The 57,175-nt window shown below is 72.8% G+C and carries 44 protein-coding genes and 4 pseudogenes (1 of these 48 cut by a window edge); 21 read left to right on the top strand and 27 right to left on the bottom strand.

Going from position 1 to position 57,175, the window contains the following annotated elements; translation table 11 throughout:
- Together ACQPXS_RS10720 and ptsP are read left to right on the top strand one after the other, a co-directional pair.
- On the top strand, positions 1 to 380 hold the 3' portion of the coding sequence (locus tag ACQPXS_RS10720) for a PTS sugar transporter subunit IIA (RefSeq protein ID WP_351809695.1). It extends 70 nt beyond the left edge of the window; the window shows 380 of its 450 coding nt (coding positions 71-450); the start codon falls outside the window, past its left edge; it ends in the stop codon at positions 378 to 380.
- A 78-nt stretch (positions 381 to 458) separates the two neighbouring features.
- The gene (ptsP, locus tag ACQPXS_RS10725) at positions 459 to 2,129 is read left to right on the top strand and encodes a phosphoenolpyruvate--protein phosphotransferase (protein ID WP_433449049.1); all 1,671 of its coding nucleotides are present in this window, start codon (positions 459 to 461) and stop codon (positions 2,127 to 2,129) included.
- A gap of 118 nt (positions 2,130 to 2,247) precedes the next feature.
- Here ptsP and ACQPXS_RS10730 read toward each other — a convergent pair whose 3' ends face one another.
- Positions 2,248 to 3,141, bottom strand: coding sequence for a hypothetical protein (locus ACQPXS_RS10730; protein ID WP_433449050.1), 894 nt, complete (start codon positions 3,139 to 3,141; stop codon positions 2,248 to 2,250).
- Positions 3,142 to 3,165: 24 nt separating this feature from the next.
- Entirely contained in the window at positions 3,166 to 4,437 is a 1,272-nt protein-coding gene (locus ACQPXS_RS10735; RefSeq protein ID WP_433449051.1) for an MFS transporter, read from the bottom strand.
- A gap of 57 nt (positions 4,438 to 4,494) precedes the next feature.
- On the opposite strand from ACQPXS_RS10735, the gene ACQPXS_RS10740 reads away from it, so the two are divergent.
- Positions 4,495 to 5,814 (top strand): aminotransferase class I/II-fold pyridoxal phosphate-dependent enzyme, encoded by a 1,320-nt coding sequence (locus ACQPXS_RS10740; protein ID WP_433449052.1) that lies wholly within the window; start codon positions 4,495 to 4,497, stop codon positions 5,812 to 5,814.
- Positions 5,815 to 5,825: 11 nt separating this feature from the next.
- Here the strand turns inward: ACQPXS_RS10740 and ACQPXS_RS10745 are convergent, their stop codons facing one another.
- Positions 5,826 to 7,802 (bottom strand): acetoacetate--CoA ligase, encoded by a 1,977-nt coding sequence (locus ACQPXS_RS10745; protein ID WP_433449053.1) that lies wholly within the window; start codon positions 7,800 to 7,802, stop codon positions 5,826 to 5,828.
- A gap of 214 nt (positions 7,803 to 8,016) precedes the next feature.
- Between ACQPXS_RS10745 and ACQPXS_RS10750 the strand changes: the two genes are divergently transcribed.
- On the top strand, positions 8,017 to 10,377 hold the full coding sequence (locus ACQPXS_RS10750) for a glycoside hydrolase family 31 protein (protein ID WP_433449054.1): 2,361 nt from the start codon (positions 8,017 to 8,019) through the stop codon (positions 10,375 to 10,377).
- Between the two features lie 8 nt (positions 10,378 to 10,385).
- Here the strand turns inward: ACQPXS_RS10750 and ACQPXS_RS10755 are convergent, their stop codons facing one another.
- A complete protein-coding gene (locus tag ACQPXS_RS10755; RefSeq protein WP_351809675.1) occupies positions 10,386 to 10,922 on the bottom strand; it encodes an NUDIX domain-containing protein in 537 nt (178 codons plus the stop codon).
- Between the two features lie 46 nt (positions 10,923 to 10,968).
- A complete protein-coding gene (locus ACQPXS_RS10760; protein ID WP_433449055.1) occupies positions 10,969 to 11,778 on the bottom strand; it encodes a M15 family metallopeptidase in 810 nt (269 codons plus the stop codon).
- Between the two features lie 153 nt (positions 11,779 to 11,931).
- Between ACQPXS_RS10760 and ACQPXS_RS10765 the strand changes: the two genes are divergently transcribed.
- The 5 genes from ACQPXS_RS10765 to glpK all read left to right on the top strand — a co-directional run bounded on the left by ACQPXS_RS10765 (position 11,932) and on the right by glpK (position 18,115).
- Positions 11,932 to 12,357, top strand: a complete 426-nt coding sequence (locus ACQPXS_RS10765; protein ID WP_433449056.1) for a Zn-ribbon domain-containing OB-fold protein — start codon at positions 11,932 to 11,934, stop codon at positions 12,355 to 12,357.
- Positions 12,354 to 13,544 (top strand): lipid-transfer protein, encoded by a 1,191-nt coding sequence (locus tag ACQPXS_RS10770; protein WP_433449057.1) that lies wholly within the window; start codon positions 12,354 to 12,356, stop codon positions 13,542 to 13,544. Before ACQPXS_RS10765 ends, ACQPXS_RS10770 begins: the two co-directional genes overlap by 4 nt.
- A 130-nt stretch (positions 13,545 to 13,674) precedes the next feature.
- Entirely contained in the window at positions 13,675 to 15,324 is a 1,650-nt protein-coding gene (locus ACQPXS_RS10775; protein WP_433449058.1) for a GGDEF domain-containing protein, read from the top strand.
- 382 nt (positions 15,325 to 15,706) lie between these two features.
- Entirely contained in the window at positions 15,707 to 16,456 is a 750-nt protein-coding gene (locus ACQPXS_RS10780) for an MIP/aquaporin family protein (RefSeq protein WP_433449059.1), read from the top strand.
- 135 nt (positions 16,457 to 16,591) lie between these two features.
- A complete protein-coding gene (gene glpK, locus ACQPXS_RS10785; RefSeq protein ID WP_433449060.1) occupies positions 16,592 to 18,115 on the top strand; it encodes a glycerol kinase GlpK in 1,524 nt (507 codons plus the stop codon).
- Between the two features lie 141 nt (positions 18,116 to 18,256).
- Here the strand turns inward: glpK and ACQPXS_RS10790 are convergent, their stop codons facing one another.
- The 4 genes from ACQPXS_RS10790 to ACQPXS_RS10805 are packed head-to-tail and all read right to left on the bottom strand — an operon-like array spanning position 18,257 to position 22,608.
- Complete coding sequence (locus ACQPXS_RS10790) at positions 18,257 to 18,862, bottom strand: GTP-binding protein (RefSeq protein WP_433449061.1); 606 nt, start codon at positions 18,860 to 18,862, stop codon at positions 18,257 to 18,259.
- Between the two features lie 39 nt (positions 18,863 to 18,901).
- On the bottom strand, positions 18,902 to 19,297 hold the full coding sequence (locus ACQPXS_RS10795) for a DUF742 domain-containing protein (RefSeq protein WP_356307563.1): 396 nt from the start codon (positions 19,295 to 19,297) through the stop codon (positions 18,902 to 18,904).
- A gap of 9 nt (positions 19,298 to 19,306) precedes the next feature.
- Complete coding sequence (locus tag ACQPXS_RS10800) at positions 19,307 to 19,741, bottom strand: roadblock/LC7 domain-containing protein (RefSeq protein WP_351809649.1); 435 nt, start codon at positions 19,739 to 19,741, stop codon at positions 19,307 to 19,309.
- Entirely contained in the window at positions 19,738 to 22,608 is a 2,871-nt protein-coding gene (locus ACQPXS_RS10805; protein ID WP_433449062.1) for a nitrate- and nitrite sensing domain-containing protein, read from the bottom strand. Before ACQPXS_RS10805 ends, ACQPXS_RS10800 begins: the two co-directional genes overlap by 4 nt.
- A gap of 418 nt (positions 22,609 to 23,026) precedes the next feature.
- Here ACQPXS_RS10805 and ACQPXS_RS10810 point away from each other — a divergent pair, with 418 nt between their 5' ends.
- Complete coding sequence (locus tag ACQPXS_RS10810) at positions 23,027 to 23,557, top strand: hypothetical protein (RefSeq protein WP_351809643.1); 531 nt, start codon at positions 23,027 to 23,029, stop codon at positions 23,555 to 23,557.
- Positions 23,558 to 23,585: 28 nt separating this feature from the next.
- On the opposite strand, the gene ACQPXS_RS10815 is transcribed toward ACQPXS_RS10810, so the two are convergent.
- The 4 genes from ACQPXS_RS10815 to ACQPXS_RS10830 form a co-directional block, all read right to left on the bottom strand.
- Positions 23,586 to 28,349 carry a hypothetical protein gene (locus tag ACQPXS_RS10815; protein WP_433449063.1) on the bottom strand — a complete coding sequence of 1,588 codons (4,764 nt, stop codon included), beginning with the start codon at positions 28,347 to 28,349 and terminating at the stop codon, positions 23,586 to 23,588.
- Between the two features lie 65 nt (positions 28,350 to 28,414).
- Positions 28,415 to 29,293: a hypothetical protein gene (locus ACQPXS_RS10820; protein ID WP_433449064.1), complete on the bottom strand. Its 879-nt coding sequence runs from the start codon at positions 29,291 to 29,293 to the stop codon at positions 28,415 to 28,417.
- 31 nt (positions 29,294 to 29,324) lie between these two features.
- Entirely contained in the window at positions 29,325 to 30,854 is a 1,530-nt protein-coding gene (locus tag ACQPXS_RS10825; protein WP_433449065.1) for a hypothetical protein, read from the bottom strand.
- An 80-nt stretch (positions 30,855 to 30,934) separates the two neighbouring features.
- Positions 30,935 to 31,636, bottom strand: coding sequence for a GntR family transcriptional regulator (locus ACQPXS_RS10830; protein ID WP_433449066.1), 702 nt, complete (start codon positions 31,634 to 31,636; stop codon positions 30,935 to 30,937).
- 113 nt (positions 31,637 to 31,749) lie between these two features.
- Between ACQPXS_RS10830 and ACQPXS_RS10835 the strand changes: the two genes are divergently transcribed.
- Entirely contained in the window at positions 31,750 to 32,589 is an 840-nt protein-coding gene (locus ACQPXS_RS10835) for a putative hydro-lyase (RefSeq protein ID WP_433449067.1), read from the top strand.
- 707 nt (positions 32,590 to 33,296) lie between these two features.
- Here the strand turns inward: ACQPXS_RS10835 and ACQPXS_RS10840 are convergent.
- The 5 genes and pseudogenes from ACQPXS_RS10840 to ACQPXS_RS10860 form a co-directional block, all read right to left on the bottom strand.
- Positions 33,297 to 34,136: pseudogene (locus tag ACQPXS_RS10840) on the bottom strand (SGNH/GDSL hydrolase family protein); the annotation flags it as partial.
- Complete coding sequence (locus tag ACQPXS_RS10845; RefSeq protein WP_433449068.1) at positions 34,133 to 35,308, bottom strand: glycosyltransferase; 1,176 nt, start codon at positions 35,306 to 35,308, stop codon at positions 34,133 to 34,135. The gene ACQPXS_RS10845 and the pseudogene ACQPXS_RS10840, both read right to left, overlap by 4 nt.
- The gene (locus ACQPXS_RS10850; RefSeq protein ID WP_433449069.1) at positions 35,305 to 36,432 is read right to left on the bottom strand and encodes a glycosyltransferase family 4 protein; all 1,128 of its coding nucleotides are present in this window, start codon (positions 36,430 to 36,432) and stop codon (positions 35,305 to 35,307) included. The genes ACQPXS_RS10845 and ACQPXS_RS10850 overlap by 4 nt, the downstream gene beginning before the upstream one ends.
- Before the next feature lie 185 nt (positions 36,433 to 36,617).
- The gene (locus ACQPXS_RS10855; protein WP_433449070.1) at positions 36,618 to 38,036 is read right to left on the bottom strand and encodes a HEAT repeat domain-containing protein; all 1,419 of its coding nucleotides are present in this window, start codon (positions 38,034 to 38,036) and stop codon (positions 36,618 to 36,620) included.
- Positions 38,037 to 38,337: 301 nt separating this feature from the next.
- On the bottom strand, positions 38,338 to 38,730 hold the full coding sequence (locus tag ACQPXS_RS10860; RefSeq protein ID WP_351809618.1) for an ankyrin repeat domain-containing protein: 393 nt from the start codon (positions 38,728 to 38,730) through the stop codon (positions 38,338 to 38,340).
- 310 nt (positions 38,731 to 39,040) lie between these two features.
- Between ACQPXS_RS10860 and ACQPXS_RS10865 the strand changes: the two genes are divergently transcribed.
- A complete protein-coding gene (locus ACQPXS_RS10865; RefSeq protein ID WP_390681766.1) occupies positions 39,041 to 39,235 on the top strand; it encodes a hypothetical protein in 195 nt (64 codons plus the stop codon).
- Positions 39,236 to 39,275: 40 nt separating this feature from the next.
- Positions 39,276 to 40,877, top strand: coding sequence for a hypothetical protein (locus ACQPXS_RS10870; RefSeq protein WP_433449071.1), 1,602 nt, complete (start codon positions 39,276 to 39,278; stop codon positions 40,875 to 40,877).
- Between the two features lie 129 nt (positions 40,878 to 41,006).
- Here ACQPXS_RS10870 and ACQPXS_RS10875 read toward each other — a convergent pair whose 3' ends face one another.
- On the bottom strand, positions 41,007 to 42,515 hold the full coding sequence (locus ACQPXS_RS10875; protein ID WP_433449072.1) for a PLP-dependent aminotransferase family protein: 1,509 nt from the start codon (positions 42,513 to 42,515) through the stop codon (positions 41,007 to 41,009).
- Positions 42,516 to 42,617: 102 nt separating this feature from the next.
- Here ACQPXS_RS10875 and ACQPXS_RS10880 point away from each other — a divergent pair, with 102 nt between their 5' ends.
- The 4 genes from ACQPXS_RS10880 to ACQPXS_RS10895 all read left to right on the top strand — a co-directional run bounded on the left by ACQPXS_RS10880 (position 42,618) and on the right by ACQPXS_RS10895 (position 46,107).
- Positions 42,618 to 43,271 carry a YczE/YyaS/YitT family protein gene (locus tag ACQPXS_RS10880; protein ID WP_351809607.1) on the top strand — a complete coding sequence of 218 codons (654 nt, stop codon included), beginning with the start codon at positions 42,618 to 42,620 and terminating at the stop codon, positions 43,269 to 43,271.
- Positions 43,268 to 44,044: a glycerophosphodiester phosphodiesterase gene (locus tag ACQPXS_RS10885; protein ID WP_356307537.1), complete on the top strand. Its 777-nt coding sequence runs from the start codon at positions 43,268 to 43,270 to the stop codon at positions 44,042 to 44,044. Before ACQPXS_RS10880 ends, ACQPXS_RS10885 begins: the two co-directional genes overlap by 4 nt.
- Before the next feature lie 63 nt (positions 44,045 to 44,107).
- Entirely contained in the window at positions 44,108 to 45,454 is a 1,347-nt protein-coding gene (locus ACQPXS_RS10890; RefSeq protein WP_433449073.1) for an MFS transporter, read from the top strand.
- Positions 45,455 to 45,732: 278 nt separating this feature from the next.
- Positions 45,733 to 46,107, top strand: a complete 375-nt coding sequence (locus tag ACQPXS_RS10895) for an RNA polymerase-binding protein RbpA (protein WP_003977404.1) — start codon at positions 45,733 to 45,735, stop codon at positions 46,105 to 46,107.
- A 99-nt stretch (positions 46,108 to 46,206) separates the two neighbouring features.
- Here ACQPXS_RS10895 and fxsA read toward each other — a convergent pair whose 3' ends face one another.
- From fxsA to ACQPXS_RS10915, 4 genes are all read right to left on the bottom strand, one after another.
- Positions 46,207 to 46,761, bottom strand: coding sequence for an FxsA family membrane protein (gene fxsA / locus ACQPXS_RS10900; RefSeq protein WP_433449074.1), 555 nt, complete (start codon positions 46,759 to 46,761; stop codon positions 46,207 to 46,209).
- A gap of 73 nt (positions 46,762 to 46,834) precedes the next feature.
- Positions 46,835 to 47,632 carry a polyprenol monophosphomannose synthase gene (locus ACQPXS_RS10905; protein ID WP_433449075.1) on the bottom strand — a complete coding sequence of 266 codons (798 nt, stop codon included), beginning with the start codon at positions 47,630 to 47,632 and terminating at the stop codon, positions 46,835 to 46,837.
- A gap of 557 nt (positions 47,633 to 48,189) precedes the next feature.
- Positions 48,190 to 49,809, bottom strand: coding sequence for an amidohydrolase (locus tag ACQPXS_RS10910; RefSeq protein ID WP_433449076.1), 1,620 nt, complete (start codon positions 49,807 to 49,809; stop codon positions 48,190 to 48,192).
- A 62-nt stretch (positions 49,810 to 49,871) separates the two neighbouring features.
- The gene (locus tag ACQPXS_RS10915) at positions 49,872 to 50,312 is read right to left on the bottom strand and encodes an Lrp/AsnC family transcriptional regulator (protein WP_069782031.1); all 441 of its coding nucleotides are present in this window, start codon (positions 50,310 to 50,312) and stop codon (positions 49,872 to 49,874) included.
- A gap of 244 nt (positions 50,313 to 50,556) precedes the next feature.
- On the opposite strand from ACQPXS_RS10915, the gene ACQPXS_RS10920 reads away from it, so the two are divergent.
- Positions 50,557 to 50,991 carry a hypothetical protein gene (locus tag ACQPXS_RS10920; RefSeq protein WP_433449077.1) on the top strand — a complete coding sequence of 145 codons (435 nt, stop codon included), beginning with the start codon at positions 50,557 to 50,559 and terminating at the stop codon, positions 50,989 to 50,991.
- Positions 50,992 to 50,997: 6 nt separating this feature from the next.
- Here the strand turns inward: ACQPXS_RS10920 and ACQPXS_RS10925 are convergent.
- A pseudogene (locus tag ACQPXS_RS10925) lies at positions 50,998 to 51,333 on the bottom strand (phosphotransferase family protein); the annotation flags it as partial.
- Between ACQPXS_RS10925 and ACQPXS_RS10930 the strand changes: the two are divergent.
- A pseudogene (locus ACQPXS_RS10930) lies at positions 51,310 to 51,549 on the top strand (Tn3 family transposase); the annotation flags it as partial. The pseudogenes ACQPXS_RS10925 and ACQPXS_RS10930 overlap by 24 nt on opposite strands.
- 186 nt (positions 51,550 to 51,735) lie before the next feature.
- Here ACQPXS_RS10930 and ACQPXS_RS10935 read toward each other — a convergent pair.
- Entirely contained in the window at positions 51,736 to 52,635 is a 900-nt protein-coding gene (locus tag ACQPXS_RS10935) for a helix-turn-helix transcriptional regulator (protein ID WP_433449078.1), read from the bottom strand.
- 197 nt (positions 52,636 to 52,832) lie between these two features.
- Between ACQPXS_RS10935 and ACQPXS_RS10940 the strand changes: the two genes are divergently transcribed.
- A complete protein-coding gene (locus tag ACQPXS_RS10940; RefSeq protein WP_356317699.1) occupies positions 52,833 to 53,267 on the top strand; it encodes a nuclear transport factor 2 family protein in 435 nt (144 codons plus the stop codon).
- Between the two features lie 93 nt (positions 53,268 to 53,360).
- On the opposite strand, the pseudogene ACQPXS_RS10945 reads toward ACQPXS_RS10940, so the two are convergent.
- Together ACQPXS_RS10945 and ACQPXS_RS10950 are read right to left on the bottom strand one after the other, a co-directional pair.
- Positions 53,361 to 53,844: pseudogene (locus ACQPXS_RS10945) on the bottom strand (integrase/recombinase); the annotation flags it as partial.
- 545 nt (positions 53,845 to 54,389) lie between these two features.
- Positions 54,390 to 55,562, bottom strand: a complete 1,173-nt coding sequence (locus ACQPXS_RS10950) for an acyl-CoA dehydrogenase family protein (protein WP_433449079.1) — start codon at positions 55,560 to 55,562, stop codon at positions 54,390 to 54,392.
- Positions 55,563 to 55,895: 333 nt separating this feature from the next.
- Between ACQPXS_RS10950 and ACQPXS_RS10955 the strand changes: the two genes are divergently transcribed.
- The gene (locus ACQPXS_RS10955; RefSeq protein ID WP_433449080.1) at positions 55,896 to 57,128 is read left to right on the top strand and encodes a glycoside hydrolase family 18 protein; all 1,233 of its coding nucleotides are present in this window, start codon (positions 55,896 to 55,898) and stop codon (positions 57,126 to 57,128) included.
- Positions 57,129 to 57,175 lie beyond the last annotated feature (47 nt).

Here is a 57,175-nt window from a genome sequence, read left to right on the forward strand (position 1 = left end):
CCGGGGCCATGGTCGGCCCGGGCACCGCGATCGACCCCGTGCGTGAGCCCTCCGAGGCCGTGGCGCCCGTGGACGGCGTCATCGTCTCCCTGCACCCGCACGCCTTCGTCGTGGTGGACGGGAGTGGGCACGGCGTGCTCACCCACCTCGGCATCGACACGGTGCAGCTCAACGGCGAGGGCTTCGAGCTGCTCGTCAACAAGGGCGACACCGTGACGCGCGGCCAGGCCATCGTGCGCTGGAACCCGTCCGCGGTCGAGGCCGCCGGCAAGTCCCCGGTCTGCCCCGTCGTCGCCCTGGAAGCCACGGCCGAGTCCCTCTCCGAGCTCCGTGACAGCGGAGACGTGAAGGCCGGCGACAGCCTCTTCGCCTGGAACTGACGACAGTGCCGTCGTCGGACGGCGATCAGGACAACCACCGCGGCGGCGGGACCCGCCGCACTATCGGAGACGGGTGAGATGGAGACAACGCTGCGAGGCGTCGGCGTGAGCCATGGCGTGGCCATCGGCGAGGTTCGGCACATGGGTACGGCGGTGCTGGAGCCGCCCGCCAAGCAGATCCCCGCGGAGGAGGCCGAGCGTGAGCAGGGGCGCGCCCGCCAGGCCGTGGACGCCGTGGCCGCCGATCTGATGGCGCGCGGCAATCTGGCGGGGGGCGAGGCCCAGGCCGTGCTCGAGGCGCAGGCCATGATGGCCCAGGACCCCGAGCTGATGGCGGACGTGGACCGGCGGATCGCCGTCGGCAGCACGGCCGAGCGTGCGGTGTACGACGCGTTCGCGGCGTACCGGGAGCTGCTGGCCGGTGCGGGTGAGTACCTCGCCGGTCGCGTGGCCGACCTCGATGACGTGCGGAATCGTATCGTCGCCCGGCTCCTGGGCGTTCCGATGCCGGGTGTCCCGGACAGCGACCAGCCCTATGTGCTCGTGGCGCGGGACCTTGCTCCCGCCGACACCGCGCTGCTGGATCCCTCGCTGGTGCTCGGTTTCGTGACCGAGGAGGGCGGGCCGACCAGTCACAGCGCGATCCTGGCGCGGGCGCTGGGTGTGCCGGCGGTCGTGGCGCTGCCGGGTGCCGGTGAGCTGGCCGAGGGCACGGTGATCGCCGTGGACGGCAGCACCGGCGACATCTTCGTGAACCCGAGCGAGGAGAAGAAGGCGCAGCTGGAGGCCGCGGCCGCCGAGCGCAAGGCCGTGCTGGCCGCCTCGACCGGGCCGGGTGCGACCGCGGACGGGCACAAGGTGCCGCTGCTGGCCAACGTGGGTGGTCCGGCGGACGTACCGGCCGCCGTGGAGGCCGGGGCCGAGGGTGTCGGTCTGTTCCGTACCGAGTTCCTGTTCCTGGACGACAGCAAGAACGCTCCTTCCGAGGAGAAGCAGGTGGAGGCCTACCGGCAGGTGCTGGAGGCGTTCCCCGAGGGTCGTGTGGTCGTGCGCGTGCTCGACGCTGGCGCGGACAAGCCGCTGGACTTCCTGACTCCGTCCGACGAGCCGAACCCGGCGCTGGGCGTGCGGGGTCTGCGGACGCTGCTGGACCACCCCGAGATCCTTCGCACGCAGCTGACCGCGCTGGCGAGGGCCGCTGAGGGGCTGCCGGTCTACCTCGAGGTCATGGCGCCGATGGTGGCGGACCGTGCGGACGCGAAGGCGTTCGCCGGCGCCTGCCGTGAGGCGGGGCTGCGGGCGAAGTTCGGCGCGATGGTGGAGATCCCGTCGGCCGCGCTGCGGGCGCGTTCGATCCTGCAGGAGGTCGAGTTCCTGTCGCTGGGGACCAACGACCTCGCGCAGTACACGTTCGCGGCCGACCGGCAGGTGGGTGCGGTGTCGCGGCTCCAGGACCCGTGGCAGCCGGCGCTGCTCGACCTGGTCGCGCTGTCCGCGGAGGCGGCCAAGGCAGAGGGCAAGAGCTGCGGTGTGTGCGGTGAGGCCGCGTCCGACCCGCTGCTGGCCTGTGTGCTGACCGGTCTGGGTGTCACCTCCCTGTCCATGGGTGCGGCGTCGATTCCTTACGTCCGGGCGACGCTGGCGAAGTACACGCTGGCGCAGTGCGAGCGGGCGGCGGCGGCCGCGCGTGCCGCGGACAGCGCCGAGGAGGCGCGCAGCGCGGCTCAGGCGGTGCTGTCCGGCGAGTAGCCGTACCGGCGGCGCGTCGCGTGTGCCGGGTGCAGGGGCGTCCCGCCTTCGGGTGGGGCGCCCCTGGTGCGTTCGGCATGTTTCCGGCCCGGTCGGCGCCTTCGGCGCTCCGGTTCGGTCAGTGCCGGTGGCCGAGTTCCGGGTTCTCGTCCCCGAGGTCGGGGGGTGGGCAGTAGTCGACGCCGGGTTCCGGGGAGATGAGGTCGCCGGATTCGACGTCGGTGCAGTAGGCGTCGAAGACCTCGGCGGCGGTGAGGGGTTCGAGGACGCCGGAGCGCAGTCGCCAGCCGTAGACGCGGTCGGCCGTGTCCGGGGAGCTGGCGCGCAGGACGAGTCCGCCGGGGCTTCGGGTCGCGAGGCCGAGTGCGAGCACGCTGGTGAATTCCAGGACCTCGGCCTCGTCGAGGCGGATTGCGCCGTCGCTGTCCTGGTCGCCGTTCAGGACGGAGACGAGGGTGTCCGGGGGCCCGGAGACGCTGCACACGAGGTGCCGGTCGCCGGGCGGTGCGGTGTCGAGGATGCGGGCCAGGAGGTCGGAGGCGCGGGTGAAGGCCGCCCTGCCGATGTCCTCGCCGCAGGTGGGGCAGGGTCCGAGGCGGGACAGCAGGGTGGTGGCGTACTCCCAGGTCGCCTGTCGTACGGCTTCGTCGACGAGGGCGGGTACGAGTGCGGCGAGGGGCCGGCCGTCGTAGGGGATGGTGGGGCCGGTGGCCGCCAGTTCCGCGGTGAAGCGGGTCCGGCTGGTCGGGGCTTCCGGGTCGAGGCCGGTTTCCGTGCAGTACGCGGCGTAGTCCTCGGGGTCGAACAGGGCGAGTGTGGTGTGGGTGCCCTGGGCGGCGCGGGCTTTGAGGACGGTCTCGACCTGCTTCAGGTAGGTCGCGTGGTCGTCGAAGGTGAAGCTGCGGTAGCGCCGCATGGCGCGGAAGTCGTGTTCGTCGGTGAGCAGGCCGATGGTGCCGGCGATCTCTCGGCGCAGGACGCGTCGCATGGTCTGGTGGTCGGTGTGCGCCATGTTTCCCCCAAAGTGCGCGGTTGATCAATGCTCACTCACCGTAACCGGCGGCACTGACAACGGGCTTCGCTGGAGGCGGTCGCGGACCAGTCGGTGCTGGAGGGCGCAGGTCAGGGCGATGGTGGCGCCGAATGCGCTCCAGCCGAGGGGGCCGGTGGCGATGGCGGCGGTGACGGCGAGTGGCCCGAGGCTGCGCTGGCCGGACTGGGCGAGGCCGTGCACGCCGAGGTAGGCGCCCTGTGCGGTGTCCGGCGCGAGGGCGAGGGAGAGTTCCCAGGACACGACGGCGTGCAGCATCTCGGCCAGGGTGAAGAGGGCGGCGGACGCGGTGAGCAGGCAGATGGCCCGGGTGGTGCCGCCGGTGGCGGACAGGGCGAGGGTGAGGCCGCCGGCCGCGGAGGCGGCGGACAGCGGGAGGAGCAGTTTCCGGGCTGCCTCTGTGGTGGTGCCGTAGCGGGCGAGCGGCACCTGGAGGGCGACCACCATCACGTTGTTGAGGACGAGCAGCAGGGGTGCGAGGCCGTGCGGTACGCCCTCGCTGTGCGCGATCCACAGGGGCAGGCCGATCTGGAAGACGGAGTCGTCGAGGAAGAGGACCGTGTCGGTCGCCACGTACGCGAGGTAGGTGCGGTCGCGCCAGGGGTTCGCCGGCCGGGCGGCGTGGGATGTGGTGCCGGCGGCGGCTATGCGGCTGCTGGACGGGGGTTCGGCGCAGGTGAGGGTGAGGAGCGCGATCGCGAGGAAGGAGAGTGCGTCGCCGGTGAGGAGCCAGCGGTAGGCGGTGGTGGTGCCGAGGGTGAGGGCGGCCGCGGCGGCGAGGCCGCCCAGGGCCCAGCCGGCGTTGGAGGCGGTGCGGTTGACGGCCTGGTAGCGGACGCGGTCGGGGCCCGCGATGCGGGCTACGTAGAGCTTGGTGAGGACGCTGGAGGCGCGGTCGCCGAGGCTGCCGACGGCCGAGATCGCGAGCAGCGGGAGGTAGTGGTCGGTGGTGAGCAGGCCGAAGGACGCGAGGGCGCGCAGGAGTTGGAGTGCGATCAGGATCCGGGTGAGGGGGAAGCGGTCGGCGATGCGTCCGCCGAGGGGTGCGCCCGCGATGCCGACGGCGCCGGAGACGGCCGCGAGGGTGCCGACCTGGGCGACGGAGAGGCCGGAGACGTAGGTGAAGTACAGGACGGAGACGGATGCCCACAGGCCGCTGCCGATGCGGTCGATGAAGGTGATGAGGAGCATCCGGCGTCCGTCGCGGCCTCCTGGTGTGCGCGAGGGCCGGTTGGTGGCCTCGGGCTTCGCGTCCACTGTTCCCCCTCAGAATGAAGCTTGCTCGGAATTTTGTACTGATACATAATTACTAACGTGGCAACACAATATGAGATCAGTGGTACGACGGCCAAGGGAATTGCCGCGTCCGTCGAACGAGGCGTGGCGGAGGGGTCGTTGGCACCGGGGACCGCGCTGGCGCCGGTGCGACGGCTCGCGGACGACCTGGGGGTGAGTCCGGGCACCGTCGCCACCGCTTACAAGGAGTTGCGACGGCGGGGCATCGTCGTCACGCGCGGGCGTGGCGGCACGGTGGTCGCACCGGCCCCCGCGGTCGCGTCGCGGCGGCCGCCCAGGGTGCCCGAAGGGCTGCGGGACCTGGCCGGCGGGCATCCCGATCCGGCGCTGCTGCCCGCTCTGGTGCCGCCGTCCCGCCTTTCCCCCGGCGCCCGCTCCCATCGCTCCGCGCCCCGGCTGGCCCGGCTGGAGGACGTGGTGCGCGAGTGGCTGGGCGCGGACGGCGTCCCCGTGGAGCACGTGACGTTCGCGCACGGGGCGCTGGACCTGATCGGCCGGGTGCTGTCGGTCGAGTTGCGTCCCGGGGACGGCGTGGCGATGGAGGACCCGGGTTATCACCATCTGCTGGATCTGGTCGCGGCCCTGGGACTGCGCACCGTGCCGGTCGCCGTGGACGACGAGGGGATGCGCCCGGAGGCCCTGCACGGGGCGCTCGGGGCCGGGGTGCGGGCCGTGGTGTTCAGTCCGCGAGCGCAGAATCCGTACGGCGGATGCTTTTCCCCGGCTCGTCGCGACGCGCTGGCCGAGGTGCTGCGTGATGCGCCCGAAGTGCTGGTGGTGGAGAACGACCACGCCTCGGAGGTGGCCGGCGCCCCGCTGTACACGGTGACGGGTGCGGGGCCTGCGCGCTGGGTGCACGTGCGGACCGTCAGCAAGTTCCTGGGGACCGATCTGCGCTGGGCGGCCGCGGCCTGCGACCCGGTCACGCTCGCCCGGCACGACGGCCGGCTGCTGCTCACCTCGGGCTGGGTCAGTCACCTGCTGCAGGAGACCGTGCACGGGCTGATGACGGACGAGGGCACGCGCGCGTTGGTGGCACGCGCGCGTGAGACGTACGCGCTGCGGCGCACCGCGCTGGCCGGCGAGCTGGCCGCACGCGGTGTCACCTCGCACGGTGCGAGCGGGATGAACCTGTGGGTGCCCGTGCGCGACGAGTCGGCGGTCGTGAACGGGCTGCGGTCCTACGGCTGGTGGGTCGCGGCCGGGGCGCGGTTCCGCCTGGCCTCCGGGCCGGGGGTGCGGATCACGGCGGCCGGGCTTGAGCCCGCCGACGCCGCGCGGCTGGCCTCGGACTTCGCCGCCGTGCTGGGCGAGTCCGAGGCCACCTACGGGGGGTGACCCGCCCGGGGTCAGGCGCGCTTGCGGGCGAGTTCCTCGTAGAAGCCGAGCAGGGAGAGGTTGTCGATGGAGCCCGGGTTGACCGCCTTCTCCAGCGGCGTGCCCTGCAGGAGGCGCTTGACGGGGACCTCGATGCGCTTGCCGGTGAGGGTGTGCGGGACGCCCGGCACCTCGATGATCTCGTCGGGTACGTGGCGCGGCGAGAGCTGTTCGCGGATGGTCTGCTTGATCCGGTTCAGGAGTGCCTCGTCGAGGACGGCGCCGGGCGCGAGGTGCACGAACAGCGGCATCCAGTAGCCGCCGTCGGGCTGCTCGATGCCGATGACGAGGGACTCCCTGATCTCGGGCAGGCGCTCGACGACCTCGTAGATGTCGGCGGATCCCATGCGCACGCCTTGCCGGTTGAGGGTCGAGTCGGAGCGGCCGTGGATGATCACGGTGCCGCGTGCGGTGACCGTGATCCAGTCGCCGTGCCGCCAGACGCCGGGGTAGGTGTCGAAGTAGCTGTCGTGGTAGCGGCTGCCGTCGGGGTCGTTCCAGAAGCGGATCGGCATGGAGGGCATCGGGTTGGTGACGACCAGCTCGCCGACCTCGTCGATGACGGGCTTGCCGCTCGGGTCCCAGGCCTGCAGGTCGGTGCCGAGACCGGGCGCCTGGAGTTCGCCGGTGAACACCGGCAGGGTCGGTACGCCGCCGGCGAAGCAGGAGCAGACGTCGGTGCCGCCGCTGACGGAGGCGACCCACAGGTCGGCCCCGCTCTCCGCGAACTCGTCGTGCAGCCAGCGGAAGCCGTCGGGCGGCAGCGGGGAGCCGGTGGTGGCGACGCACTTCACCTTGGACAGGTCGTGGTCGCGCGCGGGGTGGACGCCGGCCTTGCGGCAGGCCATGACATAGGCGGCGGAGGTGCCGTAGAGGGTGGCGCCGGTGCGTTCGGCGACCCGCCACTGGGCGCCCGTGTCCGGGTAGCCGGGGCTGCCGTCGTACAGGACGATCGTCGTGCCCGTGAGCAGGCCGGAGACGAGGAAGTTCCACATCATCCAGCCGGTCGAGGTGTACCAGAAGAAACGGTCCTCGGGCCCGAGGTCGCAGTGCAGGCCCAGCTGCTTGAGGTGTTCGACCAGGATGCCGCCCTGGGACTGGACGATGGCCTTGGGCAGGCCGGTGGTGCCGGAGGAGTACAGCACCCACAGCGGGTGGTCGAAGGGGACCTGCTCGAAGATGGGCTCGGTGTCCCCCGCCGTCAGCGCCGACCACTCCAGGGCCCCCTCGGGTGCCTCGGTGCCGAGCAGCGGGATGTGGACGACGGCGCGCACGGTGGGCAGCTCGCGGCGCAGTTCGGCGACGATCTCGCGGCGGTCGTGCTCCTTGCCGCCGTAGCGGTAGCCGTCGACGGTGAACAGGACGACGGGTTCGACCTGCTGGAAGCGGTCGAGGACGCTGCGCGCGCCGAAGTCGGGGGCGCAGGAGGTCCAGACGGCGCCGACGGCGGCCGTGGCGAGCAGGGCGACGACGGCCTGCGGGATGTTCGGCAGATAGCCGCTGACGCGGTCGCCGGGACGGACGCCCAGGGCGCGCAGTTCGGCGGCGAGGGAGCCGACCTGGCGGCGCAGCTCGGACCAGGTCACCGGGCGCCGCTCATGGGTCTCGTCGACGTACAGGAGGGCGGGTTCGTCCGCGCGGTCGCCGGCGGCGCGCAGGGCGTGCTCGGCGTAGTTGAGGGTGGCTCCTGGGAACCACTGGGCGCCGGGCATGGCGCGGTCGCCGAGCACGCGCGCGTAGGGCGTCGAGAAGCGGACGTCGAACCACTCGGTGACGGCTTCCCAGAACGTCTCCAGGTGGTCGACGGACCACTGGTGCAGGGCGGGGTAGCCGCCCTCGGCCGGGGCGCCGTGGTGCTCGGCGGCCCATGCCTGGAACTGGGTGATGCGTGCCTGGGCGATCCGCTCGGGATCGGGCTGCCAGAGCGGCTGGGGGTTCGCGGTCGACATGGGGCGGCTCCCGGGCTGTGCGCGTCGTGTGCGTCGGTCCGCGCACGTGCTGGGGTGTGCGCGTGACGCGGCTGACAGGGACGATGCCATGTGATCGACTTCTGCACCAGGGTGCGCCCCACATAGTCGGTGTCGTGAAGATGTGGTCCCGGCACGGGTGAACGGCAGTTGAACGACACGCGCGCGTGGGGTGCTCAATGGCAGGGTGAGCAGCATGGACGGTCGTGACCTGGTGCGTTCGGTGGGTGTGGTCGGTGCGGGGAGGGCGGCTCGGGGGTTGCGTACCGTACGGGCGGCGTGGCGCAGGCGGCGGATCGACGCCGCCGGGCTGCCGCGCCGGGGAGCCGAGCGGGCACGGGTCCCGGGCCAGGTGGAGGGCGTGGAGCCGGGGCCGGGCGGCGGGCTGATCCGGTTCGGCCGGTCCGAGCTGCGGATCACCGTCGCGGTGAACGGGGCGGTGTTCTGGGGGTGGGACGGCGCGGGTCCGCAGCCATCGTACGCGCTCGCGGGGAGTTGTCCGGAGCCGGATCCGCGCGCGGTGCTGGAGCCCGACAAGGACGGTGGCTGGCGGGTGGTCGCCGAGCGGGTGACGGTCACCGTCTCGCGGCACGGCGCGGTGGAGGTGCGCACGCCCGGCGGCGTGACCCTGCGACGGGACCTGCCGCCGCGGTGGTGGGAGCCGGTCGAGGGGGGCACGGCGCGCTGGATGCAGCGGTCGGAGGTGGCGGCGGACGCGCGCTTCTTCGGTCTGGGCGGCCGGTCGTCCGGGCCCCGGCTGCGGGACGGCACGTACCGGCTGTGGAACACCGATCCCGGCCGGGCGTTCGGCCCCGGCGACGATCCGCTGTACGTGACCATGCCGGTGCAGCTCGTGGTGGCCGACGCCGGCACGCATCTGGTGTTCCACGACAGCACATGGGACGGCACCGTCGTGCTGCGCGAGGGCGAGGAGGGCGCCGGGTCCGGGCACGACCGGGCGGGGCGCTGCGAGCTGAGGATGGACGGCGGCCCGCTGCGCTGCTGGGTGATGGTGGGCACTCCCGCGCGCGTGCTGCACACCTGGGCCTCGCTGACCGGGGCGCCCGCGCTGCCGCCCTCGTGGGCGCTGGGCCACCAGCACGCGCGGTGGGGCTTCGGCAGCGAGCAGGAGGTCCGCCGGATCGTCGCCGGCTACCAGGAGCGCGGGCTGCCGCTGGACGCCGTGCACCTGGACATCGATCACTTCGACGACCACCAGGTGTTCACCGTCGACCGGGAGCGGTTTCCGAAGCTGCCGCAGCTCGCCGAGGAGCTGCGCCGGGACGGAGTCCGGCTGGTGTCGATCGTCGATCCGGCCGTGAAGGCGGCGCCGGGCAACGCCGTGTACGACAGCGGTTCGGCCGTGGACGCGTTCGTGCGGGACGCCTCCGGGCGGACGGTGCGCGGTGTGGTGTGGGCCGGGGAGTCGGTCTATCCGGACTTCACGCACACGCGCGTGCGCAAGTGGTGGGGCGGACTCTACGAGGAGCGCCTCGGGCAGGGCTTCGCCGGGTTCTGGCACGACATGAACGAGCCGACGTCGTTCAACGCCTTCGGGGAGCTCACGCTGCCGCGGTCGGCCCGGCACGCCCTGGAAGGGCGCGGGGGCGACCACCGGGAGGCGCACAACGTGTACGCGCTCTGCATGGCCCGGGCGGGCTACGAGGGGCTGCGCGAGCTGTCGCCCGGGGAGCGGCCCTTCCTGTTCTCCCGGTCGGGCTGGGCGGGGATGCAGCGGTACGGGGGCACCTGGTCCGGGGACGTGGCGACCGGCTGGCCCGGGCTGCGGGCCTCGCTGTCGCTGGTGCTGGGGCTCGGGCTGTGCGGGGTGCCGTACTCGGGCCCGGACGTGGGCGGCTTCGACGGCAGTCCGTCGGCGGAGCTGTATCTGAGGTGGTTCCAGCTCGGGGCGTATCTGCCGCTGTTCCGCACGCATGCGAGTCTGCGGGCGGGGCGCCGGGAGCCCTGGGAGTTCGGCGCCGAGGTGCTGGAGCACGCGCGCGTGGCGCTGCTCGAGAGGCGGCGGCTGCTGCCGTACTTCATGACGCTGGCGCATCTGGCGCGGCGCACCGGCGCGCCCTATGTGCGGCCGCTGTGGTGGGGGTCGCCGGAGGACCGGGCGCTGCGCGACTGTGAGGACGCGTTTCTGCTCGGGGATGCTCTGCTGGTGGCTCCGGTGCTGGATCCGGGTGCCGACCGGCGGGCGGTGCAGCTGCCGCGGGGCCGCTGGTACGACACCGTGACGGAGGAGGCGTACGACGGGCCGGCGCAGGTGCTCGTCGACGCGCCGCTGTCGCGGATACCGGTGTTCGCGCGCGCGGGTGCGGTCATCCCCGTGCGTGGCGCCGACGGCGGTCTCGAACTGGAGGTGTGGGCACCCGCGCGTGGCCGCACGGGCGGCGGTCTGGTCGTGCCGGACGCGGACGGCGCGTGGGACGAGCCGGAGATCGAGCGCTACGTCGTCCGCCGGCACGGCCCCAGGGTGGTCGTCACCCGGGAGCGGGAGGACGGCTCCGCCGAGCCCCCCTGCCCGGTGCGGGTGCGGGGGCTCGGCTGAGCCGCGCCTCAGACGTACCGGCCCTCGAACCAGGCCCGCACGGCCACGGTGTGCAGCGGGAAGGCGAGTTCCTCGGGCCTGCGCAGCAGCTGCCAGCCCTCGGTCTCCTCCGTGGGGTCGGCGGGCGGGAGCCCTTCCACCGGGCGCTCCGGGAGGAGTCCGAACAGCAGCAGGTGACCGTCGGGCGAGCTCATGGCGTCCACGAGCCGCACGTCCCGGGCGGCCGCGTCGATGCCGGTCTCCTCCTTGAGCTCGCGTACGACGGCCTGCTTCCAGTCCTCCCGGTCGTCGATGTAGCCGCCGGGCAGGGCCGTGCCCCCGCGCGCGGGGGCGACGGTCCGGGTGATGACGACCAGGGCCGTGCCCTTGGTGTCGTACACGGGCTGGATCGCGATCGCCACCGGCAGCGGATTGCGGTAGGCGACCGTCCCGCAGGACGGGCAGGTGCGCGGCCAGCCGGAAACGCCCTCTCCATAGGGCGCTCCGCAACTCGAACAATGCGAGTCCGGTGCGGAGTTGTCAGTTGAGTGCTGAGTTTCGGACACGCGCGGACTGTATCCGATCAGAGGAGGGACATCTTCCGGAGGTTGCTCACTGGCCGCCGACGAGCGACTTCGAGGACACGGGGAAGTCGAAATAGGTGTCCGGGTAGGGCTCGGGCTTGTACGTGTAGTGCCACCACTCCTCGGCGAGGTTCACGAATCCGAGGTTCTCCAGGGTGCTCTTGAGCAGCAGGCGGTTGGCGCGCTGTTCACCCTGGATGCGTGGGTCGAGCGTGTGCGCGAGAGTGTCGAAGCAGTCGAATCCGGTGCCCATGTCGACGGAATTGTCCGGGAAACGCTCCTCCTTGGGTGCGAAGCAGGGCACGAGCGGCTGCCCCGGGTGGTAGGGCCGGGTCGGCCTCGCGGGGAGCTTCACGATCGTGAGGTCCATGGTCGAGCCGCGGCTGTGGCCGGATTTCTCGGCGATGTAGCCGTCCGCGAACAGCCGGGTCTTGTCGACGTTCGGGTAGAACTCGCCCTTCGTCGCCTGGTCGTCGAGGTCCTTCGCCCAGCGCACGAAGTGGTTCACGGCCCGCTGCGGCCGGTAGCAGTCGTACACCTTGAGGGTGTAGCCCTTGCGCAGCAGCGTGAGCTGCGCCTTGTGCAGGGCTTCGGCGGCGGGGCGGGTGAGGATGCACATCGGCTGCTCGTAGCCGTCGATGCGCTCGCCGACGAAGTTGTGCGGGGTGAAGTAGCGCATCTCCTGGACGATCGTCGGATCCACGGTCCTCAGGGCCACGAAGTCCTTCGGCGCCTTGGGCTCCGTCGTCGCCCCCGCGGTGGCGGGGACGGTGGTCACGGCCAGCAGGGCGGCGAAGGTGGTGACGAGACCGCGGACTGCACTGGTGAGTCGTGTCATGTCTCCTGCATCTATCAGGTCCGTGTTGCGGCCGGGAAGCGATCGGAAGGGATTCACCCCGACGCCCTGCCCATTTCCGGGTGACCGTGGCACACTCCTGACGCTTCGTCAGAAACTTGCTGGGGAGGGCCATTGCCGCACACAACCACACCCGTGGCCGACGGATGGTTCGCCGGTGAGGGAGACGGCTTCCGGCTCCTGGGCACCCGCTGCTCGTCCTGCGCCACGGTCTTCTTCCCGCGCGAGGACGTCCACTGCCGCAATCCGCACTGCGACGGCGGCTCCCTGGAAGAGGTGCCCCTGTCGCGGAGCGGGCGCGTCTGGTCGTACACGGACAGCCGGTACCGTCCGCCGTCACCCTATGTGAGCGATCCGGAACTTCCGTGGGAGCCGTACGCGTTGATCGCTGTGGAGCTGGAGGCCGAGCGGATCGTGGTGCTGGGACAGGCGGCTCCCGGGGTCACCGTCGCCGATCTGACGGTGGGCATGGAGGTGGAGGTCGTCCCCGGAGTGCTCCACGAGGACACGGAGACGACCTGGACGACCTGGCGCTGGCGGCCGACGGGGGTGAGGGCGTGACGAGGGACGTGGCGGTGCTCGGCGCGGGCATGCACCCGTGGGGCAAGTGGGGCCGCTCTTTCGTGGAGTACGGAACGGCGGCGGCCCGCGCGGCGCTCGCGGACGCCGGCGTGGACTGGCGCGACGTCGGCTCGGTCGTGGGCGCCGACACGGTGCGGGGCGGGTATCCCGGATATGTGGCGGGAGCGACCTTCGCCAAGGCCCTGGGCTGGCAGGGGGCCAGGGTCGCCAGTGTGTACGCGGCGTGCGCCTCCGGGGCGCAGGCGATCGCCGCGGCCCGGGCACAGATACTCGCCGGGCTCGCGGACGTCGTCCTCGTGGTGGGGGCGGACGCGGCGCCCAAGGGGTTCTTCCGGCCGGCGGGCGGCGACCGGCCGGACGATCCGGACTGGCTGCGCTTCCGGGTCCTGGGAGCCACCAATCCGGTGTACTTCGGGCTGTACGCGCGGCGGCGGATGGCGGTGCACGGGGACACAGCGGCGGACTTCGCCCTGGTCAAGGTGAAGAACGCCGCCATGGGCGCGCTCAACCCCTACGCCCGCTACCGCAAGCGGGTCACCGCCGAGGAGGTCGCCGCGTCCGCGGTGGTCGCCGATCCGCTGCGGCTGCTCGACATCTGCGCCACCTCCGACGGCGGGGCGGCCCTGGTGCTCTCCAGCATGGAGTTCGCGCACCGGCGCGGGGCGACCCGGCCGGTGCGGATCCGGGCGGTCTCCACGGTGACCCCGCGCTTCCCGAACACGGTGCTGGACCTGCCGGACATCGCCACGGACTCCACCCTGGCGGTGGCTGCGCCTGACGAGACCTTCCGGGCCTCCATCGCCCGGGCCGCCTACGAGGAGGCCGGCGTCGGCCCCGGCGACCTGTCCCTGGCCGAGGTCTACGACCTGTCCACCGCGCTGGAGCTGCAGTGGTACGAGGACCTGGGGTTGTGCGGCGAGGGCGAGGGCGCGAAGCTCCTGCGGGAGGGCGCGACGGCCCCGGGCGGCCGCATACCCGTCAACGCCAGCGGCGGCCTCGCCTCCTTCGGGGAGGCGGTCCCGGCCCAGGCCATCGCCCAGGTCTGCGAGCTGACCTGGCAGTTGAGAGGCACTGCGGGCGACCGGCAGATCGCCGGGGCACGCGTGGGGATCTCCGCCAACCAGGGGCTCTTCGGGCACGGATCGTCGGTGGTCGCGGTGCGGTGACGGCCTGGGCAGGCGGCGTACGACACCGGAGGCCACGGAGGTTTTCCACGCTGTGTGATCACCCCGGAATCCTGCGTGAACGTCTCATGAACTGCCCCTGGGCGCACGCAGGCAGCGCCATCATGCTCCCGTGCACTCCTGGACGGATACTCTCCGCTTCGCCTTCCAGCCGGTGGTCAACCTGAGGACGGGCGCGGTCACCGCACTGGAGACGCTCGCCCGCCCGGAGACCGGTGACATCCTGGCCGAGGCCCGCCGAGACCCCGAACTCGACGCCAGACTCACGGTGTTGGCGCTCCGCGCCGCGACACACAAGGAAACCCTGCTGCCGCTGCACCTGAACGTGTTCGCGGCCACCCTCGCCGACCTCGGCGGCCTCACCCCGCTGCACGACGCCGTGCGCGCGGCCGGGCGCCTGCCGTGGGAGGTGACGCTGGACGTGGTCCCGCCCTACACGCACGTGCCGCAACGGGCCCTGCTGGAGGCCGTGGCGGCGCTGCGCGAGCTGGGCTTCCGGATCAGCGCGGACGGCATCGGGGACGGTGACGTACCGCTCCGGCTGCTCACCGACCTCTCCCCCGACCTGGTCAAACTCGACGCCTCGCTGCTGTCCCGGCCCGCCGCGGTGCGGGCGATGCGGACCCTGTGCGAGGAGCTGGGTGCCCTGGTCGCGGTGGAGGGCGTGGAGACCGAGCTGCAGTACGCCGCGGCACTGTCGGCCGGGGCGCAGCTGGGGCAGGGCGAGCTGTTCGCGCCCCCGGCCCGGATCCCGGCCGCGGACGTATACGTTCCGCCCCGCGTTCCGGGTACCGTCGGTGTGCCCCGGTCCGGGCCGTCGGTGCGGGAGTTCGTGCGCCCGGCCGCCGTACTGCCGGTGACCGCCTCGGCGGGGCAGGTGCGGGCGCTGCTGACCGGATCGCCGGACGTGTCCGGTGTGCTGCTGGTGGACCAGGCCGGCCGGCCCGTGCGCTCGGTGCACCGCTCACGCTTCCTGCTGTCGATGTCCGGCCGCTACGGGCACGCCCTGTACGCCGACCGGCCGGCCTTCAAGCTGGGGGACGCGCCCCGCACGGTCGGCGTCGACGCCACCGCCTGGGAGGTGCTGGACGTCGTCGCGGTCGGCGGCCGGGACCGGACCTCCGACGATGTCGCGGTGGTCGACCGGCACGGCCGGTGGGTGGGCGTCGTACGGCTCGCGGACCTGGTGCGGGCCCTGGCCGAGAGCCGGGTCGAGGAGGCCGCCGGGCTCAATCCGCTGACCCGGCTGCCCGGTTCGGACGCGATCACCAGCGAGGTGGACCGGTGGATCGCGGACGGCCGGACGTTCGCGCTCAGCTGGCTGGACATCGACCACTTCAAGCAGGTCAACGACGGTGCCGGGTTCGCCATGGGCGACGAGCTGATCCGGTCGGTCGGGCGAGCGCTGCAGCAGGCGGCCTCGGGGCACGCGCGCGTGGGGCACATCGGCGGGGACGACTTCCTGGTGCTGGCCGAGGAGGAGGCGCTCGACCCGCTGGTCACGGCCGTGCTCGACGTGCCGTGGTCGGCGGGAGACCGGCCGGTCACGCTCTCCCTCGCGACGGTGGTGTGCGCGCCGGGAAGCGTGGGCGACCACCGCCAGGCCGCCGCCCAGCTCGCCCCGCTGAAGCAGGCGGCGAAGGCGCTGCGGGGCGCGAGCTGGGTGCTCGGCCGGGCCGGGCTGCCCGGTCACGAGGTCCGGCGCGGCGCGGGGGCGGCACCCGCGCAGGCCGGGTACGCGACCGTCGAGCCGGGGTGGTGAACGTCCTCCCCTGACATCCCCGTTGAGGTCCGGCAGCGGTGACCTGGGCGGCGACCGAGTTGCCGGCACGAACGCGCCCGCACCACCGGGCAAGTCGCCGTCACCGTCGCCGTCGGCAACCTTGACGCCCCCGTGGCGCCGGTGAACACTTCCCGGTGTCAGTCGACATCGCCGTACATTCTCGGCGTTATCAGGCGCGCTGCGCCACGGGTCCGTCCTGTTCCACGGCCCGTCCCTCCCCGGCGATACGGCTGCGACGGCACGCTCGGCACGGACGCCGGGCGGGGCGCGGGACTCCCTGCCTACGGCTGAAGACGCCAACGGAACGTTCCTGCACGGAGGGCCGGGGCTGACCGCCCCCACCGGCGCCAAGGGAGCCGCCATGAGCAACGGAGACATCTTCGTCGGCGAGGTCATAGGCACCGCGATCCTGATCCTCTTCGGTGCCGGCGTCTGCGCCGCCGTCACCCTCAGATACTCCAAGGCGCGGGCCTCGGGCTGGGTCGTCATCGCGTTCGGCTGGGGTTTCGGCGTGCTCGCGGGCGCGTACACCGCCGCTCCCCTCTCCGGCGGCCAGCTCAACCCCGCGGTCACCATCGGCATCGCCATCGACACCGGCAAGTGGGGCAAGGTCTGGGTGTACCTGCTGGGCCAGCTCGTCGGCGCGATGCTCGGGGCCGTACTGGCCTACCTGGTCTATCTCGCCCAGTTCCAGGCCAACACCCGCAAGGAGGGCACGACGGAGGGCACCGCCGACGAACCGGTGCCCACGCTCGGCATCTTCTCGACCATCCCGGAGATCCGGAACCCGGTCGCCAATCTCATCACCGAGATCATCGCGACCATCGCGCTCGTGCTGCCGATCCTCGCGTTCGGACTGACCAAGGGGCTCGGCGAGTCCGGCACCACCGTGCTGATCGTCTCCCTGCTCGTCGTCGGCATCGGGCTCTCCCTCGGCGGGCCCACCGGCTACGCCATCAACCCGGCCCGCGACCTCGGACCGCGGATCGTCCACACCTTCCTGCCGATCCCCAACAAGGGCACGTCCGACTGGGGTTACGCCTGGATCCCGGTCATCGGGCCCCTGATCGGCGGGGCACTGGCCGGCGCCATCTACAACGCGGCCTTCTGACCCCCCGTACAGCACTTCCGACCCCGACGCCCGCTCCCGGCCCGTACGCGTCCTCCGCGGGCCGTACGCCGCCCTCCTCTCCCCCGCACGCGCCCCTCTGACCAGCTACCCGACCCAGCGACCCAGGGGACTGCCATGACGGACACCGCCGACACCTACGTAGCCGCCATCGACCAGGGCACCACGTCCAGCCGCTGCATCGTCTTCGACCACAGCGGCGCCATCGTCGCCGTCGACCAGCGCGAGCACCGCCAGATCTTCCCGAAGCCCGGCTGGGTGGAGCACGACGCGACCGAGATCTGGTCCAAGGTGCAGGCCGTGGTCGCCGGTGCGCTCGCCAAGGCCGGACTGCGCGCCGACCAACTGAGCGCGCTCGGCATCACCAACCAGCGGGAGACGACCGTCCTGTGGGACCGCGCCACGGGCAAGCCCGTGCACAACGCGATCGTCTGGCAGGACACCCGCACCGCCGCCCTGTGCAGCGAACTGGGCGGCGCGGACGGCCAGGACCGCTTCCGCGAGCAGACCGGGCTGCCGCTGGCCAGCTACTTCTCCGGGCCCAAGGCGGCCTGGCTGCTGGACCACGTGCCCGGCCTGAGGGAGCGGGCCGAACGCGGTGAGATCGCCTTCGGCACGATCGACTCCTGGCTGATCTGGAACCTCACCGGCGGTACCGACGGCGGCCGGCACGTCACCGACGTCACGAACGCCGGCCGCACCATGCTGATGAACCTGGAGACGCTCCAGTGGGATCCCGCCATCCTGTCCGCCATGAACGTGCCGGAGGCGGTGCTGCCCGAGATCAGGTCCTCCGCGGAGGTGTACGGCACGGCGGTCGGGCAGCTAGCCGGGGTACCCGTGGCCTCCGCGCTCGGCGACCAGCAGGCCGCCGTCTTCGGGCAGGCCTGCTACGACGTGGGCACCGCCAAGAACACCTACGGCACCGGCAGCTTCCTGCTGCTGAACACCGGCACCCGGCCGGTGCCGTCCAAGAGCGGGCTGCTGACGACGATGGGCTACAAGATCGGCGGGGAGGCGCCGGTGTACTGCCTGGAGGGGTCCATCGCGATAACGGGCGCGCTGGTCCAGTGGTTCCGCGACCAGCTCGGGATCATCAGCAGCGCCGACGAGATCGAGACGCTGGCGGGGAGCGTCGAGGACAACGGCGGCGCCTACATCGTGCCCGCGTTCTCGGGCCTGTTCGCGCCGTACTGGCGCTCCGACGCGCGCGGTGTCGTCACCGGCCTCACCCGGTACGTCACGAAGGCCCATCTCGCACGCGCGGTGCTGGAGGCGACGAGCTGGCAGACCCGGGAGGTCGTGGACGCCATGTACCAGGACTCCGGGGTGCGGATCACCACCCTGAAGGTCGACGGCGGCATGACGAAGAACAACCTGCTCATGCAGCACCAGGCGGACGTCCTCGGGGTCCCGGTCATCAGGCCCCGGGTGTCCGAGACGACCTGCCTGGGCGCCGCCTACGCGGCCGGCCTGGCGACGGGCGTGTGGAACGACCTGGACGAGCTGAAGGCGCACTGGCGGCAGGATGCGGAGTGGGTACCGGCGATGGAGCCGTCGGTACGCGACCGCGAGTACCGCAACTGGCGCAAGGCCGTGGAGAAGAGCTTCGGCTGGCTGGAGGAGGAGGACGGCGCGTGACGGCGCGCGGCACGCGCGCGTGAGGGTTCATCCCATGGCACGCGCGCGTAAGGACTCCTCCCGCGGCACGCGCGCGTGAGGGCTCCTCACCGGACCACGGCCCGTACCCCGGTCGGCGGGGGTACGGGCCGTGCCCGTGGGTCAGCCGAGGGTGGCCTGGTGGCGGTCGGCCGCGTAGTCCATCGCGTGCTGGACGACTCCGATGAGCACGTCCTTGACGGACTCCCGGTCGCGCGCGTCGCACAGCAGGACGGGGACGCCCGCGTCCAGGTCGAGGGCCTGCCGGACCGCCTCGGCCGGGTAACGGGCCGCTCCCTCGAAACAGTTGACGCCGACGAGGAAGGGGATGCCACGCCGCTCGAAGTAGTCGACGGCGGCGAAGCAGTCCTCAAGACGCCGTGTGTCGGCGAGGACGACGGCTCCGAGCGCGCCCTCGGACAACTCGTCCCACATGAACCAGAACCGTTCCTGCCCGGGCGTGCCGAAGAGGTACAGCACCAGGTCCTCGCGCAGGGTGATACGGCCGAAGTCCATGGCCACGGTGGTGGTGTGCTTGGCCTCCACACCGCTGGTGTCGTCGACCGGTCGGCCGGCCTCGCTGAGCAATTCCTCGGTGCGCAGCGGCCTGATCTCGCTGACCGCGCCGACGAGGGTCGTCTTGCCCACGCCGAAGCCGCCGGCCACCAGGATCTTGAGTGTGACGGGCTCGACCGGGGGCTCGCCACGCTCCGAACGCCCGAGGATCATCGGTTTCTTCTCCTGCTCGAGAGGTCTTGCCGAACGGGGTCACAGCGCCCTGAGGCCGTTGATCACGTCGCGCAGAATGCTCTCGTCCGGCAGCTCGGCCGGGGGCACCGGGCGCGTGACATGGACGAGTTCGGCGTGCACCAGGTCGCCGATGAGCACCCGCACCACGCCGATCGGCAGGTCGAGGCCGGCGGCGAGTTCGGCGACCGACTGCGGTTCGCCGCGGCAGAGCCCGACGATCTCCACGTGCTCGGGCGACAGCGCCGGATCCGTCTCCGGGTCGCCCGCGTGGGGTTCCGTGACGACCACCGCGATCAGATCGAGCCGGTGCTGGGCCGCACTTGTGGTACGGCCGCGTGTCATGGCGTACGGACGGACGACCGGTCCGGCCTCGTCGTCGAACCAGTGGTTTCCTGCCTGACCGTCTGCGCTCATGACATCCCACTACCCGCCTGCGGGCAGATCGGTGCGCGGGCTGGTGCCCAGATGTACGCCGACCCGCTTGACCAGGAGCGTCATCTCGTAGGCGACCTGTCCGACGTCGGAGTCGGCGTCGGACAGGACGGCGAGGCAGCTGCCGTCCCCGGCGGCGGTGACGAACAGGAAGGCGTCGTCCAGCTCGACCACCGTCTGCCGGACGCCGCCCGCGTCGAAGTGGCGGCCCACGCCCTTGGCGAGGCTGTGGAAGCCGGATGCGACGGCCGCGAGATGCTCGCTGTCCTCCCGGGTCAGGTCCTTGGACACCCCCGTCGGGAGCCCGTCGCCGGACAGGACGACGGCCTTGCGGATACTGGCGACCCGGTCGACGAGGTCGTCCAGGAGCCAGTTGAGCCCGCCGTCGTCGGTCGTCGTGTGGCCGGTCGCCTTCGGTGCGGTCATCGACCGTCCCCCTTAGTCGTTCCTTGTGCTGTGCCGTCGTGGTCTGCGTCGCCGCCGGCGTTCTCCTTCCGGCCGCGCTGCCAGCCGCGCTGCAGCGAGGCCATCCGGCTGCGGACCTCTTCGGCGTCGCGGTCGGCGGGCTGCGGCGCGCGGTCGGCGCGCCGTGTGGTGTCCTGCTTGAGCTGCGGGGCGAGGCTGGCCTGACGTATACGCCGGGGCAGGGGTCCGGTGGCCGGGTCGTCGCCCGGTGCGCCGGCGGGCCGTGTGTCCGGGTGGCCGCTGGTTTCGCCGGCACCGGACGACTCCCCGGAGCGCCCGACCGGGCCGGCGCCGGACAGGCCCGTGGCACCCGGCTCTTCGGCGACGGGAGGCGCGGGCGGCCGGGTACGCCGGGGCAGGGCGGGGACGCCGGGCGCCGGGCCGGTGTCGTCGGCGGGGGCCGCGTCGTGTTGCCGGCCTCGGTCGGCGAGTTCGGCGGGGCGGTGGGAGGCGGTGGTGCGCCGGTGGGCGGGCAGTGGGGCCGGTCCGTCCGTCTCGGGGCGGTCGGAGGCGGCGGAGGGCTGCCTGTCCGGTTCGTCGCGGCGAGGGCGCTGGTCGGTGACGGGCCTGCCGTGCGAGCTGACCAGTTTGGGGGTCTGCCGGCGCGGCAGCGGTATGGGTCCGCGGTCGCCGGCCTCTTCGAGCGGCACGCGGTCGGCGGACGGGGACGGCGCCTGGTCGTCGGAGCGGGTGCGGGTGCGGCGGGGCCGGAACAGTCCACCGCGCTCGCTGTCCTCCTCCCCGAGGACGCCGGGGTAGTCGTCGATGGCGTCGAGATCCACCGGCACCTCCAGCTCGATCGGGCCGTCCAGCAGCGAGGTCGGTACGCCGGGCAGCTGCGCCGGCGCCGACCGTCCGGCTCCACGGCCCGCCTGCCCGATCCCCTTCGCGGGACGCTCCCGGTCGAGGCGGAAGCCGAGGCCGTTGGTGTCCGGTACGTCGTCGCTGAGCAGCGCGTCGGGGATGAAGACGACCGCGGTGGTGCCGCCGTAGGGCGAGGGCTGGAGCGAGACCCGGATGTTCTGGCGCTGGGCGAGGCGGCTGACCACGAACAGGCCGAGCCGGTCGGTGTCGGACAGTTCGAACTCGGGGGTCTCGGCGAGGCGCAGGTTGGCGTCCAGCAGCGCCTCGGCCGTCATGCCCAGACCCCGGTCGTGGATCTCCAGCGTGAAGCCGTTGGCCACCCGTTCGCCGAAAACCTGGACGGCGGTGTGCGGGGGCGAGAACACCGTGGCGTTCTCCAGGAGTTCGGCCGCGAGGTGGGTGAGGTCGGCGACGGCCGGGCCGGTGACGGCGACGCGGGGCAGCCGCCGTACCTCGATGCGTTCGTAGTCCTCGACCTCGGCGACGGCGGCGCGTACGACGTCCATCAGCTGCACCGGGCGGCGCCACTGCCGGGAGGGCGCGGCGCCGGAGAGGATCACCAGGCCCTCCGCGTGCCGGCGCATACGGGTGGTGAGGTGGTCCAGGCGGAAGAGGTCGGCGAGTTCGTCGGTGTCCTCCGTGCGGCGTTCCATGGTGTCCAGCAGCGTGAGCTGCTTGTGCAGCAGCACCTGGCTGCGGCGGGCGAGGTTGACGAAGACCTCGGAGACACCGGAGCGCAGTTCGGCCTGTTTGACGGCGGCCTCGACGGCCGCCCGCTGGAGGGTGTTGAGGGCCTTGCCGACCTCGCCCATCTCGTTCTTGTCGTACTCCAGACGTGGCACCTCGGTCTCGACGTCGACCTGCTCGCCCGCGGACAGCCGGCGCATCACGCTGGGCAGCCGGACGCCGGAGGCCTCGTGCGCCTCCAGGCGCAGCTGGCGCAGGTCGCGTATGAGGCCGCGGCCGATCCGGACCGACAGGAAGAGGGAGACCACGAGGGCGACCAGGCCGAGCAGGCCCGCGAAGACCGCCTGCAGGATGACGCCGATCGCCACGGGGCGCGTTCGGTCCTGGAAACGGTCGCCCACCTGGTCGTCGAGGGAGCCGAGTTGGCCGAGGACGCCGGCCGCCGCGGAGTCCCAGCTCCGGGCGGTGACACCGCGAGGGGTACCGGAGCCGGTGCGGACAACGGTCTGTTCGGCGGTGCGCAGCGAGGCGGTGGTGGCGTTCTGCCAGAAGTCTCGGTAGCGGTCGCGTTCGGTGGCGGGCAGCAGCGGCAGGCTGACGTCGTAGAGGACGGTGCGCTGGGCGACGAGGTCGGAGATGCGCCGCGTCTCGTCGCGGGTGAGCCGGCCGACGACGAGGGAGGAGCCGAGCAGGGCGTCCTCGCGGGAGAGCAGCTCGCGGGCGCGGCTGATGTCGACCAGTGCGCGGGCCTGCGCGTCCAGTTGGACGTCGTCGAGGCCTTCGAGGGAGGCGAGCAGCGCGTAACAGGGATCGACGAGGTGGTTGTAGCGGTCGAGGGCCTGGGTGCGGGTGACCGTGCGCTGCTCGACGCTGCGGCGCAGGGAGCCGAGGCCCTGGAAGGCGTCGAGGACGGCGGTGAGACGCTCGTCGTCCGCCACGTCCAGGCCGTCGAAGACGTGATGGCCGTCGGCGTTCTTGCGTATCGTCGCGATCGCCCGGTCGGTGGCGGCGCGGGTGCGCTGGAGCGCGGAGAGGGCGTCGGCGGCCCGTGGGTCGGCGAGGTAGACGAGGGCTTGGCGCCTCTCCTGCTGGAGGACACGGACCGTGTCCTCGGCGGGGTAGCCGATGTCCTGCTTCACGTCCGACACCTGGAACAGCCGGGCCACCTCGCGCCCTGTGAGTACCGTGGCGAAGCCCCAGATGACGGTCAGGGACACCAGCGGCACGAGAAGCAGCGCCACGATCTTCCGGCGGATGGACTTCCCGCGAAAGCGCATGGCCTCCCCCAGCTCGACCCCCGCCGGTCGGGGGTGCGCATGTGCGTCAACAAACGGCGCGAGCCTACTACCGCCTCACAGTTAACTCGAAGACATGTCCGGAGGGTGAACTTCCGTTCCGGCGGCGAGAGATGGCGAGTTGTCCGGGCATTGCGGGAGATTGCCACCGCGTTCCGGCACCCGCACCCGGTCGGACGGTGATGCGCCGACCGGGCGGTTGGCTGGATTTCTTCCCCGGTCGGGAATCATCCGGCGAAGTCGTTCGTCCTTCTCTACGGGAAATGGGGGCGGAATGGGCCACAGGAGCCGCATCCCGCACCCGGGCGGCGTAAAACAGCGCAAGCCGGGCAGCCACTGGGGAGCGGAGTCTTGTGACACCGGGGCGAGCGGCCTGCCGGCGGTGGGGAGGGACGCGGTGATGGGCACGGCACAGTGGCGCGAAGCGCCCGAGGAGAGCGTGGCGGGGCGCTCGGCGGCGCGGCGGGGCCCGGAGGAACCGGATCGCGACATTCGGGCGCGTGGGCGCGCCCGGGAGTCCGCCGGCGAACAGCGGGAGTACTACCGGCCGTTGTGGGTCGAGGAGCCGGCCCGGCGGCACCCGCTGCCGGATCCGGTGCGTACGGCGGCGGTGCGGGCCCTCCTGATCATCGCGGTGACGCTGATCCAGGCGATGGTGGCGTTCCTGTGCACGCTGGCCGAGTCCTGGCTGGCCTTCCCCATGGTGATCAGCAGTGTGGCGAGCACGGTGGTGGCCACCTGGGCCGTGGTCGACGTGTGGGTGACCCGCCAGGTGTGGAACCAGCGGTACGGCGTGGTCTCCGAGCCGAGCAGCACGGCCCGGGCACTGCGCCGCGAGCGGCGCGCCCGCCGGCGTGCGGAGCGCGCGGCGCTGCGCGAGCAGGAACGCATACGCCGGCGCGGCGGCACCGGGCAGTTGTCGCACTCCTGAGGTAGCCGGGTTCAACGACGCCTTCGCCTCAGGGGGTTGCAGTGGCCGGGCGTTTGAACATCCGCGTCGCCGTGATCTCGCTGTGCACCGCCTCTCCGGCCTGGGGCTGCTGGGGCAGCCCGGGCCGAAGGTGTTCCTCGACGCTGATGTACTTCAGGCCCGCCCTGAGGTCGGCGTCGTTGCGCAGGCGGATGACCAGCGGGAACTCGGCCAGGGCGGTCGTGTCGAACAGACCGGTGGTGTACAGCAGCTGCACACCGAGCGCGTCCGAGACGGCCCGCTGCAGCTCCAGCAGGTAGGTGGCGTTGGCGCGGCCGATCGGGTTGTCCAGGAACAGCGTGCCGGCATGCCGGTGCTTGTCCCGGCCCCGGTCGTTCGAGCGGAGGGCGGCCATCGTGCAGTACAGGGCGATCGCGGCGGTGAGCAGCTGGCCGCCGGAGAAGACGTCGCCCATCTGGCCCACGGGTACGCGCTCGGCGCGCAGTACGGCGTCGGGCTTGAGGATCTCGACGGCCACGCCCTTCGGCTGCAGCGCGGCCGCGACTCCGCGCAGCAGCAGCGACATGCCGTCGCGGCGCAGGTCGGAGTTCTTCTTCACGGCCGCACGGGTGGCGTCGTCGATGACCTCGCCGAGCCGTTCGGTGAGCGTGGCCTGGTCGGGCTCCTCGAAACGGATGCGCAGGAACTCCTGGCCGGACCACTCGCCGAGTCCCTCGGGCAGCCGGGACAGCCGCTGGGCGGACCGCAGGGTGGCGAGGGCCGACTCCACCAGGCCCCTCAGGCGGTCCACGATCGAGTCGCGGTTGCGCTCGAGCTGGGCCAGCTCGTCGGTCAGGACGCGCAGCCGGGGTGCGAAGGCGTCGGCCCACTTCTGCGCGTGCTCCGGCAGCGCGGACGCGGGCAGTTCGCGGATCTGCTGCCGGGCGGGGGTGCGGACCTGCTCGTAGCGCGTGGAATTGGCGTGCCGGACCAGGACGTCGCTCGCCTCGCGCACGGCCGCCTCGGCGGCGGACAGGTCGGCGGCGCAGCCCCGCAGCGAGCGGCGGGCCTCGGCCGCGGAGTGCCGGGCCTCCTCCAGGCTGCCGGGGTACGGTTCCTGCTCCTCCTGTTCCTCCTCGGGGGCGTGCTCGCGCAGCAGGTCGCGGAGCATCGCGGCGATCTCGTCGAAGCCGCCGGCCGCGTCCTCGGCGGCCCGGTGGGCCTCCAGCAGCTCGGCGTGGGCCTCGCGGGCCCCGGCCAGCGCCTCGGTACGGGCGGCGAGCTCGCCGGTGGCGGTGCGCAGCAGCGCCTGGGCGTGCTCGGCGTCGCGCGGGACGAGCTCCTCGGGCAGCTCGGTGTGCGCCTCACCGTCCTCGGGGGCGTGCCGTTCGGCCTCGCCGCGCAGCCGGCCGAGCTGCTCGCTCGCGGTGGACATGCGGGTCTCCAGGAGCTGCACCAGCTCCTCCGCGCGGGCGGCGGCGGCCTGCCGGGAGGGCCCGTCGGAGCCGTCGGGCGACTGAAGGAGCTGCTCGGCGCGGGTGCGGACCTTGTTGCTGAGCCGGTCGAGCTCGGCGCGGGCGGCACTCTCGTCGCTCTCCGCGCGGGCCTGCTCGGTGCGCAGGTCGGCGCCCACGCCCACCTTCTCGTACACCTGGGAGGCGGCGCGGTAGGCCTCGCGGAGCGCGGGCAGGGACGCCTTGGGAGTGTCGGCGTCCTCGACGGGTACGTCGTCGGGGGCGCCGGCGATCTCCGAGCGCTCGGCGCGCAGGGCCCGTGCGGTGCGTCGGGCGTCGTCGGCGGCGCGCTGGGCGGCGCGGCGGTCCTCGTCGGCGGCACGGGCGCGCTCCAGGCAGGCCTGCGCCCGGGCCTCGGACTCGGCGGCCTCGTCGGCGAGTTCACGCAGCCGCACCTGCCAGCCGGCGCGCTCGCGGAGCCGGTAGGCGAGCCCGGCGAGGGCGTCGGCGGCGCGGCGGGCCTTCTGCGCGGCCTCCTGCCGCTCGTCGCGGACCTGTGCGGCCTCGGCGGCTGCCTCGTCGGCCTCCGCGCGCACCGTGCGGGCCTCGGCCAGCTCGGCCTCGGCCTCCTCGGCGAACGCCCGGGTCTCCTCGGCGGTCCGGGCCAGCTCGGTGAGGCGTCCGGCGGGGCAGCCGGTGCGCCAGGAGGCGAGCCGGGCGGCCAGTTCACGGTCCTTGCCCAGCCGCGCGGCCAGCGTGCGGATCTCCTCGTCGCGCTCGGTGGCCCGCGCGCGCAGTGCCTGCCGTTCCTCGTCGGCGGCGTGCTCGTCGTGCATGGCCGGGTTCGGCGGCACGAGGAAGACGTCCCCGGAGGCGGCGCTGTCGGCGGGCGGCGGGGCGAGCAGGGCGGCGGCCGTGCCTACGGCGACGGCGGAGCGCGGCAGCAGGGCGGCGTCGCCGAGCACCTCGCGGGCACGCGCGTGCGTGGCCGGGTCGGTGATGATCACGCCGTCGACCAGTTCCGGCCGGGCGGCGAGCACGCGCGCGTGGTCGGCAGGGTCGACGGCCTGGGCGAGATAGCGCCAGCCGGGCAGCGCCGGGATGCCGTGCTCGCCGAGGAACTCCACCGTGGCCAGGACATCGGGTCCCGGCGGCAGCAGTCCGCCGTCACCGAGCGCGCCGAGGATCCGGGAGTCGTCGGCGGCGGCGGTGCGCAGCTCGAAGAGGTGCCGTTCGGCGGTCGAGACGGCGTCGTCGAGGAGTTCGCGCAACTCGTCGGCGAAGCGGTCGAGTTCCTCGGGGGTGAGAGGTCCCTCGGCCGGGGGCCGGGCAGCGCCGCTGGCGTCGGCAGCCGCGTCCCGGGACGCGCCCGTACGGCCGTGCGGCGCCCTGCCCGCCTCGGAACGGACACCGGAGGCGCCCTCACGGGAGGCTGCCGTACCGGCCCGGCCGGCGGGGTTGTCGCCGGCTCCGCTCCGGGGTCCTGGCACGTCGGCCCGGCCCGTCCCGGAGGCGCCCGGCAGGCTGAGCAGTTCCGCCAGCCGCTCCTCGGCGGCCAGGGACTCGGCGAGGCGCCGCTCGGCCTCGTAGGACCGCTCGGCCGCCGTCGCGGCGTCCGCAGCGCGGGCGGCGGTCAGTTCCGCGCGGGATTCCGCGGAGGCCGCCTCGCGCGCGTGCTCGGTGGCCTTGCGGGCGGCCTCACGGGCCGTGTCCCAGGCGGCGACGGCACTCTTCTCGGCGTCGCTGGCGGCGAGCGCGGCCCGCGCCGGGTCGGCGTCCGGGGCGCTGTCGTCGAGCCAGCCCGCGCGGACGGCCTCGGCGGTCTCCTGCTCGACCTCGGTGAGGCGCTGGCGCAGATGCCCGGCCTCGCTGCGGGCGCGCTGTGCCTCGGTCGCGGCGGTCGTCGAGTCGCGGTAGGCGCACTCGCCGACCTCCTGCAGCGCGGCGGAGCGCTCCTCCCCCTCGTTGGCGAGGGCCTCGGCGCTCTCGGCGGCCGCGTGCAGGGCCCGTACCAGGTCCACGGCGGCCTTGGCGCGGGCGGCGAGCGCGGGCGCGGCGTCCCGCTCGGCCTCCTGGATGGCGGCGGACACGCGCGCGACGCGGTCGGCGGCGGCACGGTGGCGCAGCACGGCCTCGGCGGCCTGCCAGGCGGAGTGCAGGGTGCGGGCGTCGGCCAGCTCGCGCTTCTGCGCGGCGGCGGCCTTCTCGGCGGCGGCGAGCGCCAGGGAGGCGTGCCGGTAGGCGAGCTCGGCCGCGATGAGCGCGCTGCGCTCGCGGGCGCCCTCGGAGTGCGTGACGGCGTAGGCGGCGGCCGTGACGCGCTGGGCGAGGTCGGCCGCGCGCACCCGCTCCTGGACGGCCCGCGCGGACAGCCGCCGGGCGAGGGTGCGGGTACGGCGCTCAGCCCCGGCGTGGATGTCACGCGCGCGTGCGCGGGCCTCGGCGGCCTCGACGATCCGGCCGAGCAGGTCGACCGACCCGGCGGTGAAGTCCCGTTCGGCGATCAGCTCGGCGCGCCGGCCCAGCTTGTTGCCGAAGCCGCTGACCAGGTCGGCGAGGCCGTCGGTGTCACGGGTGTCGGTGACGGCGCGCAGCAGCAGGTCGGTGAAGTCGGAGTCCTTCTTCACCGCGAAGAGACCGGCCGCCTCGCCCTCGTCGGCGTTCATCTCCCGCTGGTAGCGGAAGAGTTCGGGGTCGAGGCCGAGGTCGCCGAGGTGTTCGATCCAGCGGTCGTGGATCTCCTCCCAGTGCACCTCCAGGTGCGGATAGGCCTTGCCGGCCTCCGTCAGGGCGTCGCGGAAGCCCTTCATGGTGCGGCGCCGGCCCTGGGCGCCCGAGGTGCCCTCCACGGGCGGCCGTACGGCGGTGGACTCGGCGACGGGCAGGTTGTCCAGGCTCAGTCCCGGGCCGGGCCGGAAGGAGTACCAGGCCTCGGCGAACTTGCGCGGGTCGTTGGACACCTGCCGTCCGCGCCACTCGCTCACCTTGCCGACGACGACGCACTCGCCGGTCTGCACGTGCTGCCACTCCAGCGCCACGTGCCCGCAGTCGTCGGCGAGCAGGAACTTGCGCAGCACACCGGAGCTGGCGCCGCCGAGGGTGTTGCGGTGGCCCGGCAGCATCACCGAGAAGATCAGTTTGAGCAGGACGGACTTGCCGCCGCCGTTCTCCAGGAAGAGCACTCCCGCGGGCGCAGGCCGGCGCGGCGGGCCGGACGGCTCCTCCGCGAAGAACTCCGCCTGTGTGGGCGCCGGGTCGGGCACGGGCTCGCCGACGCCCCGCAGGTCAAGCACGGTGTCGGCGTAGCGCGCACCGGCGGGACCGATGGAGTAGAGGCGGACCCGGGACAGCTCGTACATGGCGGACTCTCGTAAGTCTGGTGAAAGGTGCGGTGGTTCGGGATTCGGCGGGAGCCAGGCGGCCCTCAGGAGTGGAACGGCAGCCCGGCGTCGGCGACCAGCTCCAGGTCCTCGGTGTCCTCGGCGGGCAGCAGGCTGGCCGTGCCGTCGGTCACCGGTACGACGCCCAGCTCCAGCAGTTCGGCCATGGCGGCGCTGCCGGCCATGTCGCGGACCTGGAGCTGGTAGCGGGCCGTGGTGCGGTACGTGCCGCCGCCGTCGTCGCCGGTGCGCTGCAGGAAGCCCGAGTCGGTGAGGAACGTGAGGGCCTTGGCCACGATGCCGGTGGTGGAGGCGGCCGGGCGGCGGGCGTCCTTGGTGGCTCCCGTGGCACTGCGTCTGGCCCAGATGCGCCAGGCGGCCTCCAGGCCGGGCGCGTCGGTCGCCGGGTCGGTGTTCTCGCCCAGTTCCTCGGCCCGCTCCTCCAGGCGCCGGCAGGCCTGCCGTACGAAGGCGTCGACGCCGTTGACGGTGAGGCGGCCGATGTAGGTGTCGTCGGCCAGGTCCTCCGGGCGCGGGAACGCCAGTGCGGCGACGGCGAGATGAGCGAGCCCGTGCAGGAAGCGGTCGCCGGAGTCGGCGGCGGTGCGACGCGCGTAGTCGCCCATGCGGACGGCGAACACCGAGTCCTCGGCCGCCGTCACGGCCATCCCCGCGCGCGGGGACACCTCCAGTACGACGAGACCGAGGCCGGTGGCGACGGCGTCGGCGAGCCGCGCGAACGCCGGGTCGTCGCGGTAGCGGCGCAGCAGCTCCGTGTACTCCTGGTCCCGCGCGGGCTGCAGCTTGGGCTGCAGCCCGAAGGCGACGAGCCGCGCCGCGTCGGCGGCGTCGGCGGGGGTGACGGCGGCGGGCGCCGACGGTGCCGACGACTCCGCCTCACTCCACTCGACGTGCTCGCTCACGGTTGGGGCTCCTTGTCGCGCTGTTGTTGACTCATGCTGCTTCCGTCCGGTCCGCCGCCATCCCGGCCGCGTCCAGCAGCGCGGTCCCCACGATCAGGTCCGCCCCGCCGAACTCGGGGTCGTCCAGCTCGGTCCCGTCGTCCACGGCGAACAGCAGCTTCTCCTCGCCCTGCCGGTAGGCGGTGCCCACCGCGGGACTGGCCGCGTGAACCGCCAACAGGGCTACCAGATAGGCCAGGTCGGGGTCGCCGGTGCGCCGGGCCTCGGCCAGCAGTCCGGACAGTCTGCGCGGGGCGTCGGCCGGCAGGTCCAGCAGCTCCGTCGCCGCGGCCAGTTGCTCCTCGCTGAACCGGCTGTCGTCGGGCGTGGCGATGAGGTCGGGCTCGGGCATCTCCGCGCCCAGGTGCTCGCGCTCGACCGGCGGCGTCAGCAGTAGGTCGACGAGGTCCGCCACCCGGACGGAGACGGGCGTGCGCAGGCCCGTGCCGCTCGCGAAGAACGCGTCCGTGACCCGGATCGCCTGCTCGAGGGGCAACGGCAGGACGGGGGCGACGAGATGGCCGTACAGGTCTATCCCGGAGGTCGTCGCCGGTGTGGCGAAGGCCTGCCGGTCCTGCTCGGCGCGGAACAGCGGGCCCGCCTCCAGCAGCCGTGACTGGAGCTGGGTGTGCCGCCGGATGCAGTCCTTGACGATGTCGACCAGCTCGGCGGCGCGGCGCTTGTGCTCGGGCTCCTCGGTCTCGTCCCGGGCCCTGCGGATGTTGGTGAGGATCGCGTTCTCGTGGCGGTAGCGGTCGGCCACGTGGTCCAGGGCCTCGGCGATCATGTCGGGCACGGCATTGAGCCAGTCGACCGCGCGGACGTTGCGCCGGGTGGCCTCCAGGGCGCGGCGCAGGGTCTCCGAGTACTGCACCGTGCGGTAGCGGGCCTGTTCGGCGGCGAGCTGGGCGTCGGCGAGCCGGCCGCGGCTGATCAGCACCTCCAGCTTGACCTCGGCGGCGATCTGGGCGCTGGTGACGTCGGTGTCGAGGGCGCCGACCAGGACGTTGACCGCCTCGTCCGTCGTGCGCAGGTACACCGTGCCGCCGGGGCCGGGGACCTCCTCGATCAGCTTGAAGTCGTAGTCCCGGCGGACGTACGTGCCGTCCGGCGCGAAGGTGCCGTAGACGGCGCGGAAGCCGCGGTCCACGCTGCCGACGTTGATCAGGTTCTCCAGGACCCAGCGAGCCACGCGCTCGTGCTCGGCGGTCGGGCGGTGCGGGGCCTGGGCGGCGATGCGCGGGAGGAGGCGGGCCACGATCTGCTCGTGGTCGGCGCCGGTGTCGAAGTCCATGTTGAGCGTGACCAGGTCGATGGCGGCGAGGGCCACCTCGGCCATGCCGTACACCGAGTACTCACCGGCCAGGTTGGCCTTGCGCGCGTCGAGGTCGTGCAGCGGCGCGGTGCAGGCGAGCGCGCGCAGCCGCCGCGCCAGCCCCTCGTCGGCGGCCGGGCCCAAAGCAGGGCGCGGCCCCGCGCTGAGCTGGGGCGGAACGCTGTCCGTCGATGCAGGCGAAGTCACGGTGCACAGACTAGGTCCTGGGTCTGACATCGACCCAAACGAGAGGCTCTGCCGGTTTGACCGACCGGGCCGCTGCGGGCCTACGGGGCGCTTTCCTCGCCCACCCTGCGCCGGTACACCTCCACGATCCGCTCCAGCGAGTCCGCGAAGTAGGTCTCCAGCAGTCGTTCGGCCTCGCGCTTGTCGCCGGACTGCAGCGCCTGCAGGATCCTGCGGTTGCGGGCGAGGTAGGGCTCGTGCAGCCGGCGCGGGTCGTCGACCACGTGGAAGGCGAGCCGCAGTTCGGCGAAGACGCTGCGCATCAGTTCGTCGGTGCGCTCGCTGCCCGCGAGGGCGACCAGTTCCCGATGGAAGTGGATGTTGGCGGTGCCCAGCGCCTTCCAGTCGTTCTCCGCGGTCGCCCGCTCTGCTTCCCCGACCGCCGCGGCGACTCCCTCCAGCCGGTACGGCGGTTCGCCGAGCCCGCGCACGACGGCGCACTCGACCAGGGAGCGCGTGCGGTAGATGTCCTCGACGTCCTCGACGGTCAGGACCCGTACGAACACCCCGCGGTTGAGCTCGTGGACCAGCAGGCGTTCGTGCGTGAGCAGCCGGAACGCCTCGCGCAGGGTGTTGCGGGAGACCCCGAGCGCCCCGCCGATGCCGTCCTCCGACAGCCGGGTGCCGGGCGGGAAGTACCCGTCGGCGATACGCGTCCGGAGGATGTCCGAGACCCGCTCCGCCGTGCTGGTACGCCCCAGGAGCGCACGGTCGTCGGCCAGTGCCGTCAGCTGCTCTGCCATGCCCGGAATTCAATCGCACACTCCGGGACGAAACAACATGGGTATTGAAGGATCGTTGAACGATCCTCTACCGTCGCCCGGGACGGCACTGCTCACGTTCCCGAGGAGCCGGCATGACGCAGACACCGCGTACCGAGGACCTCCCCGTCACAGCAGTCGACCAGCGCGCGCACGCGTGGAGTCCGGAAACGGCCCGGGCCCGCTTCCGGGACGGCCTCGCGGGCCCGACGGCCGGGGTGGCGGCGGGCCACACACAGGCCAATCTGATCTCGGTGCCGGCCGACTGGGCGTACGACATGCTGCTGTTCTGCCAGCGCAATCCCAAGCCGTGCCCGGTGCTGGACGTCACGGACGCCGGCTCCACGTCGACCGTCCTCGCCGAGGGCGCCGACCTGCGCACGGATCTGCCGCGCTACCGGGTGTGGCAGGACGGCGAACTGGTCGGGGAACCCACCGACGTGCGCGCGTACTGGCGGGACGACCTGGTGTCGTTCCTGCTCGGCTGCAGCTTCACCTTCGAGTGGGCGCTCGCCCGGGCGGGGGTGCCGATCCGGCATGCCGAGCAGGGCCGCAACGTGCCGATGTACATCACCACGCGCGCGTGCCGGGCGGCGGGCCGGCTGCGCGGGCCGATGGTGGTGTCCATGCGGCCGGTGCCGCCGGAGCACCTCCGGGCCGCGATCCGGGAGAGCAGCCTGTTGCCGGCCGTGCACGGCGGTCCGGTGCACTGCGGGGACCCCTTGGCCCTCGGCATCGAGGACCTGAGCCGCCCCGACTTCGGCGACCCGGTGACCGTCGAGCCCGGTGACATTCCGGTGTTCTGGGCCTGCGGAGTGACTCCGCAGGCGGCGGTGATGGCCTCCCGGCCGCCGTTCGCGATCACCCACGCCCCGGGCCGGATGCTCCTGACCGACGCCCGCGACGAGCAGTACCGGCTGGTCGGCATCGTCTGAGGCCGCCCCACGGCGGATTCGGTCCGGTGGGAGCACGCGTGCGTGCCGGCCGCGCAGCCGCATCCGTGAGCCCCCGGCGGGGCCTGGACCTCCACACGGACCAGGCCCCCCTCGGACAGGCGTCCGGTCACCTTCCCGGCGTGCCCATCGAACCCGTCGGCCGCTACCCGGCGGCCACGGTGGTCCGCACCGCCTGCGCCCCCACAGCCGCACACGCCTCACCCGGCACCGCAACCGCACCCGCCGACCCCGGCACGACGACCTCCCCGACCGGATCCGCCGCCGTGGCCACGCGGACCTTGTCCGCCGTGCCGGCCTCGCCGACCGGCGGGCCTGGACCTCCACACGGACCAGGCCCCCCTCGGACAGGCGTCCGGTCACCTTCCCGGCGTGCCCATCGAACCCGTCGGCCGCTACCCGGCGGCCACGGTGGTCCGCACCGCCTGCACCCCCACAGCCGCACACGCCTCACCCGGCACCGCAACCGCACCCGCCGACCCCGGCACGACGGCCTCCCCGACCGGATCCGCCGCCGTGACGGCCTCGCCGACCGGCTCCTCCACCGCGGCCGTACGCACCATGGCCGTACGCACCGTGCCCGCCGTTCCGGCCTCACGGGCCGCACCCGCCCTCGTGCGCGCCCGGGTGGGATCGGGTGTCCCCGCCGGATGCGTGCCCGCAAGGCGCCGCTGAGCCTCGGCGTCCTGGTCGGGGTTCTCCGCGAGGGCGGCCAGGGCGGCGGACACCGCTGCCGAGGCGCTCAGGTCGAGGCGGGCGCTGGTGCCCCGGGCCCGGTGGTGCAGTTCGTCCGCGGCCAGGCGCAGCAGCTGGGGCAGCAGGTCCTTGCAGCGCCGGGCCACCCAGGCGGTGCCGGCCGTGGCCAGCCACAGCAGGCTCGCCGCCCGGGTGGGCGCGGGGAACTCCGGCTCGGGGGAGGGCGGTTGTCCCGTCGGACGGCCCGCCTCGGTGAGCAGGGCGTGGAAGCGCGCGGCGAGCTGCCGGTGGCCGCGTTCGCCCGGGTGCAGCCGGTCGGAGCTCCACAGGGCCCGGTCGGTGATCCAGGCTCCGTCCGCCGCGTGCAGGTGGACGGCCCCGTAGCGCTCGGACAGCGCGTGGACGAGCGTGTTGACGGCCCGTTGCCGACGGGCCAGCGGCCGGGCCAGGGCGCTGGGCAGGCCCAGCATCGCGCCGGGGTCGGGCAGGCAGGCGGTCAGCAGGGTGGCGCCCTCCCGGGTGAAGGCCGCGTAGACCCCGTCGAGGTGGGCGGCCACCGCCTGGATGTCGAAGGTGCGGCGCAGCGTGTCGTTGACGCCGATCACCACCGACACCAGGTCGGGGCGGAGTTCGAGGGCGGCGGGGGTCTGCCGCTCCAGCACGTCACGGGTCTGCGCGCCGCTGACCGCGAGGTTGGTGAACTCCACGGCTTCGGGGGTCTCGGCGAGGGAGGGCGCCAGCAGCGCGGCCCAGCCCCGCCAGCCGTCTCCGACGGGGTCGCCCACGCCCTCGGTGAGCGAGTCCCCGAGGGCGACGAAGCGGACGAGGCTCATGCCACGCCCTCCGGCACGGTGCGAAGGACGCCGGCCGGGCGGAGCACCTCCGCGTCGTGGGCCGCCAGGAACGCCTCCACGGCCGTACCCCAGCCGAAGCACTCCGCACGCGCGCGTGCCGCCTCCCGCCGTGCGCGCTCGCCGCGGTCCAGGAGCACTTCCACGGCGTCCGCGAACGCCTCGCCGCGGTCGGCCGCGGTCGCCCCGGCGGAGCCGATGACCTCGGGCAGCGCGGACGACCTGCTCGCCACGACGGGCGTGCCGCAGGCCATGGCCTCCAGCGCGGCCAGCCCGAAGGTCTCGGCGGGCCCGGGCGCGAGGGCGATGTCCGCGGTCGCCTGGAGGGCGCCGAGCGCGGCCCGGTCGGAGACGTGCCCGAGGAAGGTCACCGGCAGCCCGTGCTCCCGCGCGCGCTGCTCCAGCCGGGCCCTGAGCGGCCCGTCCCCGGCCACCACGAGCACCGCCCGGCGCCCGCGCCGTATCAGCGCCTCCAGGGCGTCCAGGGCGGTGCCGGGCCGCTTCTCGACGGACAGCCGGGAGCACATCACGAGCAGCACCTCGTCCCCGCGCGCGTGCCGGGTGCGCAGGCCCGGGTCGCGCAGCGTGGGGTGGCGTTCCGTCAGGTCGACACCCAGGGGGGCGCGTACGACGTTGCGCGCGCCGATGCGTACGAACTCGCGCTCGGCGAACTCGGTGGTGCACACCACTCTCGAGTAGACGTGCGCGGTACGGGTGTTGAGGGCGTCGGCGGCCCGCCGGGAGAGGTGCTCGGGCAGACCCCAGGTGCGCAGCACGCCGTCGGCGGTCTCGTGGGAGACCATCACGGCGGGCACGCGCGCGCGGCGGGCCCAGCGGCCCGTCCAGCGCAGGGTCGTGCGGTCGGAGACCTCCAGGCGGTCCGGGGCCAGCTCCTCCAGGAGGGCGGCCACGCGCCGCTTGTCGGTGAGGACGCGGTAGCCGCCGGTGCCGGGCAGCAGCGGGCCGGGCAGCGTGATGACCCGGCCCTGCTCGGTGTCGCGGTCGGTGTGCCGTTCGCCGGGCACGATCAGGACGGGTTCGTGGCCCGCCGCCTTGAAGCCCTTGCCCAGCTCGCGCAGGGCGGTACGCAGGCCGCCGGAGGACGGCGCGACGAAGTTGGCGAGCCGGACGATGCGCAGGGACTGACCGGTCATGCCGCCACCACCGTCCTGCGTGCCGAGAGGACGTCGTCGTAGTGGGCGATCAGCTGGTCTCCGATGGCGGCCCAGGTGCGGCCCTCGACCATCGCGCGCGCGGCGTCGCCGAACGCGGTCCGCCGCACCGGGTCGGCGGCAAGTTCGCGGACGGCCTGGGTGACAGCGCTGACGTCGCGCGGCGGGACCAGGAGTCCGGTGCGGCCGTGGGCGACCAGGTCGAGGGGGCCGCCGGCGGCGGGGGCGACGACCGGAACCCCGCTGGCCATGGCCTCCTGGACGGTCTGGCAGAACGTCTCGAAGGGGCCGGTGTGCACGAACAGGTCCAGCGAGGCGAAGATCCGCGCGAGGTCGCCGCCGGTGCGGCGGCCGAGGAAGACGGCGCCGGGCAGGGCCTCGGTGAGGTGCGCCTGGCTGGGCCCGTCGCCCACGACCACGACCTTGACGCCGTCCAGGCCGCACGCGCCGGCGAGGAGTTCGACGTGCTTCTCGGGGGCGAGCCGGCCGACGTAGCCGACGATCAGCTCGCCGTTCGGGGCGAGTTCGCGACGCAGCGCCTCGTCCCGCAGATCTGGCCGGAAACGTACGGTGTCCACGCCGCGCGGCCACAGCCGGACCCGGGGTATCCCGTGCGCCTCCAGGTCGCCGAGGGCGGCGCTGGAGGGGGCGAGGGTGCGGTCGGCGGCGGCGTGCACGGAGCGGATCCGCCGCCATGCGGCCGCCTCGCCGGCACCCATGTAGGTGCGGGCGTAGCCGGCGAGGTCGGTCTGGTAGACGGCGAGGGCGGGGATGCCGAGCTTGGCGGCGGCGGCCATGCCGCGCACGCCGAGGACGAAGGGGCTGGCGAGATGTACGACGTCAGGCCGGTGTTCGACGAGCGCGGCGGCGAGCCGCCGGCTGGGCAGGGCGACACGGACCTGGGGGTAGCCGGGGAGCGGGAGGGAGGGTATCCGGACGACCGGGCACGGGGCGTCCGTGTCCGGTCCGCTGCCCGGAGCGGGGGCGGGGGCGACGACGAGCGGATGGTGACCGCGATCTACGAGGTGCCGGGCGGTCTGGAGCGCGCAGTGGGCCACGCCGTTCACATCGGGGGGAAAGGATTCGGTCACGATGACGACACGCATACGGGTGTTGTCGCCGCGCCGAACGTGGCCGCGTCAACTTCGATCTTTCCGCCCGGGGAACGTCCCATGAGCGTTGGGCTGCGCACCCGAGCAGGTCAGACGGCCGTCATGACCGCCTGACCTGCGGGACACCCGGTGTTCACACGGCGGGCGGTCGTCCGCCCGGGCCGTGTGCGTGCGTGGGGTCAGCCGAGGGCGGCGTCGGGTCCGAAGCGGCTGCGTACCGCCGTCTGCACCTCCGCCTCCTCGGCCGGATCGGCGGCCAGGCGGCGCAGGCGCTCCACGACCCGGGCGTCACCGGTCTCGGCGTGCCGGGCGGCGAGTTCGCGGGTGGTCTCCTCGCAGTCCCACAGGCATTCGACGGCGAAGCCGGTGGCGAAGGAGGGATCGGTGGCGGCCAGGGCGCGGGCGGCACGGCCGCGGAGATGGGAGGAGGCCGTCTCGCGGTAGATGTGGCGCAGTACGGGGGCGGCGCAGGCGATGCCGAGGCGTCCGGTGCCGTCGACGAGGGTCCACAGCGTGGGCGCGTCGGGGCCGTCGCCCCGCACGGCCTCGCGGAGGGCGCCGAGGACGAGGTCGCGGTCCTGGACGCCGCCGCGGCAGGCGAGCATGCGTCCGGCGGCGGCGCCGAGCGCGTCGGGGCGCTGGGCCCAGCGGCGCGCGCGGTCGACGGCGGCGACGCTGCGCATCCGTTCGAAGGCGTCGACGGCCGCCTCCACGACGACGGACGTCCCGTCGGCGACGGCGGCCTCGATCAGGCCGAGGGCATCGGGGTCGTTGCTGTCGGCGAGATAGCGCAGCGCGGTGCAGCGGGCTCCGTCGATGCCGGTCCGGGCGGCCTGGACGATCTCCGGCCGGTCCTCGGGGCCGGCCACGGCGACCAGACAGCGGGCGGCCGGCACATGGAGGGCGGCGCCGCGGTCCATGCCCTGCTGGGCCCATTCGAAGACGGCACGCACGCTCCACCCGGGCCGTGGGCCGGTGGGCCGCATCTGCCGCTGCCAGCGGTCGAAACAGCCGGTCTCCTGGGCGGCACGCACGCGTGTGGCGATCGATTCGCGCGGGTCCTCGGCCCACAGCCGCCAGGGCCGCGGCTCGAAGGCGTCGCGTACGGCGGCGGCCAGCTCGGCCTCGCCCTCGGGGTCGGTGCCGAAGCGGGCCAGAACGGGTGCGGCGAGGGCGCGCAGGCCCGCGTCGTCGTCCCTGAGCGCCAGCTCGTCCAGGGCCCAGGCCCAGTTGGAGCCGTGGGCGGCGTACCTGCGCAGCAGTTCGAGCGCGTCCCGCCTGCCGTAGGAGGCGAGGTGCCCGAGGACGGCCAGGGCGAGGCCGGTACGGGACTCGTCGGTGTCGAGGACGTCCTCGGGGTCGAAGAGGTGCGCCTCGATGGCGTCCAGCTCGCCGTTCAGGTCGAGGTAGAGCCGGGCGTAGTAGAGGGAGCGGTTCTCCACCTGCCAGTCGTGGCGGGGGTCGCGCAGCACACAGTGGTTCAGGGCCGCGAGCGCCTCCGCGCGCGGCGCGGTGAGCGCGTGCAGCGTGCCGTCGCCACGGCCGCGCTGAAGCAGGCCGAGCAGCGTACCGCTGGGCGCTATGACCGGATCGAACATGGGAAACAGCCTCACATCAAGCGTCGACGCAACCGGAGAACACGCACTACCTGGCCGCGTGACACAACGTCGGAGCGCCCGCCGTCTCTTGCTTGCTGAAGACCATCTCTCTCTGCCTCTCGTCGGTGGCCCATGCGGACCGCATCACGGCCCGCGCGGTGCGGCATCACCTGCCCAGCCATCGCGTCCGTGAATCACGTCGTCATGATGACCCGGCGGTTTGTGCTGCCGCGACCGTATTTCCGGCGGCCCTTTACCGCCTCCCCCGTTTTCCGTTTCGTAGCTGGTCAGGACGTGCGCGTCAGTGCGCGCCGAACAGCTCCAGGAGTTCCGTCTTGCCGAACATGCGAGCGGTGTCGACGGCCGACGGCGTCCCCGCGGCGGGGTCGGCTCCGCTCTCCAGGAGCGCCTTGATCACTTCCGTCTCGCCCTTGAAGACGGCGCCGGCGAGCGGCGTCTGGCCTCGGTCGTTGACCTGGTCCGCCGCGGCGCCCCGGGCGAGCAGGGCGCGGACCGCGTCGGCGTGGCCGTGGTAGGCGGCGAGCATCACCAGGGAGTCGCCGCGGTCGTTGGTGAGGTTGGCCGGAACGCCGGCGTCGACGTACGCCACCAGCGCCTCGGTCTGCCCCTGCCGGGCCAGATCGAAGATCTTGGTCGCCAGCTCCACGACCTCGGGGTCGGGGGCTTCACTCATCGGCCGGACCGCCTCTCCTGCGAACTTCGGGGACTTCAGGGAGCGTACGGCAGCGAGAGCGGAGCACGGCCGTACGAGTGAATCGCCAGCGTACTGGCTCGCGCGGCACATGACCCGATGTGCCCGAGGTAAAGATCACCAACAGCCCCCACCGGAGGCAACCGCCCAGCTCGACCGGGCCCTTACCGCGCCACCGATCGGGTGAAATCTGATGGATTTCCCCCAGTTGCTCCTTTAGTCATATGGATACATCCTGTGATCCTGGAAGAACTCATGGTGACTGTCCCCCCTCGACACCAGGAGGCCCCAAATGATCCTCTCCATCTCGGGCGTCATGCTGCTCGGCACCGTCACCTTCCTCTTCTTCCGCAAGGACGGCCTCAAGGGCACACATGCCTGCACCTCGGCCCTGTTCGGGTTCTACCTGGCCAGCACGGGCATCGCCCCGAGCATCAGGGCCGGCGGAGAGAGCCTGGCGAGCCTCCTCGGCGGCATCAAGTTCTGACCCCGCCCGTCCCGCCCGCACGCACCTTCAGGAGACAGCAGTGGCCCGGCGCCCTCTCCCCCGCATCCTGAGCAAGGACAGCGCCCAGATCGCCCGGACGCAGCTCGCACGGAGCCGGGAGCTGGCCCGGACGGCGGCCGACAGCGCCACCGACGTCCTCCACCCGCTGATCACCGTCACGCGCGGGCTGCGCCGGCTGGCCTCGGCCGGGAGGCGCCGATGGGCCGACACGCCCCAGGACAAGCGTGGGCCGCTGCTGTTCCTGACGGCCTCCGTGATCCTGGCCGTGGCGCTGATGCCGTACGGGCCGCTGCTCGCCGTCGTCACCGTGATGACGGCGGCAGCCTGGCAGGGCCGCGACCGCACCCCGCCGGCCCCCGAGGGCCCCGACGAGTCCCAGACCGAACGGCTCCAGTCCCTGTACGAGGCCCTGGTGCCGTACTTCTCCACCCCCGAGGACCCGGCGCCGCTGTACGCGCACGGCGGGGAGTGGGAGAAGGCTTTCACCGCCCACGAGTTCGACGGCGACGGACGCGTCGGCCATCTGGTGATCCGTTACCCCGCGTACTTCCCGGACGGCGAGTCCGAGGCCCGCATGCGGATCGAGCAACTGCTCACGGCGAAGGCCGGCCGGGGGCGTGAGTACCGCTTCGGCTGGGACGAGGAGGGCAACCAGCTCACCGTCACCGTCCTGCCTCCGCTGCCCGCCGACATCCCGGCCCAGCACTTCGTCACCGCGCCCGGCGAGACCGTCCTCGGCTTCACCGACCCCAGCGAGGTCCAGCGCACGCTTCCCCTCACCTACGGAGAGGAACAGATCGACGTGCCGCCGGTCGTCTGGCGCACCGGTATCCGCTCCACCGAGCCGCACCTGCTGGCCATGGGCCACCCCGGCAGCGGCATCTCGACCCTGCTGCGCTCCATCGCCCTGCAGGCCCTCCAGTACGGCGACGTCCTGATCGTCGACGGCGGCGGCACCGGCGAGTACGCGTGCCTGACCGGCCGGGACGGTGTCCTGTCCGTGGAGTGCGCGCTGCCCGGTGCGCTGGCGAGCCTGGAGTGGGCGGCGCAGGAGACCGAGCGGCGGCTCATCGCCATCAACCTCGCCCGGCAGGCGGGCGACCCGCCGCCGGGCGACGCCCGGCGCCCGCTATGGATCGTGCTGGACCGCCCCTCGGTGTTCGCCCACCTCGCCGCGACGGACGGCCGCAAGGACCCGCAGGCGCTGCTCCAGGTGCCGCTGCGGCACGGCCGCGCGGCGAACGTGACCGTCGTCGTGGCCGAGCAGCTCGACAGCGCGGAGGCCCTGAGCGACGCGGTACGGCAGCACACACGCGCGCGTGTCGTCCTCGGACCCGCCACGCCCCGGCAGGTGGAGGCGGTTCTGGGCGCTCCGCCGCACACGACGCCCCTCGGGCACGTACCGCCGGGGCGGGGGTACGCGCGGCTGGGATCGGGCCCCGTGCACCGGCTCCAGGTGCCGCGCACGCCAGATCCGTACGACGACGCGACCAGCGACGCCGACCGGCAGGCGGTGCTGGAGTTGCTGCCCGCGCGGAGCACTGCCGTGGAGGCCGAGCCGACGGATCTCACGAAACCGGCGGTTGACATGGCGCCGGCGACCGCGGAGGCGGCGGGGTAGCGCCGCTGGGGCCGGGGCCGTCCGCCGGTCGCGCGTCGGCCACTCGTGCGTCCCGCCCCGCCCCGCACCGCAGCCGCAGCCGCAGCCGCCGAACCACACCACGCCGCGAGGAGTCATCAGGCGCTCGTCCTAAGCCACGAACGTGCCCGGCGCCTCCACACCCCCCGTGGCACCCGTTTCCACCAGTCGGACCGCCGCGGCCAGACGGACCGCCGCCTCGTCCGCCACCGCTCCCCCGACGGTGAACGGCAGCCGGAGATAGCCCTCGAACGCGCCATCCACGCCGAAGCGGGGGCCGGACGGGACACGGACACCGGTCCGCTCGCCCGCTTCGGCGAGCCGGGAGCCGGACAGGCCGCCGGCGCGGACCCACAGGGTCAGACCGCCGTTCGGGAGGTCGAACTCCCACGTGGGCAGCTCACGCCGGATCGCCGCCACCAGCGCGTCCCGGTTCTCCCGGGCCTGCGCCCTGCGCAGCTCCACCGCCTGCTCCCAGCCCCCCGTGCTGAACAGCCAGTTGACGGCGAGCTGTTCCAGCACCGGCGTGCCGAGGTCGGCGTACGCCCGCGCGGCGACCAGGCTGCGGATGACGTCCGGAGCCGCCCGGACCCAGCCGATCCGCATGCCCGCCCAGAACGCCTTGCTCGCCGAGCCGACCGTGATGACGGTCGAGCCGGCCGGGTCGAAGGCGCAGACCCGGCGCGGCATCCCGCCGGCCGCGAGCTCCTCGTCCAGCCACAGCTCGGTCATCGTCTCGTCGGCCACGAGCACCGTGCCGGCCGAACGTGCCGCGTCCACCAGCCGGCGCCGCTGGTCCTCGTCGGCGAGCGCGCCCGTGGGGTTGTGGAAGTCGGCGACGACGTAGGCGAGGCGGGGAGCGGCCTCGCGCAGGACCTGGCGCCAGCGGTCCACGTCCCAGCCGGACAGCCCCTCGGCCATCGCGACGGGGACGAGACGGGCGCCCGCCTCGCGCATCAGCTGCAGGATGTTGGCGTACGACGGGGACTCCACCGCGATCCGCTCGCCACGGCCGGCGAAGAGATGACAGATCGCGTCGATGGCGCCCATCGCACCGGTCGTCACCATGATCTGCTCGGGCATGGTGGGGATCCCGCACGCGGTGTACCGCTCGGCGATCATCGAGCGCAGCGCGGGCAGGCCGGCCGGGTAGTCGCCGTGCGTGTGGGCGTACGGCGGCAGTTCCTCCAGGGCGCCCTGCACGGCGCGGGTCAGCCATGGCTCGGGGGCCGGCAGCGAGGCACAGCCGAGGTCGATCATCGAGCCGAGGGCCTCGGGCGGCAGGGGTTCCAGGCCCCGGGCGGGCAGCGGGTTGCCGGCCGGTACGGCGGTCCAGCTGCCGGCTCCGCGCCGGGACTCCAGGAAGCCCTCGCCGCGCAGCGCCTCGTACGCGGCCGCGACGGTCGTACGGCTCACGGACAGCGCGAGGGCGAGTTCGCGTTCAGCGGGCAGGCGGGCGGCCACCGGGACGCGCCCTTCGAGCACCAGCAGCCGGATGCCGTCGGCGAGGGCGCGGTAGGCGGGCGGACGGCGGGTGCCGGGGCCGGCCGGGCGGTCCTGCTGGGACTTGAGGAGCCGGGCGAGCTGCGCGGCCCCCATGGCAGAGGTCCACTGAGCCATGAAGATCAGTCCACCTTCCCCGAATTGGCCATGGATGGCGATTCTTCCCAAGCCACAGAGTGTCATGCGTCAGGCCACCGCCACCACTCAGGGGGGTACTTCGTGTCCACTCGGCGCCGTCTCGGACGGCGATTGATCCAGCTGTACGCCGGACTCGCGCTCTACGGCGCGAGTTCTGCGCTTCTCGTCGAGGCGGGCCTGGGCCTGGAGCCCTGGAACGTGCTGCACCAGGGCCTCGCCGAACTCACCGGGCTGACCATCGGGGTGGTGTCGATCATCGTGGGAGCCGCGGTGCTGCTGCTGTGGATCCCGCTGCGCCAGCGCCCCGGGCTCGGCACGGTCTCGAACGTCTTCGTCATCGGCCTGGCCATGGACGCCACGCTCGCGCTCGTCCCGGACGCGCACTCCCTCGCCGTACGCGTCCCGCTCCTGCTCGCGGGGATCGTGCTGAACGGCGCGGCGACCGGCCTCTACATCGCGGCGCGCTTCGGTCCGGGCCCCCGCGACGGCCTGATGACCGGGCTGCACCGGCGCACCGGCCGCTCGATCCGGCTGATGCGGACGGGGATCGAGTCGGCGGTGGTGGTCACCGGGTTCCTGCTGGGCGGCACGATCGGCGTCGGCACCGTGCTGTACGCGGTGTCCATCGGGCCGCTCGCGCAGCTGTTCCTGAGGGTGTTCGCCGTTCCGTCGGCATCGAGTCGCAGCACGCTCGTTGCCGGCGTTTCACCGGAACGCGCGATACTGCGTCCGTGACCCTCGCGACGCCGCCCATACGCCACCCCTACCTCGACCATCCCGGCCCGATCGCCTTCGCCCACCGCGGCGGGGCCGCCGACGGGCTGGAGAACACCGTGGCGCAGTTCCGGCGCGCGGTCGAACTGGGCTACCGCTACATCGAGACCGACGTGCACGCCACGGCCGACGGCCGGCTCGTCGCCTTCCACGACTCGACGCTGGACCGGGTCACCGACGGTGCGGGCCGCATCGCGGACCTGCCGTGGGAGGACGTACGGCAGGCGCGCGTGGGCGGCCGTGAACCGGTGCCGCTGTTCGAGGAACTGCTGGAGACCTTCCCCGAGGTCCGCTGGAACGTCGACATCAAGGCGGAGCCCGCCCTGCGCCCCTTCCTGGACCTGATCGAGCGCACGAACGCCTGGGACCGGGTCTGCGTGGGCTCGTTCTCCGAGGCGCGTGTGCTGCGCGCCCAGCGGCTGGCCGGGCCGAAGCTGGCCACCTCGTTCGGCACCCGGGGGGTGCTGAACCTGCGACTGCGCTCCTGGGGCCTGCCGGCCGCCGTGCGCCGGTCCGCCGTCGCCGCGCAGGTGCCGGAGGCCCAGTCGGGCGTCCCGGTGGTCGACCATCGCTTCGTCCGCGCCGCCCACGCCTACGGGCTGCAGGTGCACGTGTGGACGATCAACGAACCCGCGCGCATGCACCGGCTCCTGGACCTGGGAGTCGATGGCATCATGACCGATCACATCGACACGTTGCGCAAGGTCATGGAGGACCGCGGCGTCTGGGTCTGACCACCCGGCCGCCCGGCCCGAGCCTTCGCGCTTGAGCACTTGAGCGGGGAAGCGAGGGCACGGGTGGGCACGGACACCCTGCGGACGGACGCGGCGGACGACACCGCAGGCCTCCGGCGCGAGCAGCGCGGCTGGTACTTCTACGACTGGGCCTGCTCGGTCTATTCGACGAGTGTGGTGACGGTCTTCCTCGGGCCCTACCTCACCGCGGTCGCCGAGCGGGCCGCGGACGCCGACGGCTATGTGCATCCGCTGGGCGTCCCGGTCCGGGCGGGCTCCTTCTTCGCCTACTCGGTGTCCCTGTCGGTGATCCTGGCGGTCGTGGTGATGCCGGTCGTGGGCGGCGTGGCCGACCGCACCGGCCGCAAGAAGCCGCTGCTCGCGGCGGCGGCGTACACCGGGGCCGCCGCGACCACGGGCATGTTCTTCCTGGACGGCGACCGGTATCTGCTCGGCGGGGCGCTGCTGGTGGTGGCCAACGCGGCGCAGTCGGTCGGGATGATGCTCTACAACTCCTATCTGCCGCAGATCGCCCCGCCCGAGGAACGCGACGCGGTCTCCTCGCGGGGCTGGGCCTTCGGCTACGCCGCGGGCTCGACGGTTCTGGTCGCCAACCTGGTCCTGTACTCGGCGCACGGCTCCTTCGGCCTGACCGAGACGGCCGCCGTCCGGGTCTGCCTGGCCTCGGCGGGTCTGTGGTGGGGTGCCTTCACGCTCGTGCCGCTGCGCAGGCTGCGCGACCGGCACGCGCGCGTGGAGCGCGCCTCGGCAGCCGGGCTCAGGCAGTGGACGGCGACGGTCCGGGACATGCGCCGGCACCCGCTGACGCTCGCCTTCCTGCTGGCGTACCTCATCTACAACGACGGCATCCAGACGGTGATCACCCAGGCCTCCGTCTACGGCTCGCAGGAACTGGGGCTCGGCCAGTCGACGCTCATCATGGCGGTGCTGCTGGTGCAGGTGCTGGCCGTGGCCGGGGCGCTGGCGATGGGGCGGCTGGCCCGGACGTACGGCGCCCAGCGGACGATCCTCGGCTCGCTGGTGGCGTGGACGCTCACCCTGGCGGCCGGTTACTTCCTGCCCGCGAAGGCTCCGGTGTTCTTCTTCGTGCTGGCAGCCGGTATCGGCCTGGTCCTCGGCGGCAGCCAGGCGCTGTCCCGGTCGCTGTTCTCCCATCTCGTGCCGCCCGGCAAGGAGGCCGAGTACTTCTCGGCGTACGAGCTGAGCGACCGCGGGATGAGCTGGCTCGGGCCGTTGCTGTTCGGCATGACCTACCAGCTGACCGGAAGCTACCGGTCCGCGATCATCTCGCTGGTGGCCTTCTTCGCGATCGGCTTCGTGCTGCTGGCGCGCGTGCCGGTGCGGCGGGCGATCGGCGAGGCGGGCAATCCCGTTCCGGGGAAGATTTAGGACTGATTTAGCGCTCGGGGCCAAAGGGCGGTAGTGTACGCCTTTGGCCTGCCAGGCGTACCGTTACTGCGCGTCAAAGATGCCGAAACGCTGGGTGACATCTGCTAGCAGATGTGACAAACCGGGCGCCGGTGGGTAGAACAAGGGGCGGCTACGACGGCGACGCATGACCCGGAACGGGACACGGAACGGGAATCTTTACCGCCGACCGGACGTTGACCGGATGACGACGACAGCGACACCTGTCCTGTGGGCGACAAGCCCGGGAGGCACGATTCATGAGTGAGCGAGCTCTTCGCGGTACGCGCCTCGTGGTGACCAGCTACGAGACGGACCGCGGTATCGACCTGGCCCCGCGCCAGGCCGTGGAGTACGCATGCGAGAAGGGGCACCGCTTCGAGATGCCCTTCTCGGTCGAGGCGGAGATCCCGCCGGAGTGGGAGTGCAAGGTCTGCGGGGCCCAGGCACTCCTCGTCGACGGCGACGGCCCTGAAGAGAAGAAGGCCAAGCCCGCGCGTACCCACTGGGACATGCTGATGGAGCGGCGGACCCGTGAGGAACTCGAAGAGGTCCTCGAGGAGCGCCTGGCGGTTCTGCGCTCGGGGGCGATGAACATCGCGGTTCACCCTCGGGACAGCCGCAAGTCGGCCTAGTCCCTGCTGGCTGGGCGAAGACACAGCTACACAAAACCGCGGGCGCCGTACGTGAATCACGTACGGCGCCCGCGGTTTTCCGCATGTCCGGCGGCGTGCTCAGCGGGTCAGCGGCGGACGCTCCTGCTCCCCCGGCTCGGGCCGGTCCTCCCGGATGACCTCGCCCTGCACCACCTTGCCGTCGGGACGGTGGATGCGGGCCTGCTGGAAGGCATCGCCGAAGCTGCCCGGGGCGGCCGTGCGCAACCTCTTGTCCAGGGCGTTCTCCGCGTACCGGCTCACGGCCTGCTGCACCGGCGGCAGCAGCAGGAGCAGGCCGGCCGCGTCGGAGACCACGCCCGGGATCATCAGCAGCAGGCCGCCCAGCATCATCAGGCCGTTGCCGCCGCCGCGCTCCGGCGAGCCGCCCCGCTGCAGCGCCTCGTTCAGGCTCTGGAAGGCACGGCGGCCGGCCCGCTTGATGACCACGGAGCCGGCCACGAAGCCGGCCACGAGCAGCAGGAACAAGGCGAACCCCCCGGCCGCCCCCGCGACCAGGGTCAGCAGCCAGATCTCCAGCACCAGCCAGGCGGCAACGCCCAGCGGCAGATACCTGCGCAGCCGGGAACGCGGGGGCCGGGCGGTGTACGGAGAGGTCGGAGCGCCAGTCGTCATGCCCCCAGTGTGCCTGGCGGCGGCTCAGCGCGGGATAAGGGGATGGCGATGTCCGCCAAGGGCCGACGCGGGACTACTTGGCCCGCTTGTCCTTGCCGGTGAGCTTGGCGACCCGGTCGCTCGCACCCCAGGCGGTGACCCGCCACAGCGCCTCGACGAGGATGTCCTTGCTCATCTTGGAGTCGCCGAGTTCGCGCTCGACGAAGGTGATCGGCACCTCGACCACGTGGTAGCCGGCCTTGACCGCGCGGCGGGCCAGGTCGACCTGGAAGCAGTAACCCTGCGAGGCGACCTCCTCCAGACCCAGACCCTGCAGGGTCTCGCGGCGGAACGCGCGGTAGCCGCCGGTGATGTCGCGCAGGGGCAGGTCGAGGGCGAGCCGGGAGTAGAGGCTGCCCCCGCGGGAGATGAACTCACGGGACTTGGGCCAGTTCACCACACGGCCACCGGGCACCCAGCGGGAACCGAGCACCAGGTCGGCGCCCTTGAGCGCGGTGAGCAGCCGGGGCAGTTCCTCGGGCTGGTGGGAGCCGTCGGCGTCCATCTCGATCAGCACGCCGTAGTCGCGCTCCAGGCCCCAGCGGAAACCCGCGAGGTAGGCGGCGCCCAGGCCCTCCTTGCCCTTGCGGTGCATCACCTGGACGTTGTCGTCCTCGGCCGCCAGCTCGTCGGCGAGCTTGCCGGTGCCGTCGGGGCTGTTGTCGTCCGCGATCAGCACGTGCGCCTCGGGAACGGCCTTGCGCACCCGGCCGACGATGGTCTTGATGTTCTCCGCCTCGTTGTAGGTCGGAATGATCACCAAGGCCGTGCCGAGCGGACCGAACTGCCTCCCCTGGGCCTTGGCCGCGAGGGTCCCGTCGCCGTCGTTCACTGCTGCCCCTTCTGGTCGTACGCAGGCGTCCACCATAGTGGCCGCCGCCTGGTATGACGTGCCGACTCATGCCTTTGGTGGTGTCGATTCCACAAGAGTGGGGTAAGAATGCGTTTTTCGGCACCTTCACGGCGCACGGGACCGCTTCCCCGTCACGGCGGATGGGGGCCCGGCGCCCTTCGGGCCGACCTGGGACCCGCTGGCTGCGGATCGACCGAAAGCCGTTGTCTACTGAGCGCACGGGCCCCACCCGGGTCACACCTTGCCGACCGGCCGGACCGTTCCCTCGGCGGCGCGGGCGCTGAGCCTGGCTCCCAAGCGACGGTGCCTCGGTGCGGCACACCGTCCCTGACCCAGCAGCGCTGCGACGAGTCCGCGAACATTCCCCGGTCGGGCGTCCGGTGGTGGACTCGGACGAACCTACCGGCCCTCGGCCGTCGACTGTCAACAGCCCTCTGGCCTGCGACGACGGCCCGAAAGGGGCGGCCTCGGGGGAGGATCCGCAGGTCGGGCGGCGGGGCGGCGGCGAGCGAGCGCCGCCGCGCCACCCCCGTAGATCACTCGCCCGGCCGTACGAACACGGTCCGTCCGCCGACCACGGTGCGCAGGCAGACCGGCAGGTCACGGCCCGGGGTGAGGTCCGGCAGGCCGGGCGTACCGGAGCGCGGGTCCGTCGACCAGCGGGCCACCCGGTCGTCGGGGGCCTGGACGACCAGCTCGTCGGTGCGCCAGACCGCGTAGTCGGCGGGCGCGCCCGGCACCAGGACACCGGCGTCGTCCCGGCCCACGGCCCGCCAGCCGCCGCGCGTGTGCGCGGTGAAGGCGGCCCGGACGGACACCCGGTGCTCGGGCGTGCGGTGGAACGCGGCGGCGCGGACGGTGCCCCACGGGTCGAGCGGGGTGACCGGGCTGTCGGAGCCGAAGGCGAGGGGCACACCGGCGCGCAGCAGGGCCGCGAAGGGGTTGAGGGTGCGGGCCCGTTCGGCACCCAGCCGCCGGGCGTACATGCCGTCCTCGCCGCCCCACAGCGCGTCGAAGGCGGGCTGCACGGAGGCGATCAGGCCCAGCTCGGCGAAGCCGGCGACGGTCTCGGGGGTGAGCATCTCGGCGTGCTCGACGCGATGCCGGGCGGCGCGGATCCGGGCGAGGCCGAGCTTCTCGGCCGCGGCGCGCACGCCCTCCACGACGGCGGTCACGGCGGCGTCGCCGATGGCGTGGAAACCGGCCTGCAGGCCCGCCTCGGTGCAGGCGACGACATGAGCGGCGACGGCCGCGGCGTCCAGGTAGGGGGTGCCGGTGTGGCCGGCGTCGGCGTACGGCTCGTGCAGACAGGCGGTGTGCGAGCCGATCGAGCCGTCGACGAAGAGGTCGCCGGCCGCGCCCACGGCACCCAGGTCCCGGGCCCTCGCCACGCCTTCGTCGGCCCGCTCGGCCCAGTAGCCGACGACGCGGGGGCCGGGCACCTCGGCGGCCAGCCTCAGCAGGCCGGTGAAGTCGTCCTCGGAGGAGATCCGCGGACCGCCGCACTCGTGCACCGAGCCGATGCCGAGGGAGGCCGCGTGGGCGAGCGCGGTGCGCTGCGCCTCGGCGCGCTGGGCCGGGGTGATGGCGGCGAGGGCGGCCTCGCGGACGGTGTGGTGGGCGTCGGCGGTGAGCGGGGCGTCCTCGCGGGGGACGCCGGGGATCAGGTCCAGCAGGGCGGTGGTGACGACCGCCGAGTGCACGTCGATGCGGGAGAGGTACAGCGGGCGGCCGCCGGTGGCCTCGTCGAGTTCGGCGCGGGTCGGCGGGCGGCCGCCGGGCCAGCGGGCGGCGTCCCAGCCGTGGCCCAGCAGGACGCGGTCGTCCGGGCGTGCGGCGGCGAAGTCGCGGACCAGGGCGAGGGCCGCCTCCAGGGTGGGGGCGCCCGACAGGTCCAGGCCGGTCAGGGCGAGGCCGGTGGCGGTGGTGTGCACATGGGAGTCGGTGAAGGCCGGGGTCACCAGGGCGCCGTCGAGGTCGATCACCTCGTCCACGCCGTCGGCGAAGGCGTCGGCGGCGCCCTCCGAACCGACCCAGGCGACTTGGCCGCGCTCCACCACCATCGCCGTGGCGAAGGGATCCGCGGGGCTGTGCACCTCTCCTCGGCGCAGGAGGACGGTCTTGGGGGGCTGGGGGTCGGCGGTGCGGTCGCTCATAGCGGACAGTTTCCCCTGTCGCCGGGGAGGGCCTGCACCTGGGGCGTGCCGGGAGGCAGTGATCAGATCCGGGGTGGCCGTGCCTCGTACGGCGTCGACAGGACCACCGTCGTCCGCGTCGAGACGCCGGCCAGGCTCCGCAGCCTCGCCAGCAGTTCCTCCAGCTCGTGCGGTGTCGCCACGCGCACCTTGAGGATGTAGTTCTCGTCGCCCGCGACGCTGTGACAGGCCTCGATCTCGGGGACGCCGGCGAGGCGGTCCGAGATGTCGTCGGGGGCGCTGGGGTCGAAGGGTTTCACCGAGATGAACGCGGTGAGCGGCAGCCCGACGGCCTCGGGGTCGACCACCGCGGCATAGCCGCGGATGACACCACGCTGTTCCAGCCGCCGCACCCGCTGGTGCACGGCGGACGTGGACAGGCCCGTGGCCTTGCCCAAGTCGGTGTAGCTCATCCGCCCGTCCTTGACGAGCAGCTGCACGATCTGTCGGTCCAGCTCCTCCATGGCGCCAAAACCTACAGGGCGCTTGATCTCCTGGGATAGCCGAGAGCGCAGGTCATAGCCGGTTCGATACAAAAAGCGGCGCACAAGGCCCGCAGCACGCACCTGCACACGGCATGTGACGAACGCCACACATCCCGAGCGGGGTCCGTGATGTTCTCGTGATTACCGCCGAGGGCGGACGGGAAGTGCTTGCTGTGGTCGAGGCCGCAGCGCCGTAACGGCCCAGCCTTAGGGGGAGAATCCCATGCAGAGTGTCCATCGCCCTGGTCGATCCGCGTCCAAGCGGCAGCAGCCGGTCGTCGAGCCCGAGCCGGAGGGCGTCGAACCCGACGCCTTCGACGACGAGCTGGACGCCTACGACACCTTCGAGATGTACCGGGTGATCTGCCCGGACTGCGCCCAGCCGATCGCGCTGCTGGCGGACGAGCAGGTGCTTCCCGAGCACGCGCTGTGCGTCTCCCCGTGGAACCCGTTCGGTCTCACGGTGTGTGCCGGCACGGGCCGTTCGGCCGCCGAGGCCCGCCCCGCGGACGAGTCCATCGAGCCGCAGGAGCAGGACACCGCCCTGCTGCTGACGCTCCCCCAGAGTCTGGACTGGCGCACGCAGCCGTTCTCGCACGTCGGTGGCCCGGGCTCGCGCCCGATGCGCGTGCCGGCGATGCGCCGCCAGGCCGCCTGAGCCGCCTCACCGCATCCAGTACGTGCCCTGCACCATGGCGCGCAGGCTGTCGTGGTGCAGGATCAGTGTGTCCGGGTCCGCCGGGACGGCGACCTCCCCGAAGTAAGCCTGCCGGTAGGCGATGCGCAGCATGACGATCGCGTGCCGGAGGGCGGCGTAAAGGGTGTGGAAGTCCATGTCCCGCGGGGTGTGGCCGGTCAGCCGGGCGTAGCGGGCCTCGACGCGGTCCCGGCGCAGGAAGTCCGGCAGTCCGCGCTGTCCGGAGGCGACCGTGAGGTCGCGGAAGAAGCGGTGCAGATGGACGAGCCAGCCGAGGTCCACCTCGCCCGGGGCGAGTGCCGCCAGGACGGCATGGAGGACCAGATCGGGGCCCTGGGCCTGGTCCTAAACGCCTTGGTGCTGTTCAACACGCGGTACATGGACGCCGCGGTGAGCCAGCTGCTTGCGCCGTTCGTGCGGCATCACGTCAACGTGCTCGGCCGGTACTCCTTCCAGCTTCCCGACCTGCCCGGCGGCCTGCGTCCGCTGCGCGATCCGGACGCCACCGACGAGGGATAACCCGGCCCCGCGCCGCCGGATGGGAGGACCCTGGAGCTATGACCAGGAGGCACGTCCGGCGGTGCGCACAACGAGATCTCCGACAGAGCCCGGAATTCCCCAGCCCCGGTCACCAGGGCTGGGCGACATGTGCTCCGCAGGTGGCCGCAAGCGGGGTGGAGCGGTTCTTCGGGCAGATGTGGCCCGTCAGGGCTGCCGGGTCGACGGTTTGCTCGTGGATTGCGCGTTCTGCTCCAGTCCGGTTGTGGCGGACCAGCTGGCGAGCAGCTTCAGGCCGTCCTCAGCGGCGGTTTCGGGGGGCGCGCTGTAGACGACCACGCTCAGGCCGCTTTCGTCCGGCAGGCTCATGGTCTCCTGATCGAGTTCCAGGTCGCCGACGAGCGGATGGTTGAGGCGTTTGGTGCTCTCGCGGAAGACATGCACGTCGTGGGATCCCCACATCACGCGGAAGGTGTCGCTGCGGGTGGACAGTTCACCGATCAGGTTCGACAGTTCCCGGTCGTAGGGGCTCTTCCCCGCCTCGACGCGCAGCGCGCCCACGGCGAAGCGGGCCATGCGCTCCCAGTCGGTGTAGAACCGCCTGGCTGCTGGATTGAAGAACGCGAACCGGGCGACGTTCGCCCCGCAGGTCGGGTCGGCGTACATCTCCGAGTACAGGGCCCGGCCCAGTGGGTTGGCGGCCAGCGTGTCGAGGCGGTTGTTCATCACGTATGCCGGCATCCCCGGCATGCCTTCGACGATCCGCGCCACGCTCGGCCTCACCGTCGGCCGGACCTCCCGCTGCCGTGCCCGCGCCCCCGGCGCCGGCCCGGCAGCGCGGGCGAGGTCGTACAGGTACATGCGCTCGGTGGCATCCAGCCGCAGGGCGCGAGCCAGGGCGTCCAGCACGCTGTCGGAGACACCTTGGAGGTTGCCGCGCTCCAGGCGCGTGTAGTACTCGACGCTCACCCCGGCGAGCGTGGCGACCTCTCCCCTGCGCAGTCCGGGCACCCGCCGCTGACCGTAGGCCGGCAGACCCGCCTGCTCGGGGGTGATCTTGTCGCGTCGGGAGCGGAGGAAAGCGCTGACTGCGTCCCGGTTGTCCATGACGACAGGGTAGGCAGGCCACGCGAGCGGTGGGGGACCCTGCCAGTACCCCTCACAGCAGAAACTCCCCCGTCACGCCCCTCTGCCGTTGCATGGTGCGTGCCCCGATCCTCTGGGGCCCGACCGGTGCGAGGACGCATGTGCCCCCGGGCCGGCCGACCTTTCCAGTACCGGAACAAAACTGAAGGGCACGCAAGATGAGCAACCAGATGAAGACGCTGGCGGAGAGCCCCGCGCAGGTCGTGCGAGGGCTGTATGACGCGCTGAGCAAGGGCGACGTGCCGGGTGTCCTGGCCAAGCTCGCCCCCGAGGTGATCGTCGACGAGCCGACCCAGCTCCCCTACGGCGGCGTGCACCAGGGCCGCGAGGTGTTCGTGCAGTCGATCCTGGGCGCGATGATGGGCTACGCCAACGTCGCCATCACCGATGCCGAGGTGTTCGAAGGCCCGGCCGGCGTCATCGGAAGGCTCACCGGAACGCTCACGGCCCACACCACCGGTGAGGAGTTCCCGCTGACCATGGTCGAGATCCACCAGGTCGAGGACGGCACGGTGCGCAAGATCGACGTCTACACCAAGAACCCCCACGAGCTCGCCGCGTTCTACGCGCGCGCCGAGGCGGGCACCCGCTGACGACGGCACCTCGACAAGATTCCGGCCGAGTTGCCTCACGGCAGCGCGAGCAACTCGGCCGACTCATCCCCAGCCCAGGCCCAGGCCGTCGCATCGATGACCCCTGTCCGCATCAGCGACACCGCGACCAGCCACGCCAGCGGTCTCATAGAGCATCCGCCACAGCGTCTTCTCCCGAAGATGTACCTCGCGCCGGGCGATCAGCCGGTCCACGGCCATCTTTGAGCGGGCCGGGGTCTCGGAGTCTGGCACCGCCAGCCGCGTCGCCCAGGCCGGGACGGACGGCCCGTCGTAGCCGTGCTCCTCGCACCAAGCCCAGCCACGACAGCACCGACGCCCGACGCGCGTTCCAAGTGTTGACCGCCGCGGTGCCCCACAGCAGCTCCAGGGCCTCGCCGATCTCGTCGTCCGCGACCGACCCGAGCGGGCGGCCCTCACCGATCCGCTCGGCCGTCTTGCCGACGCTGGTCGAGTAGCTTCGGACCGTGTTCGGGTTGCCGAGCGAGTCGAGGAAGGCGTCCGCCGCCGCACGGACGGTCAACGTCTTCCCGGCCGGCAGTTGCACGACGGTGGGCACCGCCTCCCCCCTGCCGCAGACAACAGGGCCGCTTCACGTACGGCCCGGAGAACGTCATCGCAGGTGACGAACCAAGTTCCCGCAGACAATAGGGCGTTATCTGCGGAACGACTTCGGACGGGTCCGGCCGTCGATACTCCGTCAGCCGCCCACCAGGGCCGACAGATCCTTAGCGCCGGTTTTCGTTCCGATGCTCCTCAACCCCCCTCCTGAGCGTCCGTCGGCTGACGGTACGTCAGATGACCGGAGGAGGCCAGAGCGGGGACGGGACGGGTCTGGACTGACGCTCGATTCCGCCGGGCGGTGACCTGCCCGGGCGCTGCCGCGTTGATCGGGCATGACCCCCATGCACGCGACCACCGGGCGTCAGCGCCGCATTCTCGTCCCCCGACCCGCAGAATCGGTTCCGCCGCCGCCCGCCCCACAGGACCCGCCCATCTACCGCGACCTCATGCGGACCTGGGCCGACCGGGGCCGGACCCTTCCGGGCCGCCACGACCCGGAGTGGATCAGGCTGGCGGCCCCGACGGTCCGCACGGGGCAGTTCAGTGAGCTTCGGGTCCCGCCACGTGACGGGCGATGACCATCCGCTGGATCTGGTTGGTGCCCTCGACGATCTGCAGGACCTTGGCCTCGCGCATGTAGCGCTCGGCCGGGAAGTCGGTGGTGTAGCCGTACCCGCCGAGTACCTGCACGGCGTCCGTGGTCACCTTCATGGCCGTGTCGGTGCAGTGCAGCTTCGCCATGGCGGCCTGCTTGGCGAACGGCTTGCCGGCGTCGCGCAGCCGGGCCGCCGCGAGGTAGAGCGCGCGGCCGGCCTCGATCTGGGTGGCCATGTCGGCGAGCATGAAGCGCAGGCCCTGGAAGTCGGCGATGGGGCGGGCGAACTGCCGGCGCTGGGTGGCGTAGGCGACCGCCTCGTCCAGGGCGGCCTGGGCGAGGCCGATCGCGCAGGCGGCGATGCCGAGCCGTCCGGAGTCCAGGGCGGACAGGGCGATGAAGAAGCCCTGGCCCTCCTCGCCGATCCGCCGGTCGTCGCCGACGCGGACGCCGTCGAGGTGGACCTGCGCGGTGGGCGAGCCCTTCATGCCCATCTTCTTCTCGGGCGCCGCCCCGCTCAGCCCCGGCGCGTCCCCGGGGACCAGGAAGGCGGTGATCCCGCGCGGCCCCTCCTCGCCGGTGCGGGCCATCACGGTGTAGAAGTCGGCGATGCCGCCGTGCGTGATCCAGGCCTTGGTGCCGTTGATCACCCACTGGTCGCCGTCACGCACGGCCTTCGTGCGAAGTGAGGCCGCGTCGGAGCCGGAGGACGGCTCGGAGAGGCAGTACGCACCGAGCAGGCCGCCGCCGAGCATGGCGGGCAGGTGCTCGACCTGCTGCTGCTTGGTGCCGTAGGTGGCGAGCGCGTAGGAGGCGAGCGTGTGCACGCTGACGCCGAGGCCCACGGTGAGCCGCGCCGCGGCCAGCTCCTCCAGGACCTGCAGGTACACCTCGTAGGGCTGGTCGCCGCCGCCGTACTCGGAGTCGTACGGCAGGCCGAGCAGGCCCGATTCGGACAGCAGGGTGAAGACCTCGCGCGGAAAGCGCCCCGCGTCCTCCTCCTCGGCCGCCTTCGGCGCGATCTCACGCTGGGCGATGTCACGGACGAGAGCGAGCAGATCCCGCGCCTCCTCCGTCGGCAGCTGACGCTCCACCGGCTGCGGGTCGCGGTCGGACATGGCGTCGGTCTCCTCCCTGGTCGGGCACCGGCGGTCTGGCCCTGGGGGTGGGGGCGGCTCCGCCTGGTCTTTCCGGATGGCCGAAGGCGCCCTCTCCCGGGTCTCGGAAGCGGCTGACCAGCGGCTGTGCGCTGTGAGTATGCCCGATCAGCGACCTCCAGTCACCAGTTAACGACCGCTTACTTCAAGAATCCACTCGGGCCGCCCCGGCGCCTCGAAATTGGTCCGAACCATTGACTCACTGGTCTAGTCCTCCTACTGTGCATGACCAACGCTTTACCGCGTTCATGCCAATCGGCGCGCGTTCCCCTCTCCCCCACGAGGAGACACCCGATGCACACTCCCCACCGCTCGCGGCTGCGGGCGTTCGTCGCGACCGCGTGTACCGCCGTCCTCGGCGCCGGACTGCTCGCCGGCGCGGGCACCGCCACCGCGGCGGCCCCGGCAGCGCCGCAGGTCAAGGCCGGCTCGAAGGTCGTCGGCTACTTCACCGAATGGGGCACCTACGACCGCAAGTACTACGTCAGGAACGTCGAGACCTCGGGGTCGGCGGCCCGGCTGACCCACATCAACTACGCCTTCGGCAACGTCACCGGCGGCAAGTGCGCCATGGGCGACTCCTACGCGGCCACCGACCGCGCCTACACCGCCGCCGAGTCGGTGGACGGCGTCGCCGACACCTGGGACCAGCCCCTGCGCGGCAACTTCAACCAGCTGCTGAAGCTGAAGAAGAAGCACCCGGGCCTGAAGGTCCTGTGGTCCTTCGGCGGCTGGACCTGGTCGAGCGGCTTCGGCGAGGCCGCGAAGAACCCCGCCGCCTTCGCCCAGTCCTGCTACGACCTGGTGAAGAACTCCAAGTGGGCCGGGCTGTTCGACGGCATCGACATCGACTGGGAGTACCCCAACGCCTGCGGCAACACCTGCGACACCAGCGGCCGGGAGGCGTTCAGGAACGTCATGGCGGCCCTGCGGTCGAAGTTCGGCGGCAGCGCGCTGGTCACGGCGGCGATCACCGCGGACGCCTCCGGCGGCGGCAAGATCGACGCGGCGGACTACGCGGGCGCCGCGCAGTACGTGAACTGGTACAACCCGATGACGTACGACTACTTCGGCGCCTGGGACGCGAGCGGCCCGACCGCCCCGCACTCCCCGCTGACCTCCTACTCGGGCATCCCGAAGGCGGGCTACAACACCTCCGCGACCATCGCCAAGCTCAAGGGCCTCGGCATCCCGGCGTCCAAGCTGCTGCTCGGCATCGGCTTCTACGGCCGCGGCTGGACCGGGGTCACCCAGGCGGCGCCCGGCGGGACGGCCACCGGACCGGCGGCGGGGACCTACGAGCAGGGCATCGACGACTACAAGGTGCTCAAGGCCAAGTGCCCGGCGACCGGCACCGTGGGCGGCACGGCCTACGCCAAGTGCGGCAGTGACTGGTGGAGTTACGACACCCCGGCGACCATCGCCACGAAGATGACGTACAAGAACCAGCAGGGCCTCGGCGGCACCTTCTTCTGGGAACTGAGCGGCGACACCGCGAACGGCGAGCTGATCAAGGCCATCGACTAGCCCGGCACCAGGGGGACTCGGGAGCGGAGGACCACGAGCCCGAAGTC

Origin of the sequence: Streptomyces sp. CA-142005, assembly GCF_050942335.1 — a bacterium.
Taxonomy (GTDB): domain Bacteria; phylum Actinomycetota; class Actinomycetes; order Streptomycetales; family Streptomycetaceae; genus Streptomyces.

Coding starts and splice junctions, on each gene's coding strand:
- ptsP (WP_433449049.1), top strand. CDS start 459: ATGGAGACAACGCTGCGAGGCGTCGGCGTGAGCCATGGCGTGGCCATC.
- ACQPXS_RS10730 (WP_433449050.1), bottom strand. CDS start 3,141: ATGGCGCACACCGACCACCAGACCATGCGACGCGTCCTGCGCCGAGAG.
- ACQPXS_RS10745 (WP_433449053.1), bottom strand. CDS start 7,802: ATGTCGACCGCGAACCCCCAGCCGCTCTGGCAGCCCGATCCCGAGCGG.
- ACQPXS_RS10750 (WP_433449054.1), top strand. CDS start 8,017: ATGGACGGTCGTGACCTGGTGCGTTCGGTGGGTGTGGTCGGTGCGGGG.
- ACQPXS_RS10760 (WP_433449055.1), bottom strand. CDS start 11,778: ATGACACGACTCACCAGTGCAGTCCGCGGTCTCGTCACCACCTTCGCC.
- ACQPXS_RS10780 (WP_433449059.1), top strand. CDS start 15,707: ATGAGCAACGGAGACATCTTCGTCGGCGAGGTCATAGGCACCGCGATC.
- glpK (WP_433449060.1), top strand. CDS start 16,592: ATGACGGACACCGCCGACACCTACGTAGCCGCCATCGACCAGGGCACC.
- ACQPXS_RS10790 (WP_433449061.1), bottom strand. CDS start 18,862: ATGATCCTCGGGCGTTCGGAGCGTGGCGAGCCCCCGGTCGAGCCCGTC.
- ACQPXS_RS10795 (WP_356307563.1), bottom strand. CDS start 19,297: ATGAGCGCAGACGGTCAGGCAGGAAACCACTGGTTCGACGACGAGGCC.
- ACQPXS_RS10800 (WP_351809649.1), bottom strand. CDS start 19,741: ATGACCGCACCGAAGGCGACCGGCCACACGACGACCGACGACGGCGGG.
- ACQPXS_RS10805 (WP_433449062.1), bottom strand. CDS start 22,608: ATGCGCTTTCGCGGGAAGTCCATCCGCCGGAAGATCGTGGCGCTGCTT.
- ACQPXS_RS10810 (WP_351809643.1), top strand. CDS start 23,027: ATGGGCACGGCACAGTGGCGCGAAGCGCCCGAGGAGAGCGTGGCGGGG.
- ACQPXS_RS10815 (WP_433449063.1), bottom strand. CDS start 28,349: ATGTACGAGCTGTCCCGGGTCCGCCTCTACTCCATCGGTCCCGCCGGT.
- ACQPXS_RS10830 (WP_433449066.1), bottom strand. CDS start 31,636: ATGGCAGAGCAGCTGACGGCACTGGCCGACGACCGTGCGCTCCTGGGG.
- ACQPXS_RS10835 (WP_433449067.1), top strand. CDS start 31,750: ATGACGCAGACACCGCGTACCGAGGACCTCCCCGTCACAGCAGTCGAC.
- ACQPXS_RS10845 (WP_433449068.1), bottom strand. CDS start 35,308: ATGACCGGTCAGTCCCTGCGCATCGTCCGGCTCGCCAACTTCGTCGCG.
- ACQPXS_RS10850 (WP_433449069.1), bottom strand. CDS start 36,432: ATGCGTGTCGTCATCGTGACCGAATCCTTTCCCCCCGATGTGAACGGC.
- ACQPXS_RS10855 (WP_433449070.1), bottom strand. CDS start 38,036: ATGTTCGATCCGGTCATAGCGCCCAGCGGTACGCTGCTCGGCCTGCTT.
- ACQPXS_RS10860 (WP_351809618.1), bottom strand. CDS start 38,730: ATGAGTGAAGCCCCCGACCCCGAGGTCGTGGAGCTGGCGACCAAGATC.
- ACQPXS_RS10865 (WP_390681766.1), top strand. CDS start 39,041: ATGATCCTCTCCATCTCGGGCGTCATGCTGCTCGGCACCGTCACCTTC.
- ACQPXS_RS10875 (WP_433449072.1), bottom strand. CDS start 42,515: ATGGCTCAGTGGACCTCTGCCATGGGGGCCGCGCAGCTCGCCCGGCTC.
- ACQPXS_RS10895 (WP_003977404.1), top strand. CDS start 45,733: ATGAGTGAGCGAGCTCTTCGCGGTACGCGCCTCGTGGTGACCAGCTAC.
- fxsA (WP_433449074.1), bottom strand. CDS start 46,761: ATGACGACTGGCGCTCCGACCTCTCCGTACACCGCCCGGCCCCCGCGT.
- ACQPXS_RS10910 (WP_433449076.1), bottom strand. CDS start 49,809: ATGAGCGACCGCACCGCCGACCCCCAGCCCCCCAAGACCGTCCTCCTG.
- ACQPXS_RS10915 (WP_069782031.1), bottom strand. CDS start 50,312: ATGGAGGAGCTGGACCGACAGATCGTGCAGCTGCTCGTCAAGGACGGG.
- ACQPXS_RS10920 (WP_433449077.1), top strand. CDS start 50,557: ATGCAGAGTGTCCATCGCCCTGGTCGATCCGCGTCCAAGCGGCAGCAG.
- ACQPXS_RS10935 (WP_433449078.1), bottom strand. CDS start 52,635: ATGGACAACCGGGACGCAGTCAGCGCTTTCCTCCGCTCCCGACGCGAC.
- ACQPXS_RS10940 (WP_356317699.1), top strand. CDS start 52,833: ATGAGCAACCAGATGAAGACGCTGGCGGAGAGCCCCGCGCAGGTCGTG.
- ACQPXS_RS10950 (WP_433449079.1), bottom strand. CDS start 55,562: ATGTCCGACCGCGACCCGCAGCCGGTGGAGCGTCAGCTGCCGACGGAG.
- ACQPXS_RS10955 (WP_433449080.1), top strand. CDS start 55,896: ATGCACACTCCCCACCGCTCGCGGCTGCGGGCGTTCGTCGCGACCGCG.